General features: G+C 70.4%; 52 protein-coding genes, 2 tRNA genes and 1 pseudogene. 39 read left to right on the forward strand and 16 right to left on the reverse strand.

Annotation, left to right across the window (positions count from 1 at the left end):
* Positions 1-272: 272 nt before the first annotated feature.
* A pseudogene (locus tag QWM81_RS22950) lies at positions 273-1,625 on the forward strand (PAS domain S-box protein); the annotation flags it as partial.
* 97 nt (positions 1,626-1,722) lie between these two features.
* On the opposite strand, the gene QWM81_RS22955 reads toward QWM81_RS22950, so the two are convergent.
* The 3 genes from QWM81_RS22955 to QWM81_RS22965 form a co-directional block, all read right to left on the reverse strand.
* Positions 1,723-3,369: a long-chain fatty acid--CoA ligase gene (locus QWM81_RS22955; RefSeq protein WP_290114191.1), complete on the reverse strand. Its 1,647-nt coding sequence runs from the start codon at positions 3,367-3,369 to the stop codon at positions 1,723-1,725.
* Positions 3,370-3,490: 121 nt separating this feature from the next.
* The gene (locus QWM81_RS22960) at positions 3,491-4,045 is read right to left on the reverse strand and encodes a SigE family RNA polymerase sigma factor (RefSeq protein ID WP_290114192.1); all 555 of its coding nucleotides are present in this window, start codon (positions 4,043-4,045) and stop codon (positions 3,491-3,493) included.
* Between the two features lie 288 nt (positions 4,046-4,333).
* On the reverse strand, positions 4,334-4,672 hold the full coding sequence (locus QWM81_RS22965; protein ID WP_290114193.1) for a hypothetical protein: 339 nt from the start codon (positions 4,670-4,672) through the stop codon (positions 4,334-4,336).
* Between the two features lie 234 nt (positions 4,673-4,906).
* On the opposite strand from QWM81_RS22965, the gene QWM81_RS22970 reads away from it, so the two are divergent.
* A complete protein-coding gene (locus QWM81_RS22970; RefSeq protein WP_290114194.1) occupies positions 4,907-5,755 on the forward strand; it encodes a bifunctional DNA primase/polymerase in 849 nt (282 codons plus the stop codon).
* On the opposite strand, the gene QWM81_RS22975 is transcribed toward QWM81_RS22970, so the two are convergent.
* Positions 5,739-6,374 (reverse strand): LysE family transporter, encoded by a 636-nt coding sequence (locus tag QWM81_RS22975; RefSeq protein ID WP_290114195.1) that lies wholly within the window; start codon positions 6,372-6,374, stop codon positions 5,739-5,741. The genes QWM81_RS22970 and QWM81_RS22975 overlap by 17 nt on opposite strands.
* A 911-nt stretch (positions 6,375-7,285) precedes the next feature.
* Between QWM81_RS22975 and QWM81_RS22980 the strand changes: the two genes are divergently transcribed.
* Entirely contained in the window at positions 7,286-7,819 is a 534-nt protein-coding gene (locus QWM81_RS22980; protein WP_290114196.1) for an NUDIX hydrolase, read from the forward strand.
* Here the strand turns inward: QWM81_RS22980 and QWM81_RS22985 are convergent.
* Complete coding sequence (locus QWM81_RS22985) at positions 7,797-9,143, reverse strand: NsdA family TPR-like regulatory protein (RefSeq protein WP_290114197.1); 1,347 nt, start codon at positions 9,141-9,143, stop codon at positions 7,797-7,799. The two genes, QWM81_RS22980 and QWM81_RS22985, sit on opposite strands and share 23 nt — an antisense overlap.
* A 123-nt stretch (positions 9,144-9,266) precedes the next feature.
* Here QWM81_RS22985 and QWM81_RS22990 point away from each other — a divergent pair, with 123 nt between their 5' ends.
* The 6 genes from QWM81_RS22990 to QWM81_RS23015 all read left to right on the forward strand — a co-directional run bounded on the left by QWM81_RS22990 (position 9,267) and on the right by QWM81_RS23015 (position 12,820).
* Positions 9,267-9,467, forward strand: coding sequence for a hypothetical protein (locus QWM81_RS22990; RefSeq protein ID WP_290114199.1), 201 nt, complete (start codon positions 9,267-9,269; stop codon positions 9,465-9,467).
* Positions 9,467-9,796: a hypothetical protein gene (locus QWM81_RS22995; RefSeq protein ID WP_290114200.1), complete on the forward strand. Its 330-nt coding sequence runs from the start codon at positions 9,467-9,469 to the stop codon at positions 9,794-9,796. The genes QWM81_RS22990 and QWM81_RS22995 overlap by 1 nt, the downstream gene beginning before the upstream one ends.
* Entirely contained in the window at positions 9,784-10,902 is a 1,119-nt protein-coding gene (locus tag QWM81_RS23000) for a radical SAM protein (protein WP_290114201.1), read from the forward strand. Before QWM81_RS22995 ends, QWM81_RS23000 begins: the two co-directional genes overlap by 13 nt.
* Complete coding sequence (locus tag QWM81_RS23005; protein ID WP_290114202.1) at positions 10,899-11,036, forward strand: hypothetical protein; 138 nt, start codon at positions 10,899-10,901, stop codon at positions 11,034-11,036. Before QWM81_RS23000 ends, QWM81_RS23005 begins: the two co-directional genes overlap by 4 nt.
* A gap of 89 nt (positions 11,037-11,125) precedes the next feature.
* Complete coding sequence (locus QWM81_RS23010; RefSeq protein ID WP_290114203.1) at positions 11,126-11,947, forward strand: aminoglycoside phosphotransferase; 822 nt, start codon at positions 11,126-11,128, stop codon at positions 11,945-11,947.
* Positions 11,948-12,472: 525 nt separating this feature from the next.
* Positions 12,473-12,820: a hypothetical protein gene (locus QWM81_RS23015; RefSeq protein WP_290114204.1), complete on the forward strand. Its 348-nt coding sequence runs from the start codon at positions 12,473-12,475 to the stop codon at positions 12,818-12,820.
* 245 nt (positions 12,821-13,065) lie between these two features.
* Here the strand turns inward: QWM81_RS23015 and QWM81_RS23020 are convergent.
* A tRNA-OTHER gene (locus QWM81_RS23020) sits at positions 13,066-13,154 on the reverse strand.
* A gap of 231 nt (positions 13,155-13,385) precedes the next feature.
* Between QWM81_RS23020 and QWM81_RS23025 the strand changes: the two genes are divergently transcribed.
* Entirely contained in the window at positions 13,386-14,570 is a 1,185-nt protein-coding gene (locus QWM81_RS23025; protein WP_290114205.1) for a DNA cytosine methyltransferase, read from the forward strand.
* Between the two features lie 145 nt (positions 14,571-14,715).
* Positions 14,716-16,005, forward strand: coding sequence for a Shedu anti-phage system protein SduA domain-containing protein (locus QWM81_RS23030; protein WP_290114206.1), 1,290 nt, complete (start codon positions 14,716-14,718; stop codon positions 16,003-16,005).
* 21 nt (positions 16,006-16,026) lie between these two features.
* Here QWM81_RS23030 and QWM81_RS23035 read toward each other — a convergent pair whose 3' ends face one another.
* Positions 16,027-16,710 (reverse strand): P-loop nucleotide/nucleoside kinase family protein, encoded by a 684-nt coding sequence (locus QWM81_RS23035; protein WP_290114208.1) that lies wholly within the window; start codon positions 16,708-16,710, stop codon positions 16,027-16,029.
* On the reverse strand, positions 16,707-17,465 hold the full coding sequence (locus QWM81_RS23040) for a GntR family transcriptional regulator (protein WP_290114209.1): 759 nt from the start codon (positions 17,463-17,465) through the stop codon (positions 16,707-16,709). The genes QWM81_RS23035 and QWM81_RS23040 overlap by 4 nt, the downstream gene beginning before the upstream one ends.
* A 489-nt stretch (positions 17,466-17,954) precedes the next feature.
* On the opposite strand from QWM81_RS23040, the gene QWM81_RS23045 reads away from it, so the two are divergent.
* The 13 genes from QWM81_RS23045 (at position 17,955) to QWM81_RS23105 (ending at position 28,576) form a co-directional block, all read left to right on the forward strand.
* Positions 17,955-18,224, forward strand: coding sequence for a DUF6284 family protein (locus QWM81_RS23045; protein ID WP_290114210.1), 270 nt, complete (start codon positions 17,955-17,957; stop codon positions 18,222-18,224).
* Complete coding sequence (locus QWM81_RS23050) at positions 18,221-18,499, forward strand: DUF6303 family protein (protein WP_290114212.1); 279 nt, start codon at positions 18,221-18,223, stop codon at positions 18,497-18,499. Before QWM81_RS23045 ends, QWM81_RS23050 begins: the two co-directional genes overlap by 4 nt.
* The gene (locus QWM81_RS23055) at positions 18,496-19,350 is read left to right on the forward strand and encodes a protein spdB (protein WP_290114213.1); all 855 of its coding nucleotides are present in this window, start codon (positions 18,496-18,498) and stop codon (positions 19,348-19,350) included. The genes QWM81_RS23050 and QWM81_RS23055 overlap by 4 nt, the downstream gene beginning before the upstream one ends.
* Complete coding sequence (locus tag QWM81_RS23060) at positions 19,350-19,715, forward strand: RRQRL motif-containing zinc-binding protein (protein WP_290114214.1); 366 nt, start codon at positions 19,350-19,352, stop codon at positions 19,713-19,715. The genes QWM81_RS23055 and QWM81_RS23060 overlap by 1 nt, the downstream gene beginning before the upstream one ends.
* Entirely contained in the window at positions 19,712-20,344 is a 633-nt protein-coding gene (locus QWM81_RS23065; protein ID WP_290114216.1) for a hypothetical protein, read from the forward strand. The genes QWM81_RS23060 and QWM81_RS23065 overlap by 4 nt, the downstream gene beginning before the upstream one ends.
* Positions 20,337-22,463 (forward strand): P-loop NTPase family protein, encoded by a 2,127-nt coding sequence (locus QWM81_RS23070; RefSeq protein WP_290114217.1) that lies wholly within the window; start codon positions 20,337-20,339, stop codon positions 22,461-22,463. Before QWM81_RS23065 ends, QWM81_RS23070 begins: the two co-directional genes overlap by 8 nt.
* A gap of 204 nt (positions 22,464-22,667) precedes the next feature.
* Complete coding sequence (locus tag QWM81_RS23075; RefSeq protein WP_290114218.1) at positions 22,668-23,135, forward strand: hypothetical protein; 468 nt, start codon at positions 22,668-22,670, stop codon at positions 23,133-23,135.
* 118 nt (positions 23,136-23,253) lie between these two features.
* A complete protein-coding gene (locus tag QWM81_RS23080) occupies positions 23,254-24,333 on the forward strand; it encodes a DNA cytosine methyltransferase (RefSeq protein WP_290114219.1) in 1,080 nt (359 codons plus the stop codon).
* Positions 24,330-25,223: a bifunctional DNA primase/polymerase gene (locus QWM81_RS23085; RefSeq protein ID WP_290114220.1), complete on the forward strand. Its 894-nt coding sequence runs from the start codon at positions 24,330-24,332 to the stop codon at positions 25,221-25,223. The genes QWM81_RS23080 and QWM81_RS23085 overlap by 4 nt, the downstream gene beginning before the upstream one ends.
* Complete coding sequence (locus QWM81_RS23090; RefSeq protein WP_290114221.1) at positions 25,220-25,630, forward strand: hypothetical protein; 411 nt, start codon at positions 25,220-25,222, stop codon at positions 25,628-25,630. The genes QWM81_RS23085 and QWM81_RS23090 overlap by 4 nt, the downstream gene beginning before the upstream one ends.
* A complete protein-coding gene (locus QWM81_RS23095) occupies positions 25,627-26,769 on the forward strand; it encodes a DUF3631 domain-containing protein (RefSeq protein WP_290114222.1) in 1,143 nt (380 codons plus the stop codon). The genes QWM81_RS23090 and QWM81_RS23095 overlap by 4 nt, the downstream gene beginning before the upstream one ends.
* A gap of 184 nt (positions 26,770-26,953) precedes the next feature.
* Positions 26,954-27,139 (forward strand): helix-turn-helix transcriptional regulator, encoded by a 186-nt coding sequence (locus tag QWM81_RS23100; RefSeq protein ID WP_290114223.1) that lies wholly within the window; start codon positions 26,954-26,956, stop codon positions 27,137-27,139.
* Between the two features lie 60 nt (positions 27,140-27,199).
* The gene (locus QWM81_RS23105) at positions 27,200-28,576 is read left to right on the forward strand and encodes a tyrosine-type recombinase/integrase (protein WP_290114225.1); all 1,377 of its coding nucleotides are present in this window, start codon (positions 27,200-27,202) and stop codon (positions 28,574-28,576) included.
* Between the two features lie 137 nt (positions 28,577-28,713).
* Here QWM81_RS23105 and QWM81_RS23110 read toward each other — a convergent pair.
* Positions 28,714-28,798, reverse strand: a tRNA-Ser gene (locus tag QWM81_RS23110).
* A 273-nt stretch (positions 28,799-29,071) separates the two neighbouring features.
* Entirely contained in the window at positions 29,072-33,073 is a 4,002-nt protein-coding gene (locus QWM81_RS23115; protein ID WP_290114227.1) for an nSTAND1 domain-containing NTPase, read from the reverse strand.
* Between the two features lie 406 nt (positions 33,074-33,479).
* Here QWM81_RS23115 and QWM81_RS23120 point away from each other — a divergent pair, with 406 nt between their 5' ends.
* The gene (locus QWM81_RS23120; protein WP_290114229.1) at positions 33,480-34,403 is read left to right on the forward strand and encodes an FkbM family methyltransferase; all 924 of its coding nucleotides are present in this window, start codon (positions 33,480-33,482) and stop codon (positions 34,401-34,403) included.
* Between the two features lie 29 nt (positions 34,404-34,432).
* Here the strand turns inward: QWM81_RS23120 and QWM81_RS23125 are convergent, their stop codons facing one another.
* From QWM81_RS23125 to QWM81_RS23135, 3 genes are all read right to left on the reverse strand, one after another.
* Positions 34,433-35,191: a glycosyltransferase family 2 protein gene (locus tag QWM81_RS23125; protein WP_290114230.1), complete on the reverse strand. Its 759-nt coding sequence runs from the start codon at positions 35,189-35,191 to the stop codon at positions 34,433-34,435.
* Positions 35,192-35,199: 8 nt separating this feature from the next.
* Positions 35,200-35,988, reverse strand: coding sequence for a GntR family transcriptional regulator (locus QWM81_RS23130; protein ID WP_290114231.1), 789 nt, complete (start codon positions 35,986-35,988; stop codon positions 35,200-35,202).
* 363 nt (positions 35,989-36,351) lie between these two features.
* Positions 36,352-37,878, reverse strand: coding sequence for a S1C family serine protease (locus tag QWM81_RS23135; RefSeq protein WP_290114232.1), 1,527 nt, complete (start codon positions 37,876-37,878; stop codon positions 36,352-36,354).
* 188 nt (positions 37,879-38,066) lie between these two features.
* Here QWM81_RS23135 and QWM81_RS23140 point away from each other — a divergent pair, with 188 nt between their 5' ends.
* From QWM81_RS23140 to QWM81_RS23150, 3 genes are all read left to right on the forward strand, one after another.
* The gene (locus QWM81_RS23140; protein WP_290114233.1) at positions 38,067-38,876 is read left to right on the forward strand and encodes a glycerophosphodiester phosphodiesterase; all 810 of its coding nucleotides are present in this window, start codon (positions 38,067-38,069) and stop codon (positions 38,874-38,876) included.
* A gap of 53 nt (positions 38,877-38,929) precedes the next feature.
* Positions 38,930-39,544 carry an ATP-binding protein gene (locus tag QWM81_RS23145; RefSeq protein ID WP_290114235.1) on the forward strand — a complete coding sequence of 205 codons (615 nt, stop codon included), beginning with the start codon at positions 38,930-38,932 and terminating at the stop codon, positions 39,542-39,544.
* 208 nt (positions 39,545-39,752) lie between these two features.
* On the forward strand, positions 39,753-40,718 hold the full coding sequence (locus tag QWM81_RS23150) for a DUF5926 family protein (RefSeq protein ID WP_290114236.1): 966 nt from the start codon (positions 39,753-39,755) through the stop codon (positions 40,716-40,718).
* Positions 40,719-40,965: 247 nt separating this feature from the next.
* Here QWM81_RS23150 and QWM81_RS23155 read toward each other — a convergent pair whose 3' ends face one another.
* On the reverse strand, positions 40,966-41,547 hold the full coding sequence (locus QWM81_RS23155) for a hypothetical protein (RefSeq protein ID WP_290114237.1): 582 nt from the start codon (positions 41,545-41,547) through the stop codon (positions 40,966-40,968).
* 172 nt (positions 41,548-41,719) lie between these two features.
* A complete protein-coding gene (locus tag QWM81_RS23160; protein ID WP_290114238.1) occupies positions 41,720-42,403 on the reverse strand; it encodes a bifunctional DNA primase/polymerase in 684 nt (227 codons plus the stop codon).
* A gap of 618 nt (positions 42,404-43,021) precedes the next feature.
* Between QWM81_RS23160 and QWM81_RS23165 the strand changes: the two genes are divergently transcribed.
* Both QWM81_RS23165 and QWM81_RS23170 read left to right on the forward strand, forming a co-directional pair.
* Entirely contained in the window at positions 43,022-44,452 is a 1,431-nt protein-coding gene (locus QWM81_RS23165; protein WP_290114239.1) for a PP2C family protein-serine/threonine phosphatase, read from the forward strand.
* An 84-nt stretch (positions 44,453-44,536) separates the two neighbouring features.
* Positions 44,537-46,027 carry an aminopeptidase P family protein gene (locus tag QWM81_RS23170; protein ID WP_435372429.1) on the forward strand — a complete coding sequence of 497 codons (1,491 nt, stop codon included), beginning with the start codon at positions 44,537-44,539 and terminating at the stop codon, positions 46,025-46,027.
* Between the two features lie 172 nt (positions 46,028-46,199).
* On the opposite strand, the gene QWM81_RS23175 is transcribed toward QWM81_RS23170, so the two are convergent.
* On the reverse strand, positions 46,200-46,652 hold the full coding sequence (locus tag QWM81_RS23175; protein WP_290114240.1) for an ATP-binding protein: 453 nt from the start codon (positions 46,650-46,652) through the stop codon (positions 46,200-46,202).
* 233 nt (positions 46,653-46,885) lie between these two features.
* Between QWM81_RS23175 and QWM81_RS23180 the strand changes: the two genes are divergently transcribed.
* From QWM81_RS23180 to QWM81_RS23220, 9 genes are all read left to right on the forward strand, one after another.
* Entirely contained in the window at positions 46,886-47,647 is a 762-nt protein-coding gene (locus QWM81_RS23180) for a hypothetical protein (RefSeq protein ID WP_290114241.1), read from the forward strand.
* Positions 47,648-47,732: 85 nt separating this feature from the next.
* Complete coding sequence (locus QWM81_RS23185; RefSeq protein WP_290114242.1) at positions 47,733-48,485, forward strand: YcnI family copper-binding membrane protein; 753 nt, start codon at positions 47,733-47,735, stop codon at positions 48,483-48,485.
* A 36-nt stretch (positions 48,486-48,521) separates the two neighbouring features.
* A complete protein-coding gene (locus QWM81_RS23190; protein WP_290114243.1) occupies positions 48,522-49,229 on the forward strand; it encodes an SCO family protein in 708 nt (235 codons plus the stop codon).
* Positions 49,226-49,747 carry a copper chaperone PCu(A)C gene (locus QWM81_RS23195; RefSeq protein ID WP_435372430.1) on the forward strand — a complete coding sequence of 174 codons (522 nt, stop codon included), beginning with the start codon at positions 49,226-49,228 and terminating at the stop codon, positions 49,745-49,747. The genes QWM81_RS23190 and QWM81_RS23195 overlap by 4 nt, the downstream gene beginning before the upstream one ends.
* Before the next feature lie 22 nt (positions 49,748-49,769).
* Entirely contained in the window at positions 49,770-51,689 is a 1,920-nt protein-coding gene (locus QWM81_RS23200; RefSeq protein ID WP_290114244.1) for a copper resistance CopC/CopD family protein, read from the forward strand.
* 47 nt (positions 51,690-51,736) lie between these two features.
* Complete coding sequence (gene efeB, locus QWM81_RS23205) at positions 51,737-52,927, forward strand: iron uptake transporter deferrochelatase/peroxidase subunit (protein ID WP_290114261.1); 1,191 nt, start codon at positions 51,737-51,739, stop codon at positions 52,925-52,927.
* 43 nt (positions 52,928-52,970) lie between these two features.
* Positions 52,971-53,906, forward strand: coding sequence for a prephenate dehydratase (pheA, locus tag QWM81_RS23210; RefSeq protein ID WP_290114245.1), 936 nt, complete (start codon positions 52,971-52,973; stop codon positions 53,904-53,906).
* A 524-nt stretch (positions 53,907-54,430) separates the two neighbouring features.
* Complete coding sequence (gene serS, locus QWM81_RS23215) at positions 54,431-55,708, forward strand: serine--tRNA ligase (RefSeq protein WP_290114246.1); 1,278 nt, start codon at positions 54,431-54,433, stop codon at positions 55,706-55,708.
* Positions 55,705-56,511 (forward strand): HAD family hydrolase, encoded by an 807-nt coding sequence (locus QWM81_RS23220; RefSeq protein ID WP_290114247.1) that lies wholly within the window; start codon positions 55,705-55,707, stop codon positions 56,509-56,511. The genes serS and QWM81_RS23220 overlap by 4 nt, the downstream gene beginning before the upstream one ends.
* Positions 56,512-56,514 lie beyond the last annotated feature (3 nt).

Genomic DNA, 56,514 nt, shown 5'->3' on the forward strand with positions numbered 1-56,514 from the left:
GGTCGTCCGCTTCTTGATCCAGTGCCCGAAGTGGTCCAGCGAGGGGCCGGACATCGAGGTGAAGGACGCGATGCGGCCCTCGGTGCGCTTGACCGTGACGAACTCCCAGGACTGCACGGAGCCCCAGATCGGCCGGGTCGGAGCGGCCCGGGTCGGCCGGGTCGGCTCCTCAGGGGGCACGTACCGCGTTCGCGCTGCCGCCCGCCGAGGCGGACCGGCGCCCCGACGGCGGCGGCCGCCACGATGCCGTACGTACGGAGCCGGACGCCGACCACACGCCGCCGCAGCCGCACCCCGTGCGGCCGCCGCAGCCCCAGCTCGCGCGCCCTCAGCCCGTGCCGCCGCAGGCCGTACAGCCGCAGCCCGTGCCGCCGCAGCCCGTGCCACCTCAGCCGGTGCCGCCGCAGCCGGTGCAGGCCCCGACCGGTCGTCGGCGGGCGGCCCAGGAGACCACCGCGGGCACCGGCTCCGTACCGATGCCGCCTGAAGTGCCGGCCGGGCCGGTGCCGCCGTCCGGGCCGGTGCCGCCGTCCGGGCCGGTGCCGCCCGGAGACGAGGGCGGGGCGGCGGACTCGACGCAGGGGCGGGCGTTCAGCGTGCGCACCCTGGGCCAGGGCGTGCCGTTCGCCCAGCAGGTCGCCCAGCAGCAGAACTCCGGCTCCGGGCGCCGCCGCAAGCTGGCCACGCCTCCCGCCGAGACCGAGCGTCCGGCCGCCCCCGAAACGGCCGCCCGGCCGCATCCCCTGCCCCAGCAGCGGCTGTCCGCCCCGACGGAGGGGCGGGCGTACGAGATAGGGGCACCGGACGAGGGCGCGGCCGAGGGGCCGGAGCCGTTGGACGGACCGGGCGGCGCGGTCGAGGTGGCCAATGAGCCCGCGCCACGGCCGGTCGACGACGAGCTGCCGCCGGAGCCGCTGGACAACCCGCGCCGGCTGCTGGTCTGGCCCGCGCCGGACGTCTCCACTCAACAGGCCCTGAGCGACCGGGGCTACCGGCCGGTGATCGTGCACTCGCGCGAAGAGGTCGACGCGCAGATCGCCGCGTTCCCGGCGGCGCTGTTCGTCGACCCGCTGACCGGCCCGATCACACGTACGGCCCTGCAGTCGCTGCGTCAGGCGGCGGTGGCGGCCGAGGTGCCGGTGCTGCTCGCGGCCGGCCTCGGCCAGGCCACGCGTGAGGCGGCGTACGGCGCCGATCCCGCCGTACTCCTGAAGGCCCTGGCCCCGCGCGACAGTGAGCAGCATCCGTCGCGGGTGCTGCTCATCGAGGAGCAGGAGGAGATCGCCCTCGCGCTGACGGCGACGCTGGAGCGGCGCGGGATGCAGGTCGCGCGGGCGGCGACGGACAGCGAGGCGGTCACCCTGGCCGCGCAGATGCGGCCGAACCTGGTGGTGATGGACCTGATGCAGGTACGCCGCCGCCGTGCCGGGATCATCGACTGGCTGCGGGCGAACGGGCAGTTGAACCGGACGCCGCTCGTCGTCTACACGTCGGCGAGCCTCCAGCAGGCGGAGCTGCCGAAGCTTTCGTCGGGGGAGACGGTGCTGTTCCTGGCGGAACGCTCGACGAGCAGCGAGGTCCAGTCACGGATCGTGGACCTGCTGGCGAAGATCGGTACGAACTGACGGCGAAGGGGCGCCCCTACGGCGCCCCCTCGCCCCCGGCCCCGGCCCCGGCCCCGGCCACCCAGCGTGTCGGACGTCGGACGTCAGAGGTCGGACGTCAGAGGTGCGTGACGTCCAGTTCCCCGTCCGCGTACTGCTTGCGGATGACCTTCTTGTCGAACTTCCCCACGCTCGTCTTCGGGACCGCCGGGACGAGGGCCCAGCGCTCGGGGAGCTGCCACTTGGCGATCGACTCCGCGAGGAACGCCCGCAGCGTCTCGAAGTCCGCCTTCGCGCCCTCCCTCAGGACGACCGTGGCCAGCGGGCGTTCGCCCCACTTGTCGTCCGGGACGGCGACGACCGCCGCCTCCGCGACCTCCGGGTGGGCCATCAGGGCGTTTTCGAGCTCGACGGACGAGATCCATTCGCCACCCGACTTGATGACGTCCTTCGCCCGGTCGGTGAGGGTCAGGAAGCCGTCCGGGCTGATCACGCCGACGTCGCCGGTCTTCAGCCAGCCGTCCGCGGTGAACTTGTCCTCGGGCCTGAAGGGCTCGCCGGACGCGCCCCCGTAGTACGCGCCCGCGATCCACGGGCCGCGTACCTCCAGCTCGCCCGCCGATTCGCCGTCCCAGGGCAGGAAGTCGCCGCCGGGGCCGGCCAGCCGGGCCTCGACACCCGCCGGGAAGCGGCCCTGGGTGAGGCGGTACGGCCACTCCTCCTCGGCCGACAGACCGGCGGGCGGGTTGGACATGGTGCCCAGCGGTGACGTCTCGGTCATCCCCCAGGCGTGGCAGAGGCGGACGCCCAGCTTGTCGTACGCCTCCATCAGCGAGGGCGGGCAGGCGGAGCCGCCGATGGTGACGCTGGCCATGGAGGACAGGTCGCGCGGGTGGGCGGTGACCTCGGCGAGCAGGCCCTGCCAGATGGTGGGGACGGCCGCCGCGTGCGTGGGCCTCTCGCGCTCGATCATCTCGGCGAGCGGGCCGGGCTGGAGGAAGCGGTCGGGCATCAGCATGTTGACGCCGGTCATGAAGGTGGCGTGCGGCAGACCCCAGGCATTGACGTGGAATTGGGGCACTACCACCAGGGTGGTGTCCTTCTCGGTCAGACCCATGGATTCCGCCATGTTGACCTGCATGGAGTGCAGGTAGATGGAGCGGTGGGAGTAGACGACGCCCTTGGGGTCGCCGGTGGTGCCGGAGGTGTAGCACATGGCGGCGGCGGTGCGTTCGTCCAGCTCGGGCCAGTCGAAGGTGGTGGGCCGGCCGGCGATGAGCTCCTCGTACTCGTGCACCTGGGGCGCGGCGCCGTCGAGGAGGGAGCGGTCGCCGGGGCCGGCCACGACGATGTGCTCGACGGTCGGCAGGTGCGGGAGGAGCGGGGCGAGGAGCGGGAGGAGGCTGCCGTTGACGAGGACGACGCGGTCGGCGGCGTGGTTGACGATCCAGACCAGCTGCTCGGCGGGGAGGCGGAGGTTCAGGGTGTGCAGGACGGCGCCCATGGAGGGGATCGCGAGGTACGCCTCGACGTGCTCGGCGTTGTTCCACATGAGGGTGGCCACCGCGTCCGACCGGTTCACCCCCAGCTCGTCGCGCAAGGCGTTGGCCAGCTGCGTCGCGCGTGCGCCCGCCTCGGCGAAACTGCGGCGGTGCGGCTCCGCCTCGCCGGTCCAGGTGGTGATCCGTGACCTGCCGTGGATGGTCATCCCGTGGTGCAGGATGCGGGTGACTGTCAGCGGTACGTCCTGCATGGTGCTCAGCACGGCGTCCTCCCGTGGGCGCTACGTGGAGTAGAGGGTGTGCAGATTCTGCTCACGTACCGCGCGGTATGTCACTACCCGGGAGTAGACCGACCGGTGAGGATCGGGGCACGGTGCCGACCGATCAGCGCACCGGCGTCAGCTCGGGGTCGTCGCGGAGCTTGCCGAGCGCCCGGGAGACGGCGCTCTTGACGGTGCCGACGGAGACCCCGAGGACCTCCGCCGTCTGGGCCTCGCTGAGGTCCTCGTAATAGCGGAGGACGACCATGGCCCGCTGGCGGTCGGGCAGCTTCATCACCGCACGCCACATCGCGTCGCGCAGCCCCTGCTCCTCGGCCGGGTCGGGTTCGGGCAGCCCGGCGGGCTCTGGCAGCTCCTCGCAGGCGAACTCGTCCACCCGCCGCTTGCGCCACTGCGAGGTGCGGGTGTTCACCAGGGCCCGGCGTACGTAGCCGTCGAGCGCCCGATGGTCCTCGATGCGCTCCCAGGCGACGTAGGTCTTGGCCAGGGCGGTCTGGAGCAGGTCCTCGGCGTCGCACGGGTTGGCGGTCAGCGACCGGGCGGTGCGCAGCAGCACGGGACCTCTCGCCCGTACGTACGACGAGAACGACGGGTAGGAGGCGTGCCCGGTGGCGGCCGTGGAGGCGCCGGTGCAGACGGGCCCAGTAGTCGCGGTCATAGGTTCCACGCTATGAGCGGGCGCCGCGCCTGGGGATCGCCCACAGGTGCCGAACCCGGATCCGCCTCAGGTTGTAGGGAGGCGCCCGGCCGTACCCCCTGGAGGTGGAGGGCCGGAGTTCCGGGGCTCAGGGTCCGGCGCCGGGGGGCGCCCGGGGTCGGGGAGCCGCGTCAGTTCCCATACGGCGAACGGCCCGTACGCCAGTACCGGAAGTACCGCCGCACGGGCCGTCGTTCACCCTTCACCCCATGAACCCCACAGCCCACAGCCCCACCGGGCCGGACCGGCCTACCAGAGGCCGGTGACGTGGACGGTGGGGTTCTCCTGGTTGATCGCCGTGAGGCCGGAGCCGTTCGCGCTCGCGGTGTTGTTCTGGTTGGAGGCGCCACCGCCGGTGGCGACCTGCTGCCCGATGGTCGAGTTGCCGTCGTCGTCATCACCTCCGGCACCGCCGATAACGCTGCCGCCGCTGCCACCGCCGCCGCCGGCGATCACGGCAGCGGACGCGTTCGATCCGTCGTCCGCGACGCCACCGTTGTCGGCGTGCGCCACACCGGCGAAGAGACCTGCGGCGAGGGGCAGGGCGGCGACAGCGGCGATGACGCGAGCGGTACGGATGCTTGCCATGTCATGTCCTCCAGGAACACATGCGGAACTACGGCTGGTTCCAGGGCAGTTGGCCGACCGCCCCGGGCTGTTCTCGACGTCGCGGTTCAAGAGCTGCCCACCGAATCCCCGGCGAACCGTCCCGGAGTGCGCATTTCCCCCGCAAGCGTGAGGACAAGTCGATAAACCCCTTCACGCTGCCAAAGCACCACTCGCCCCCTTCCCACACCCGAACTGTCGTACGAAAATGGGTGCATGGCCGCCACAGACAGGCACACCGCCACCCTGGCCCTGGCCCACGCGCTGTCCGCCGCCGAGCGCGGGCTCGCCGTCATTCCCCTGTCGCCCACCAAACTCCCCGCCCTGCGCTCCCCCCACCGGGACGCCCCCGAGCCGGTCCGCTGCCGCGGCGAGTGCGGCCTGCCCGGGCACGGCGTCCACGACGCCACCGCCGACCCCGCCGCCGTACGCGCCCTCTTCGCCGCCGCGCCCTGGGCGACCGGATACGGCATAGCCTGCGGGCGCCCGCCCCACCACCTCATCGGTATCGACTTCGACACCTCGCCGGACACGCTCCACCAGCTCGCCGCCCGGCACCGCTTCACGATCCCGGCGACGGTCACGGTCCTCACGCCCAGCGGCGGCCGGCACCTCTGGCTGACCGGCCCGTCCGGCGTCGTCGTCCCGAACTCCGCGAGCCGCCTCGCCCCCGGCATCGACATCCGGGGCGCCGGCGGCTACCTGGTCGGCCCCGGCTCGGTCACCGCCCGCGGCGCGTACCGCCTTGCCCCCGGCACGGCGCGTCTGACCCCGGCGCCCTGCCCGCCCGCGCTGCTGCGCCTCCTCGCGCCCCCGCCACGCCACCCGCGCCCCGCCCGAGGGTCAACGCCACGGCGCGGCGAGGCCCTGATCCACTTCGTCCGCACGGCCGAGCGGGGCCAGCGCAACACCCGCCTGTTCTGGGCGGCCTGCCGTGCGTACGAGAACGGCATCGGCGACGCCCTCGCGGACGCCCTCACCGACGCGGCCGTACGCACCGGCCTCCCCGAACACGAGGCCCGCGCCACCATCGCCTCGGCCGCCCGCCTCACCACCGGGCCGTAACCATCAGGTGGACGGCGAGCGCGCTGATGAGGGCACTGGACACCATGGCGGTGACGAGCCGTCCCCGGCTCCCGGTCAGCGCCTTGCCCAGCAGCGCGCCACCACCGGCGAGCAGCAGCTGCCAGCTTGCCGAGGCGACGAACGCGGCGACGACGAACACGGCCTGCGCCAGTGTGCCCGGGGCGTCCATGGCTCCGCCGCCGAGGACCAGGGCCGTGAAGTAGATCACCGTCATGGGGTTCAGCAACGTGATACCGAGCAGCGACACATACGCCCGCGCCGGACCGACCGGCGCCTCATCGCCCCTCACCGCCCGCCGCCCCTCGCGGTACTCCCCGATCGCCGCGACCCCGCCCCGTACCGCGAGCGCGATGAGCACCAGGGCCGACACCCACCGCAGGGGAACCATGACCGGCTCCAGCACCCGGGCGAGCGCGGAGCCCCCGACGACGGCGATCAGTGCGTACACCCCATCGGCGGTCGCGACCCCCAGCGCCGCACACGCCCCGGTCCTCAACGACGTCCGAGCCGTCAACGCCACCAGATACGCCCCGACCGCCCCCACCGGCATGGCGATGCCATACCCGGCAAGGAGCCCCGCGACCAGCGCGCCGGTCACGCGTGCACAGAAATCGGCCTCCGCCACCGCCCGCCGGTCCGCTGCTGTCCCGGCACCGCCCGGCCGGCGACGGACAGCGGCGGTACGTGGCTGAAAAAGGTCATCCCCACACGCTGCCGCAGCCCCCCGCACCCCGGCAACGCCTTTTCCGCCCCACCGGTTTGGCGCCCACCCGCCCACGAAGAAGGCCCGCCCACCAAGAAGAGCCCGGTTACGAAGAAGGGGTGCCCCTGCACCGGAGCACCCCTTGCGGCCGGCGCCGACGCCGACCAATGCGCGGTGGGTGTGGGATTTGAACCCACGGTGGCTCGCGCCACGACGGTTTTCAAGAGGGTGCTGTCAGTGGCGTCTTCGGTGAAGATGACCCGCATGTTCCCGAATCTGTGGGTCACTCAGGGCCGCCTGCGGTTCACACCTGGTCCACAGGGCCCAGTCAGTGCATCGCATCAACGAATCGGTCGATACCCCGCTCACGGAGCCGCTGATTGAAGGCTTCGACGGTTGCTTGATCACCGCCCACGTAGTGAGCCGGTGCTCCGTTGGCAAAGTGCCGAGTCACCTGAGCGACCCGCAACGCAGCGATCGCAGCACTGAAAGCGTCCCGGCGCGCACGCCGCCACGCGAGATGCGACGTCATCCAAGGTGCCAGAGAAGCACCAATAAATGCGCCGACCAAGCCCAGCACCGGAGCCGCCCACACTGTCATCCCTGCCCCGCACCTGTCTCTCCACCGAATGTCTGCTCTGGTATTCACATGATGCAGGGAACGCCGGCTCGTCATCCTGGAGATCAGAATCGTCTTCTGCCCCCCTCGTGAACCATCTCGTCACCCTGACGTGAATTGCTCTGAAGTTCGGCCTCTCCCCGGAGGACTCTGCGATGCTGGTGGCCGATCGAGAGGGGCCGCCGCGATGCAGTGGAAGATCCACGGGGAACGTCCGATCTACGAGAACAGCTGGGTGAACCTGTGGCTCACCGACGTCGAGACGCCGGACGGGAACCGCTGGGAGCACCACGTCGTCAGGCTGCGGCACCTGGCGGTGGCCGCCGTGGTCAACGAGCGGCGCGAGGTGCTGATGATGTGGCGGCACCGCTTCATCACGAACGCCTGGGCGTGGGAACTGCCCATGGGCTTGGTCGAGGAGGGCGAGACGCCGGCCGATGCGGCTGCCCGTGAGGTTCTGGAGGAGACCGGCTGGCGGCCCGGTCCGATCAAGTCGCTGATCTACGCCGAGCCGGCCAACGGCATCACCGACTCCCAGCACCACATTTTTCGGGCCGACGGAGCGACGTACGAGGGGCCGCCGACCGAGAAGAACGAGTCGGACCGGATCGAGTGGATCCCGCTGGGCGACGTGCGGGGCATGATCGACCGCCGCGAGATCGTCAGCAGCGGCTCCCTCGTCGGGCTGCTCTACGTGCTTATGGACGAGGCGATCCGCTGATCTGGCGGCGCAGCACTTCCCTGAGCCGGGACTCGAACGCCACCGCGGCCGGTTCTCGGCGGAAGGGCTCCAGCTGCTCGTAGAACTCCCGCAGGTGGCCGGCGACTCGTTGCGAGCTGACGGCCGCCGCAGGGGCCAGGGCATCCATGGCCGTGTGGCACGCCTCGTCGAGTTTGCCGCGCTGGAGTTGGGTGCGGGCGAGCCAGCAGGCGTGGAACGCGCGGCCTCGGTGGTTCGATGCGTGTTCACGGCGGAGGGCGTCCGCGATGAGGGGTTCGGCGAGGGCGGCTTCGCCCAGACGGCCGTGTGCGATGCCGGTGTCCACGATCAGCTTCGGCTCGTCGAAGTAGGCGACCCATGCCGGGTCCGGATCGCTGATGCTGATACGTCCGAAGTGGGTGTGGGCTTCCGAGATCGCGGTGTGGGTGGCGCTGCGGTTGCCGAGAGTGGCGTGGGCGAAGGCTTCACGCATCGCGAGCATGGCCAATACGCGCGGTGTCGTTCCCGCCGCTGCTCGGGCCTGGTCCTGGGCGGCCGTGACGAGCGCGAGGGCGTCGCCGGGCTTGTCCTGGTACGTGGCCTGGAGGCTCATGCAGGCAAGGACGTTGGCCATGAACTGACGGTCCTCAATGGCCTTTGCCAAGCCAAGGGATTCGGTGAAGTAGGCGCGTGCCTGGTTGTACTGGCGGGCGTCGAAGTAGGTCCACCCGGTGAGCCGGGCCAGCTCGGCCGCGATGCTGTGCAGTCCGTCCCGAAGGGGGGCGGGGCGGTGTTCCTTGAGGAGATCCACGACGTAGCGGAGCTGGCCGACGACCGCCGGCCGTAAGGTCTCGCCGCCGTGCTCGTCATCCCGGCGCCAGTAGTCCGCGATCGACGAGTGCAGCGCGTCCAGCGTCGACGGGCTGAGGTCTCGCTCGGCAGCAAGGGCGAGGATGCTGTCGACGTCCGCCCCCGGTAGTCCGACGGCCACCGGCTCGACGGCTGAGACCGGCACCTCGGCCGGTTCGCGGGGCGTGATCGTCAGGCCGGGCGGCGTCTCCCAGGAACGGCGGGCAAGGCCAAGCATGTGCCCGGGGATGCGTAGTCCGTCCGAAATCCGTTCGATCACGTCCATGTGCAGCAACTGCCGCCGTCCGGCGATCACCTCGCCCACGCGGCTCGGGGTGAGGTCGCAGCGGCGCGCGATCATCGATGGGTAGATGCCTGCTCGTGCCTTGACCAACTGAAAGATGCGACCGAAGTCCCTGGTCTGGCACGCCTCGATCATCACCGGGTCCGTGAGCAGGCTGACCGGGAGTTCCTTCGAGCGAGGTGGCTCGGGCATCGGGCACGCTCCGGCATGAGAACTACGGATCGCTGCACTTGGTCAACCGAGGGTGATGTTACCCAAGTTGGGTAATCCGCTTGGCCTTTCTGGCCGAGCCCGCGGATCGCGATGCTCCTGACCATGGCGAACGGACAGGACGACGTACGGATGACGTTGCGGGTCTCCCGCGACTCCGGCCAGACGTGGGGGCCTCCTACGGAGGTACGCGTGGGCGACGACCCGGTGGTCCCGGACAACCCGGGCCGCTTCCCGCCGTGCGTCTGTCCCCGGTGCGCGAAGCAGGAGCGGAACGCCGTCCCATCCTTCCGGATGGTGTCGTGATGCGGTGCGCGCACTGGCGCCGGGTGCCCCTCGACCTGGCACGGGAAGCGCGGGAGAAGTCGGCCGCCACGTACATCGACAGGGCGGTGCAGTGCCAACTGTCCGCGCACCACGACGGTGAACACTCCGGCCTCCTCACCGACGCCGGCGCGTACGGGACCGCAGTGTGGCTCCGCTGGCACGGGACGACCGAGGGACAGCTCGTCGTACTGCCGGACTGCCCGGTGTCCGCCCCGGGGCCCGACGGTGAGGGCTGCTGTCTCTTCGCCGACCACGCCAAGCGGCACACCTGGGAAGGCGCCCTGGAGGAGGTCTCGTGCACCAGCTGATCGCATGCCCGTACAACGGTACGTTTCTGATCGCCCGCCCCGGCTGCAAGGGCGGTATGCGCATCCCCCGGACGCTGTACGAAGAGCTGACCTCGACCGCCGAGAGCAGCAGCCCTCTGCCGGTCTGGCTCCTCGACCACGCCCGCACCGCCTGGGACGTGGACCTGGCGGGTGCGGTGATGCGGGACGCCGTTCTCGTACGCCCCGAGACCCGCCTCGGCTACGGCCGGGCCACGTACGAGATCAACAAGGGCTGCAACTTCAACTGCGAGCACTGCTACCTCGCGGAACGGAAGTTCGAAGGGCTGCCCTGGCCGGACAAGGTCCGGCTCCTGCGCCTGCTGCGGGATGCCGGGGTGCTGTGGCTCCAATTCACCGGCGGCGAGCCGCTGATCGACCGCGACTTCGTGGACGCGTACGCGCTCGCTCACCGCTCCGGGATGCTGATCGAGATCCTGACCAACGGCTCCCGGCTCCACCGCCCCGAGATCATCGACCTGCTGCACGACCTGCCACCGCACAAGGTGACCATCTCCCTCTACGGGGCGACCCCGGACAGCTTCGACTCGCTCACCCGCAGGCCGGGAGCGTTCAAGCTGGTCGAGAAGGGGCTCGTCGCGGCGCGCGAGGCCGGCATCGCGCTGGAACTGGCGCTGATCATCACCCGGCACAACGCCCACGAGCTGGACGCCATGCGGGCCCTCGTCGAGCGGTACGGGGCGGGCCGCCAGGAGTACGGCACGATCTCCCGCACATACACGGGCACGCCCGAACCCCTGGCCGCGCAGGCGCCCGGCTTCCTGGACAAGACCAGCGTCTTCAAGGGCTGCCCCGCCGGCCACACCTTCTTCCATGTCGACCCGCACGGCCTCGCGACCATGTGCAAGGTCGGCCGCGAGAACCCCATCGACCTCATGACCGAGGGCTTGGACGGACTCGTCCGTCTGCCCGGCATCGCCGATGCCCAGATGCTTCGCACCGGTGGCTGCGGCGGCTGTCGACTCTCCGGAACCTGCCGGGTCTGCCGACCGCTCGCCAAGGCGTACCAGGAGGCGAAGGCACCACTGAACACCTACTGCCAACACGGAAGCGAGGAAACGCAATGACCGCTGTCATGGTGGAGATCAGCCCCCGACCGCCCGCGCCGGAGGAGCCCGAGGGGGTGGTCCTCCTGGAGGACCTGGAGGTGCTGACCGAAGGCGCGGTCCCGGGATGCAACGACGACAACCCGTACCGGTAGACACCCGGCCGCACAGAACCGCGGGGGTTTCGGGACGTTCTTCCGTCCGAAGCCCCCGCACCACTACACCCATGGAAGAGTGATGTCCCATGGCGACCACCCGCCTCGGCCTCGGCCGACTGCCGCCCGCCGCCCGCGGCGCCATCGAAGAGCACACCGGCCCCCTCCTCACGGTCGAGGAGGCAGCCGAGGGGTTCAACAGCGAGATCGCGGCCCGCGTCACCTCCGCCACGGGCACCTGGCACATCAAGGGCCTGCGCACCGACCACCCCCGCGCCTGGACCCAGCACCGGGAGGCCGCCGTCGCACCCTTCCTCACCGGCCTGGCCCCCGCCCTCCGCTGGCGTGTCGAGACCGCCGGATGGGACCTCCTCGGCTTCGAAGCCCTCGAAGGCCACCACGCCGACTACGCCCCCGGCTCCCCCGACCTCCCCGAAGTCGCCGCCCTCCTGCGCCGCCTCGGCGAGACCCCCTGCCCCAGCATCGAACTACGCCACGCCGAACAGCGCCTGGAGCACTACGCCGCCCACCCCGACGACCTCCGCTTCTTCGCCGGGACCCACCTCCTCCACACCGACCTGAACAACGCCAACGTCCTCACCGACGACCACGCCCCCCAGGGCAATCGAGCCCGCCTGGTCGACTGGGCGTGGGCGACCCGCGGAGCGGCCTGGCTCGACGCCGGCTACTGGATCATCTGGCTCATCGCCTGCGGCCACACCCCCGCATCGGCCGAAGGGTGGGCCGCCGAGATCCCCGCCTGGCACACCGCCCCCGCCGAGGGCATCACCGCCTTCGCCACCGCCAACGCCAACGTCTGGTCCGAGATCAGCACCGCCGACCCCGACCCGTGGACCCTGCGCCTCGCAACTGCCGCCACTGCCTGGCACGCACACCGCAGGGCTGGTTGAACCCAACCTCCACTCGGTTGGCCGAACGAGCGGCAGCCGGAGCGGCTTCGGCCGGTGTCCTGTTCGGGTTGGGGTCGGGCATGTTCGGGGGGCCGTACGCTGGCCCGGCAACTCGGCAGGCTTTGCCCCAGCCCGGAATTTGAACGAGTGGTTTCGACCAGCACCCCGCGCGTGGGCTCGGGCTGGACGGATACAGGCAAGTCCTTCGACACCCGGGGTCTCAAGAAGCGAGCCCGCAAGGCACCCGCTCCGTTCCATGTCCCCCTCGCCGTGCACCGTACAGAGTGGTCGGCAGAGCCAACTTGGCCGGGGTGACGCCGGGGCGCTCTCAGCTTGGGAGTCACCGGCCGAACGGGATTGGGTGGAATCCTGAGCTGCGGAGAAAGCCGTCCGGCACTGTACGGGGGGCTGCCTTCCTGCCCGCTGTTGACCGCGGTTCTCTCCTGGTTCTGGCATGCATGTGGCACGGACCGTAGATCTGGCTTGGGTCTTCCGAACGGCTGGTCACCGTCGCATAGTTCGGTGATGAAGCTGACCATAACCGTTCTGACTTTGGCTGGCGGTTTGCTGCCAGCGCTCGGGGTGCTGCGGCTCTGGCGAGACGTAGACGGTCGACGAAAGCGGCTCCGAGCCCTGTTCGCGCGGGTGGAAGAGATCAGGACCGACCCCACGCTGTCGCCCGATGAGCGGTCGCGCCGGCTTGAACAGGAAGCTCCGACCGCGAGCACCTGGACTGATGTTCTCCACATCAGGGAACGCATCGAGCTGGCCAGCTTGGAGCAAGCGCCGGAGGTCACTGTCCCTGCTCTGTTGGCTAGCGCTGGGCTCGCCTGCGCGACCGTTGCAGGGCTGCTGTCCACGTGGTTCGACTGACCGACGAGGTCGTTGCGGCCAATTATCGGGCAACACTTAGGCCGCCCAGGAGCGTGGTCAGCAGCACTCCAACAACCTGATCGCCCGCGCGCTCGACGAGGGGGATCAGCCCTGGCCCACAGATGGCCCATACGCACTGGTCAAGGCCGGGATGCGGGCGAGGAAGGGTGAAACACGCTGCAGGCAAAAGGGGTGCTCCGAGGACGGGGCACCCCTTCTGACCAGCACCTAAGCTGACCTGCATGCGGTGGGTGTGGGATTTGAACCCACGGTGGCTCGCGCCACGACGGTTTTCAAGACCGGCCGTGCGTGATCCTCCATCTATCCCCCCACCAGGAAGTTCATTGAAGGGGCCGAGCCTGCCTGCGCCTGTCTGGCCAGAGGATGGCCAAGGCGCTCTGTCAGTAGGACGTAGGACTGCCCCTCTCGGTCGGCGCCGTCGTGAGCCCTCTGTCCCTAGCGATGGAGGGCTCACGGTCGTCTAGGCGTCGACCGTAGCCAACATCAGAGGCACAGATGAGCTGTGCTTCGAACCTAAACAGAGGGACGTGGGATCATCGTCACCATGCCAGACCTAGACGCCGCCCCTCGACCGCTGACCGTTGCTGGGCTCTTCGCCGGCATCGGAGGTGTCGAGCTCGGTCTGAAGGCAGCGGGCATGCAAACGAAGCTTCTTTGCGAGTGGTGGGAACCCGCGCAAGCGGTACTAGAGCATCACTTTCCGGGCGTTCCGCTGCACGACGACATCCAGACGCTCAAGGCCCTGCCCGATGTGGACGTGGTAACCGCTGGGTTCCCATGCACTGACCTTTCACAGGCAGGGCGTACAGCAGGAATCCACGGCGAAGCATCAGGGATGGTCAAGCATCTCTTCGAGCTTCTTGAGGACGCTTCACCGCGCTGGGTCGTCATCGAGAACGTGCGCAACATGTTGGCGCTCGATCGCGGCACAGCCATGGAGTACCTGGTCAGCGAATTTGAGCGCCTGGGCTACCGCTGGGCCTATCGGCTCGTGGACTCCCGATTCACTGGCGTGCCGCAACGACGCCAGAGGGTGATCTTCGTGGCGTCGCGAACAGAAGATCCGCGCGGCGTGCTGTTCGCAGATGATGCCGGCGAACGCCCTGAGAGTGACTACCGCGAGGACGCCTTCGGGTTCTACTGGACAGAGGGCAACACCGGTCTTGGGTGGGCTCAGGACGCGCTGCCCACACTGAAGGGGGGGTCCGGACTCGGCATCCCTTCCTCACCCGCTATGTGGATTCGAGACGCCGAGCCTGGCCGGGCCATCGTCACACCTCGCATCGAAGATGCTGAGGTCCTCCAAGGGTTCCCCCGCGGCTGGACCGAGCCAGCCTTGAAGAGAGCGAAGCCTGGAGTCCGGTGGAAGCTCGTGGGAAACGCCGTGACTGTCGGCGTCTCGCGGTGGGTAGGGCGGCGGCTGCTTACGCCCGGGGAGTACGACGAGACTGGCCAGATAATCCTCCCAAAGGGCATGCGCTGGCCCACGGCTGCTTGGGGCACGCCGGATGAACGCTGGGCCGCCGCAGTGTCTTTGTGGCCGGAGCGCAGCTCCTATCAACACCTGCTCGACGTCGTGGACACCAACGAGGCGCCGCCACTGAGCCTACGCGCGACCGCGGGATTCCATGGGCGGCTACTCAGAAGCCGATTGCGCTACCCGCAGGCGTTCTCGGACGCGCTGAAGCTACATGCGGAGCGTATGGCTGAGCCGGCACCAGTCGCCTAGTCATCTGCTCCTGCGGTGGGGCCCGCCAGGGCCCCACCGCAGGAGCAGAGACGTTGGTTTTCCCATCCCCCGGCAACGAGCAGGGGCCTGATCTGAGCAACTAAATCACTGCGGGTGCGGACGCGAAGTGCCTAGACTTCACAGCATGTCTTCTGCGCAGAATCTCGCAAACCTTTGGAAACTACTGGATAAGGATCACGAAGCCCCGAACTCCCACAAATACACCGAAGCGCAGAAGTTTGTTGGCCAATTGGCCAACATTCCGTACAAAAGGGTTTATTTCACCCACATCAGCAAGGCGGGTAATTTAAGCGTTCGCGCCACCCAATCGACAGGCGCCCTGAAGTCCGACGTCGTGATCGCTCTGATCAAGCTCCGCAGCGAAGATGCAGCAACCCACAGGGCGGCAAGGAAGTTTGTCGAGAAAACCGGCAAACCGGTTTTTATGCTGCAAAGGGAAAGCCTTGATAGCAACAAGTGGCACCCCATCGGCGGCTACGTTTTGTCTGTAGACCCGCGAGGGCAATCCCTCTTGGCAGAACTCGCGGATCTTTTTGGCGGCCCCGCTCATGAGGTAATCTCAGTGAGCCAGGAGTTCGCGACATTCAATGCCATTCAATATCTGGAAAGTCTCGGCATCACCGGTTCAGTGATGGGTTCGATCCTGGCCAATTGGCATGACCTGCCCACGCTGCTCGCGAGCGCGACACAGAGCGCATCAGGCCTGTCCGCCGCCGAAGCTGCGATTATCGCGCGCAGACGGGATCTGATCGCGGATCTTCGGTCCATGATTGCGGATGAAAAAACCACCGAGACAGATCTGCATAAGGCGGTCAAAGGTCACTACTGGATTTTCGGGGGTCGATACACGGGTGTATCCGAACGGAATACCTTGATTCCTATGGATGAGTTTGACATCCCCCTCTTCTGTACCGATGGTTCAATTCACATCGTGGAGCTAAAGGGTTCTTATATCACGTCGCTTGTGAAGCGTCAGCGTGCTCACCTTATTCCCGGGCCGCAGGTACATGAGGCCGTCGGTCAAGCCATGAACTATCTTCGCGACTTGGACGAGGCTGGCACTGCGATGGAGACCTACTACAAGAGGAACGGGCTCGAATATGATCTCTGCCGCGCCCGCGCTACGGTCGTGATTGGCAACCCTGACCACGTGCGTGTAACCGAGGACCCGAAACGCAAGTACGCGGCAGCCACAAGACAGATGATTGACCAAGCCATCCGAACCTATAACGGCATGATCAACCGCATTGAGGTTGTCACCTGGCCTGACTTGCTGGATGCCGCCGACAGGACGTTGAAGTTCGAGGAAGAGACAATGGACCTCTTCCGACCGAGCCAGCAGAATCTTCCCAAACAGAACTCGGGTGACCGTGTAAGCCACACGGCAAGTGAGGATGGCAGAACTATCTTCTAGCGTGTGCGTTCAATGTATGCCTCAGGAGCGAGAGGCTTCGATGATGGCGATCACGGCCGCCGGGTCACCGTCATACAAAAGGTGCGGTTCGTCTGCCTGAGGAGGGATGAACCGGGTTCGGTACCGCTGAAGGTCGCTCTCTGAGAAGTAGATCGAGTTTGGATCGTCTGCGTGGAACTCGTTGCGCTTGCTGATTCTCGCCCAGAGTTCATCATGGCTTGCTGCGAGATAGACCAATACGGGGGTGGCGCCGGCGTCGGTGGCAATCGCCCGCCATTTCGCCCGGTCCTCTGGAGTCCAGAAGCCGTGGTCAACGACGACATCGTGCCCGGCCTTAAGCTGCTCCCGCAGGTCAAGGGCCACGTCTTCGAGGACAGGCCGCTCGAGGGTGGGGAAGACGCCGCGAGGGAAGTCAACGCCGTAGACGCCGTGCCGGCGGAACATCTCTTCGTCGGGGCACAGTCGTATGAACCCGCAGGCGGTAAGGGCACGGGAAAGCGTCGTTTTGCCGGAGCCAGGAAGTCCAGCCATAAGGACACAGAACGGCGGGCGTGGGGGCATCGATCTCGTCAAGGTTCGGGAGATGGCGGCCACCTCCGCTTCGGCTTCGGCTTCGGGCGTGATTCTGCCAGTCCGGCGGACCGCAAGCAGTGCATCTAGGCGGTCTTCGAGCACGCTCACGAGCGTGTCGTCCATGACCGTCACGGTGAGACCTCCGATTCTGTGCGCCATGTGCGGCCAGGACCCCCGAGGTCCACGCCGTATTCCACAATGTTGCCCTCGCTGTCCACGAACTTGGCTGTCATCACGACCACCGGGTCCGTCGGCAGGTTGTCAGGGTCCAGTTCCAGGAGTCGGGCGTACTCCGGTGTCACCAGGCGCGCGGAAGCGGTGTCGATGCGGTGGCTGATCGGGTGACCGGTCGCCTGGGCAATGAGTTGAAGCGAGGTTCCACCCGTCAGGCGCTCGCTCACTGCTAGCTGGGGGATCAGCTTCCCGTACCGAGCAGGAATCCATGACGTGCTGTGAGCGACGATGCCGTGCCGATCGCGGTATACGCGACTGCGGCGCACAACGTCGGAGCCTGGCTGAATGTCCAGGGCTTGCGCCACGTCCTCGGGCGCGGGCACCACGGCCGCCTGGTGCGAGTCGGATCGCTCGCCTGCCCCCCAGCTAGACCCAGTACGACGTCCCCGGTCCTGCCGCTGAGCCCCGGACGACATCGGAGCTGGCTGGTCCAGCACTTCGGTACCGATGCCGTGGATGCCACGGACAAGCCCCTCGTTGCGCAACTTGCGAAGGGCTTTCTCGGCTGTCGCCGTGCTCACCTTCCACTCATCCGAGAGGTTCTTGATGCTCGGCAGGAGCGTGCCTGGCTGTAGCTGACCAGACGTAATTAGCTCCGCGTAGTGGGCGGCGATCTTCGCGTACGGGGCCCGATTGTCGGCCTGGCCTGCCATGTCGTCCCGCTCCTTGTCGTCACTTCCCTGAGGTTCCCTAGCCTACTGCTGGACACCGCAGGGAACCCTAGGGAACCTTAGGGATGTGCCCGCCGGTCGGTTCGTCCGGCAAGCGGGTGCCGGACCTCAATGCGCCCTAATTCAGGGCCGGATCGGGGGTCAAGGGGCCCGGGACAGAGCGGGCCGAGGGCGCACCCGACCCTGGTCATTCGGGAGGGCTTAGACCGAAAGGTCACGTCTCCACACGCCTACAACGGGGTCATGCCGCACTACCTGATACGGGTACGGCACCCCCGAAGGAGACATGCACGTCGCCCCGGCATTCAGCCGTGAGGGTGCGAGATCGAATCTCGCCCGGGGCACTCCGGCCGCTCTACGCGGCCGTGCCACGCCTTTGACGTGGCTGATTCCCCAACGGCGCGCACCCCCGGAGCGGCTACTCCGGGGGTGCTGTTCGGGCCGTTTCACCTGCTAGGGAGACCACGACCCATGAGCCACATCGTGACTGTTCAGGACGCTGTTACCGCGTTCGCCGACTTCATGGAACCGACGGCCGCGGAGCTGGACGCGATTGAGCTGGAGATGCCCGTGATCCTCGCGGACGTCGACCTGCTGGACGCGCACATCATCACCCTCGACCGCACGCCGACCGAGCTGGACGCGCGGCGTATCCGCCGGGCCCGCCGACGGGCGCTGGCCGCCCGGGTCGAGCTGGCCAACCGCACCGCCGGCGCGAGCCTGCCCGGGAGTGCCGCGTGAGCAGGCTGACCGCGCAGATGTCGGGTGACGGCGGACAGTGGCGCTTGTACGTCGTCTTGTACGGCGAGAGCGAGTGGCCCACCGTCCGGTTCGAGTCCGGCCCGGTGCCCACCGGTGCGGACCGCCGGGAGGCCCTGGCATACCTCGGCTACGAGGTGGTGCCCGGTGCCGAGTGGGCGTGGATCGAGGACAGCCAGAAGCCCTTCGACGACAGCACCCCGGTCGTCCTGATCGCGAGCGTGGACGTGCGCGAGCAGGAAGGAGCGACCGCGTGAAGGGCAAGACCGTTCTTCCCGCCGTCGCGATGACGGCGGTGTCCATGGTCCTCACCCTGGCCGTGGTCGTGATGTGGCTCGGCACCGCAGTGCCGTGGCCCGTCGCCGTGGTTGTCGGTCTGGGGATCGACGGCGGATGGTTGGCCACTCTCGCCTACGAGCGGCGTCTCGCCGCGCAGGGCGACCGCAACCGCACGGTGACTGCGGTGGGTTGGTCGTTCGGTCTGCTCGCCACCGGCGTTCTGGTGGCGCACGCGCTCACCGCGGAGCACTCCGCTGGCGCATGGCTGGCCGTCGCCTGGCTGCCGATCGCCGCGAAGGCTTTGTGGCTGGTGCACGGGCTGTGGGAGCGCACCGCGCTGACCCCGGCCGCCCTCGGCGCGATCCGCGGCATTCAGCAGGAAGCGCGCGATGAGGCGGCCGTGGCCCGTGCCCGGCTGCGGGCTGAAGCGGCGACCGAGGAGACGCGGTTGACGGCCGTGACCGAGGCCGGCGCGCGTGTCGCTCGCGTCCAGGCCAAGACCGCCGACACCCTGGCCGGCGCGTGGTCGACGCTGGAGAAGGCCCGTGCCGGTGAGGAGACCGGGCGGGCGCTGACCAGCGTGACGCACCGCGTCACGCCCGATGTCACGCCCCGCTGGGAACTGCCCGTATGGGGGCCCGTCGAGCCGGTGCCGGCGTTGGAGTCGGGGCCCGCGCTCACGGATGACGCACTCGATGTGCTGGTCGACCAGATCCGGCACAGTGAGGACCCGGCGCTGTCCTACCGGGAGATGGCCAGCCGCTTCCGCGCGGCTGGCCACGCCGCATCTGAGGTCCGCCTCCGGGCAGCGTGGAAGCGGGTCGTGTGATGGGGGCGCTGCCGGTGTTCCGGTGGCGCCTCGCCCCGGACGGCTACGCCACCCGCCGCCAACTCCGTGCCCGCGGCTTGCGCCCCGGTGGTCAAGAGGTGGCCGCGCAGCTCAAACGTTCCCGCCGGCGGCGCGAACCACTGGTCGCCTACCTCTACATGGTCGACCTGGCCAAGCCCGTACGGCCCATGACCCCGGCCCGGTGGGCGGCTCTGGCCAAGGCCAATTCCGCCCGCCGTACCTGCCCTGCGTGCCGGCGGGATGCCGGCTACGTCATCCCCGCCTCGCTCGGCATGTGCGTGCCCTGCGCCTACCCCGACCCCGACCTGTCCGCGCCCGGCAGTACCGGAACGGAGACTCCGTGAAGACCACCACGTCGACGCACAAGATCCCCGGATACGGCTCGACCCTGCGCACCGCGAAGCGGCTGACCGAGCAGGCCGCACGGCTGGTGAACCGGTCGGTACCCGGCACCATGTGCGACGTCGAGGTCATCCTGACCAACGAACGCGGCATGGCCGACCTGATGACCGCCGCCGACATCGCGCTCGCCGGCAGCGCCGACCGCCGCGCCCTGACGCGAGCGCAGCGCGACGCCAAGCGCACCGCCCGCCAGGTGCAGGGCGCTGCGATCCCGCGCCCGGACGGCACCGCGCTGGTCCTGATCAATGCCGACCGGCATCCGACGCCGGCGGAGTTCGCCGTGACGCTCGTACATGAGCTGGTGCACGTCATGCAGTTCAGCCGCAAGGACGTTCGCGAGCGGATCGTGGCTGACCTGCGTGACCGCCTCGGTATCGAGTGCCAGTCACGCCGTCACGGCGCGACTTTAAGCGGGCGCTGGAGCAGGACGAGCGCGAGGCCTACGGCCGCGAACACCTCGCCGCCCACCTCGTCCCCTCCGCCGCCGCCGCGTGAGCCAGCACCCCTCGCCTTCCTTCCCTGCTTTCCGCCCCCGGTCCGGGGGCAGTTCTGGAGATTCCCGCATGAGTGACAACGTCGTGCCCCTGCACAAGCACCCCACACAGCCAGCCACCATGACGGGCGCGGATGCGCCGACCGTGCTCACCGTGGTGTCGGACGCCCCGCCCGCCCGGCCGGTGGGGCTGTGGGTGCGCTCCGGCCGCGCCATCAAGAACGGCGTCACCCACGAGAACACCAAGACCACCGTCCGCCTGGTCGTCCGCCACGGCGCCTACGTCGTCGGCGGTGCGAGGATCGCCGGCCGCCGCACCTGGGACGGCCGGACCGGCGCCCGCTACGAGCGGATGCTCCGGGCTGCCGAAGCGGCCGGGAACTTCGAGCTGGCACAGGAGTGGGAGGAGCGGTTGCAGCGCTTCCGCGAGGCGCGCCACCGCCGCCGCATGGACCTGCTCACCTCGCCCGTGGACGCGGCGAAGGGTGTGCTGGTCGGGACCGGTATGGGCATCGGTGGGCTGGTCGCCCTCGGGGTGGTCATGGCCATCGCCAACGAGGACGTCGGCGACGTCGTCACCCCGCTGACCGCGGTCATCGAGTTCATCGCCCTGATGGTCAGGATCGTTCAGGTGGTGTGGGGGCCGCTGATCAGCGTCGGCCCGTTCCTCGCCCTGCTCGCCCTGTGGTCGGTCGGCCGCAAGCAGCAGGCCGCACCGAACTGGGCCCTGCCCGCCAACGTCCGCTCCGGTGAGGGTGAGCCGATCACCCCGTCCATCGTGGTCAAGGCCCTGCGCGACCTCGGGGTTGCCCCGCTGCGGGCAGCCATCAAGGAGATGGGCGACGCCGGCGCGTCGATGCTGTCACCGATCGTGATCGCCGGATGCGGCGTCGAGGTGGACGTCACCCTGCCGTCGGGAGTGTCGACGGTCGACGTGCAAAAGCGGCGGCGCAAGCTCGCGGAGAACCTGAGCAGGCACGAGCACGAAGTGTTCATCACGATCCCGCAGGCCGCCCGCACGGTCCGGCTGTGGATCGCCGACTCCGGCGCACTCGATGAGCCGATTGGGCCGTCGCCGCTGGTCACCGACGAAGCGATGACCGCCGACTACGCCAAGGGCAAGGCACCGTGGGGTCAGGACCTGCGCGGCGATGCCGCGAGGCTGAGCCTGTATCAGCGTCACCTGCTCATCACTGGCCTGTCCAACCAGGGCAAGACCGCCGCCCTGCGCTCGCTCGCCCTGTGGCTGGCGCTGGACCGGTCGGTGGAGTTTTGGCTCGGTGATCTCAAGGGCGCCGGCGACTGGGCCATGTTCGACGGGGTCGCCACCCGACTGATCCAGGGCCCGACCGACGACCACGTCATCCAGGTCACGGAGATGGCGGAAGACGCCGTGACCGAGATGAACCGCCGTCTCCAGGCCCCGCCGGGCACGCAGTTCCCGCCGCTCATCGTCATCGTGGACGAGGCACAGGTGGCGTTCATGTGCCCGGTCAAGGACGAGGAAAAGCGCCCCTACGGCGGCTCGTCGTCCACATCCCGGTACTTCATGGCCGCCCGCAAAATCCACAACCAGGGGCGGGCGGTGAACGTGCTGCTGTGGCAGGGCACCCAGGACCCCACCGACCAGAACCTTCCCAAGCTGGTCCGCGAGGGTGCGCACACGCGCGCCTCGCTCGCGCTGGGCACCGAGTCTCAGGCCCGTATGGCGCTGGGGGACAAGGCGGTTGACGGCGGCGCCGCGCCGAACCTGCTGCGTCAAGGGCTGGACCGGGGAACCCTCGTCGTCGCCTCGGACGGCATCGAGATCCCCAAGGGTCAGTCGTCCATCACGGTGCGCACGCACTACATCAGCACCGACGACGCAAAGGTGATCGCCAACCGGGCCAAGGCACTGCGCGACGGCGTCACCACCCTGCACACCATCGAACGGGGCGAACAGCGTGACCCGCTCGCCGACATCGCGGCCGTGCTCGGCAGCGCCCCGCGCGTGCTGACCCAGGACGTGCTCCAGCGGCTCGCCACGCTCTCCGAGGACGCCTACGGCGGCTGGACCCCCGGCGACCTCAAGCGGGTGCTGGAGGCGGCCGGCGCTGAGCCGTACAAGTCCGACGGCCGCATGGTCGTCGGCCGTGACCGCGTCTACCGCGCCCTCGCCAACCGCGACGAGAACGGTTCCGCTTCCGCCGCCGAATGACAGGGAACCAGCCGCGCCCGGGGCAGGGAGGCAGGGAGAAGTCCCTGACCGCCTCCCTGCCCCGCCTTCCTCGCCCTGACCTGCACGAATGATCCACCAGGGAGTCAGGGAGGCCACGCAGGTCAGCGCCCCCGCACCCCCTCCACAGCACCCCCGGCAGGGGGTGCCTCCACCTCCCTGGCCACGCGCCGGAAGGGATTCCGCATGCACCCCAGCCACCGCCCCAACGCGCCCGCCGAACGAACCGTGACCGCCTACCAGCCGACCCCGATCACGCCCGCGGCCGTCGTGCAGCCGACGCCGATCGTGCCCGTCCAGCCGGGCGCCATCCCGGCGGTGGCGAGCGTGGTCCTGCCCGACGGTCGGGTGGTCACCGGCTACGCCATGCACCCCGTGCAGTCGGAACCGATCGCCGCGAAGCCGGCCGTCTCCCGCGCGGCGGTGAACGTCGCCCTCGGGGGCGTCGGGTTCCTCGCCGTGTGCGGCGGACTGCTGCTCCTCACCACGTTCATCACCGCACTCACCGCGCTGATCACCCAGCTCATCACCCTCGCCGCCGTCATCTTCGGCGGCTGGATCGCCGTACAGGTCTTCAGCGCCAACCGCCACGGCAGCGGGACCACGGTCAACATCCGCAAGGCCGTCATTAAGCGCAACCACTTCTACCAGTAGCTACGCCAAGGGCGGCCCCTACCTCTCGCCAAAGAACGCGGGGCCGCCCTTGCCAACCAGTCGAGATCAGACCTGTTGGAGGTCTCCCAGCATGACCCAACCCACCACGATTCGGCGAGTGCCCGGATCGCCGCCGACGATCGTCGCCCTGTGCGCCGGCTACGGCGGACTGGAAGCCGCGATCCGAGCCCACATCGGCGGCCAGGTCGCCGCCTACGCCGAGAACGACGGGCACGCCGCGACCGTGTTCACCGCCCGCCACCCGGGCGTGCCCAACCTCGGGGACATCCGCAACGTCGACTGGGACCAGGTCCGGCACGTGTTCCGGCCGGACGTGATCGGCGCCGGTTTCCCCTGCCGCAACACCTCCAACGCCGGACGAAGGGACGGGATCAATGGCCAGTGGTCACGGGTCTGGAAAAACGTCGCTCAGGCTGTGGGCGTCGTTCGACCGCGCCTCGTCTTCCTGGAAAACGTGGCGGCGCTCCGCTCGCGGGGGCTGGACGTCGTCGCCGCGGACCTGGCCGCGATCGGGTATGACCTGCGGTGGACATGCGTACGCGCTGGTGACTCCGAAACCGGGGCGCCGCACGAGCGCGACCGCTGGTTCGCAGTTGCCCATCCCGCTGATGCCGACCCCCACCAGCTCGGACGGCACTGGCGGCCCCGGAACGTCACCGAAGCGCAAGGGTGGGATGAACCTGCGCACCGCCGTGACGAAGCTGCCACCGCCCCCGCAGGAGCAGTGAGCCTGCTGCCCACCCCGGCGGCCCGCGACTGGAAGTCCGGGGCGTCGAACCTGCTCGACCGCAACGCCCGGCCGCTGAACGAGGTGGCCGTGAACCTGCTCGCCGGCGTGGACACCACACCGTCCGGGCCGGTCCGGCTGGACGAGCGGTGGGTGGCGAGCGATGGCACGGACTACGGGCCCGCGATCCGGCGTTGGGAGCGCATCACCGGACGTCCGGCGCCGTGCCCGACCGAACCGGGCACGCGTGGGAACCGGCGGCTGTCGCCGCTGTTCACCGAGTGGATGATGGGCCTGCCTGAAGGATGGGTCACCGCCGTGCCCGGCATCTCCCGCAAGGAACAGCTCAAGATCCTCGGCAACGGCGTCGTGCCCCGCCAGGCCCACCACGCCTATGGCCTGCTGCTGGGCGCCTCCGCGACCAAGCCGGCGTGGGGGGTGGCCGCGTGAGCGAGCACCTGTTGCGTGCCGCCCTGGACGCGGCCGAACGCGGCTGGCACGTCTTCCCGTTGCGTCCCGGAGGCAAGCCGCCCGCCCTGCACGGCGAGCGCTCGTGCACCGGCACCGGCGAGTGCGCCAGCGGCCACCGGAAGTGGGAGCAGCGCGCCACCACCGACCCCGACCGCATCCGCGCCGCGTGGTCGCGGGCGCCGTTCAACGTCGGCATCGCCACCGGCCCCTCCGGGCTGGTCGTGGTCGACCTGGACACGCCAGAGCACAAGGGCAGTTCGGACGCGCCTGACGGCGCGACAACCTTTCGAGCGCTCTGCGAGCGCGCCGGGCACGCCGTCCCCACCACCTACCGCGTGCGGACCACCACCGGCGGAACGCACCTGTACTTCACCGCCCCGCCCGGCGTACGGCTCGCCAACACGGCTGGCACGGTGGCCACTTCGGTCGACACCCGCGCGTGGGGCGGCTACGTCGTCGCCGCCGGCAGCATCCTCCCCACCGGACGGTACGAGGCTCTGAACGCCCCTGAGACGGCCGCACTGCCTCCGTGGCTCCAAACCATCCTGCAACCCGCCCCCAAGCCGTCTGAGGCGCCCTCGGTGGCCGTAGCGGGGCAATCCCGCCGATATGCGGAGGTAGCACTCGCCGCTGAGACGCGGAACGTCGCCATAGCCCAACACGGCTCGCGGGAAGCCGCGTTGTTCCGGGCCGCGCGCGCCCTGGGACGGTTCGTCGCGTGGGGCGACCTCCCCCGGCACGTGGTCGAGCAGGCTCTTCAGGAGGCAGGCGAGGCGGCCGGACTCACCGTCTCCGAGTGCCGCTCGACCCTGCGCAGCGCCCTCAACTGGTCCATCACCCACAACAGCCGCAGGCGGGATGCGGCATGAGCGCCCCCTCCCGCCCCCACCTGAAGAGCCTCCCCACCACCCCGGACGGCCCGCAGGCCGCTCCACAGCCTGTGGACGCGGCGGCCGTAGGCGAGCCGAAAGGCGCCGCCCGCAAGGGCGTCCGAACAAGCCCTGACCCGCACACGACCGATGTCAGCGACCCCACGCCGGAACGGCCCGGCATCCGCATCTACGCCCCGCCCGTCTACCGCCACCACACCGACGGCGCCCGCTGGTCCAAGCGCTACAGCGACACCCCCACCGCCGCCTACGCCTGCCCCTGCGGACAGACCGACACCGCCACCGGCCCCAACTCCGTAGCCGCCCTGATCGCGAAGTACGAGGCGCACAAGCACTTCTGCACCGAAGCGCCCGCCGCGCTCACCGAAGGGAGGACCGCCGCATGACCACCATCGACGGCGCCGCGCTACTCAACGAGGTCGAAGCCTTCCACCGCCGCTTCAACGTCTTCCCCCACGAGGCCGCCTACGTCGCCGTGGCGCTGTGGGACGCACATGCCCACCTGCTCGACTGCTTCGACTCCACGCCCCGCCTCGCCTTCCTGTCCCCCGAGCCGGGATCGGGGAAGTCGCGGGCGCTGGAGATCGTAGAAACCCTCGTGCCGCAGCCCATGACGGCGGTCAACGCGTCGGCCGCCGCGCTGTTCCGCTCCGTGTCCAACCCCAACGGCCGGCCCACGATCCTGTTCGACGAGATCGACACGATCTTCGGCCCCAAGGCGGGGGACAACGAGGAGTTGCGCGGATTCCTCAACGCAGGTCACCGCCGAACCGGTGTCACCTACCGGTGCATCGGCGACGGCGGCAACCAGACCGTGCAGGCCTTCCCGTCGTACTGCGGGGTCGCGGTCGCCGGACTCGGCTCCCTGCCCGACACGATCATGACCCGGTCGGTCGTGATCCGGATGCGGCGGCGGGCGCGCAACGAACGGGTGGAAGCCTTCCGCGCCCGGATCCACGAGGCGGAGGGACACGCGCTGCGGGATCGGCTCGCCGCGTGGGCGGAACACGCCCGCGGGTTCGTCATGGGCGCCTGGCCGGACATGCCCGACGGCGTCAGCGACCGCCCGGCGGACGTGTGGGAACCCCTGCTCGCCGTCGCCGACGCGGCCGGCGGCGACTGGCCCGAGCGGGCCCGTGCCGCTTGCGTGACGCTGGTGACCGCGTCCAAGGCCAACGACAAAGGCAGCCTCGGAGTGCGGCTGCTCACCGACCTACGGGACCACGTCATGGTCGGTATCGACCGCCTGCCCACCGTCGCCATCCTCGACCGGCTCAACGCCCTGGACGACGCGCCGTGGGCGGACCTGCACGGCAAGCCCCTCGACAACCGGCGCCTGTCGCGGATGCTCGCGGAGTACATGACGGCGGACAACGAGCCGATCGCCTCCCGCAACATCAAGACCGCCGGGAGCGTGCTGAAGGGCTACTACGCCGCCGATCTGTGGGACGCGTGGGCCCGCTACTGCCCCCCACCCCCGGAAAGTCCGCTACCTCCGCTACCCGGCACCGAAAACACGGCCTGACCAGCCACAACGCGGTAGCGGCAAGCACCCAAATTTGCCGCTACCGCGCCGCTACCCATCCGCTACCGCTACCCCTTCCCGCTACCTCAAACAGGCCCCTGACCTGCGCGGTAGCGGCGGTAGCGGAAGTAGCGCCCCTCAGGGGGACCCCCAAGACGCCTCGCTCCGAGAAGGAGTCACCACCTTGGCTAGCACCGAGAAGCTCAAGCTGTCCGAAGTCCTCGAAGAGATCGAGATGAGCCGCGCCGCCTTCTACCGAATGCGCGCCCGCGGTGAGGCGCCGAAGCTCATCAAGTTGCCGAACGGGCAGCTTCGTTGCCGCCGCAGCGACCTGGACGCGTGGTGGGCCAAGCACGAGATCGCAGCCTGACCGTTGACCAACCGAAGGGACCCCGCCGCAGTGCGGGGTCCCTTCCCCTTAGGGAGCAAGATGCACAGCTATGACGTGCGCATTTGGAGCGTACGGAAGCGTCCGAGCAAGGCCGCTCCGTTCCAACTCCGTTGGCAGGTAGACGGGACAGAGCATCAGGAAAAGTTCAGCACCAAGACGCTTGCCGACGCCCGCCGCGCGGAGCTACTGACCGCGACCCGCAAGGGCGAGCCCTTCGACACGGAAACCGGGCTGCCTGTCTCCGAGGTGCGCGAACGGAACCGCACGAGCTGGTACGCCCATGCTCGCGCGCACGCCGCGCGAAAGTGGCCGACTGCGGCAGCGAAGCACCGCGCGAGCATCGCTGAAAGCCTGACCATCGCCACGATGGCTCTGTGCCCAGCGGGGAAGGGGCGCCCGGCGAACGACCTCTTGCGCCGTGCCCTCTACCAATGGGGATTCAACGCGGGCCGCCACGACCAGGATCCACCCGAGGCCGAGGCCAAGGCGTTGGCATGGGTGGAACGCAATGCGCCGGCCGTGGTCGACCTGGACAACGCCAAGCGCGTGCGCACGGTGCTTGAGCACCTAGCCATGCGACAGGACGGCAAGGCTGCCGCCGCCAACACGTTCCGCCGCCGCCGCGCCGTGCTGAGCAACTGCCTGCGCCTGGCTGTGGAACACGAACTACTGCCTGGCAACCCCCTGCACCGTGTGCACTGGGAGACACCCAAGGCGGTAGAGGAGCTGGACGTACGCAGCGTAGCCACGCCCGCCCAAGCGCGGGCCCTGCTCGACGCGGTCCGCGCGCAAGGTCCCCGCGGCGCCCACCTGGTCGCATTCTTCGCGTGCATCTACTACGCCGCGATGCGACCCGAAGAGGTGTCCATGCTGAGCGCCGACCAGTGCGACCTTCCGGCGGAAGGGTGGGGGCGGCTCATGCTCGCCGGCGCCCGACCGCAGGTGGGATCAGCCTGGACCGACGACGGAAAGCCGTACGAGGAACGGCAGCTCAAGCACCGGGCTCACCGCGCGGTCCGCCCCGTGCCCATCCCTCCCGTGCTGGTCGCCATCCTCCGCGCGCACCTCGAAGCGTTCGGCACCACGACCGAGGGCCGTCTGTTCAGCGCCGTGCGAGGTGGCCCGGTCCGGTCACAGGAGTACGGCGCGGTCTGGAAAGAGGCGCGCAGGAAGGCTTTGACAGCCGCGCAGGTGGCTTCCCCACTGGCCGCCATCCCGTACGACCTGCGGCACGCGTGCGTATCGTTCTGGCTCCGCTCCGGGGTGAGCCTGGCCGAGACGGCCCGGCGTGCTGGCCAAAGCGTCGCGGTACTCCAGCGCTACTACGCCAAGGTGCTGGACGGCGAGGAATCAAGGATGAACGCGCTAATCGAGCAGGGACTGGCAGAGAGCCAGAGCGGGACCGACTGGCCGTGAATCCTGGCCGCAGGTTGGCCGCACACCCTGGTCAGAGCTGGGAGACCGGTGAGTCAGGGTGAGACAAGGTCATGCAGAAGGGGTGCCGCTCCGGAGGATGGCACCCCTTCTGACCTGCAAGCTTCTGACCTGCTACGCGGTGGGTGTGGGATTTGAACCCACGGTGGCTCGCGCCACGACGGTTTTCAAGACCGTTCCCTTAGGCCGCTCGGGCAACCCACCTTCGCCCCGCTTCACCTGCCGCGGGGCGGGCTACAGCCTACCGGCTGGTGGCTCTGGCCTCATGTTCTCCGCAGGACATGGAAGCGCCCGACCGCTGGCGACGGGGGATGCACCAGCGATCGGGCTGTGGCCAAGACTAACAAGGCTGCTTGTGCGGTGGGAGCCGATCGCTCAGCCGCAACGACCTGTGATGAGCATCACGTACCCGGTCCGCTGACCGGAGGCACCCCGTCTGACGACCGGGGAGAGGCCGTTGGTCGTGCGGAGGCTCCGTTACTGGTCGCACGGAGGCTCGTACGAGAGGCGGGGCAGATACTCGCGCCATTTCTCCGGGGTCAGCACGCCGCGAGTGGTCGAGCAAATACGACGAATGGCCTCGTCGACGTCCAGATCCCACAGCCGCACGGTATCGGTCCCGCTCGACACTCCGAGCATGTGGTTGTTGGGGCTGAAGGACAAGAAGTTGCCTGTCTTGGCGTTGGGGCTCATCGATTGACCGATCGGAGCGGCCTTGGACGGGACGGTGACGTTCCAGAGTCGGACCGTGTTGTCGTTGCCGCCGCTCGCCAGGGTGCTGCCGTCCGGGCTGAACGTCAGCGACACGACCGCTTCCGTGTGGCCGGTGAGGGGAGAGCCCAACCGGGTCGCCTCGCGGGAGTCGGTGACGTTCCAGAGCCGGACCGTGTTGTCGTCGCTGCCGCTGGCCAAGGTATGGCCGTCCGGACGGTAGGCGAGCGCGTTGATGGGGCCGAGGTGTCCGGTGAGCGGCGCGCCGAGCTGGGCGGCATGACGGGGGTCGGCCACGTTCCAGAGCCGGATGGTGTCGTCCGCGCTGCCGCTGGCGAGCGTGCGGCTGTCCGGGCTGAAGACGAGGGCGTTGACGTAGCCCTTGTGGCCGGTGAGCGGAGCGCCAAGTGGGAGGAGATGGGACGGATCGCTGACGTTCCACAACTGTATGGTGCGGTCGTCATGGGCGGTTGCCAGCAGGCGGCCATCCTGGCTGAACGCCAGCGCGCCGGGGCCGGCGAACCGTGTGTGCAGCGCGACGGGCGGCCCATGAGGGACGGGCCGAGTCGGCACGGTGACATTCCACAGCTGCACCGCGCGGCTCCCCGTCAACACCGCGAGTGTGCGGCCGTCGGGGGAGACCGCCAGCGAACGCACGTCACCCTCCGCAGGCCTGAACGGCTTGCCCAGCGACACGGGCCGCTTGGGGTTCGCCACGTTCCACAGCCGAACCCTTCCGTCGCGCGCTGCTGTGGCGAGCACCCGCCCATCCGGGCGGAACGCTCCGATCCGGCCGATCATGTCCGACGTCGGGATCGACCACAGGCGGACCTTGTTGTCGCCGTTCCCGGTGGCGAGGGTTCGGCCATCGGGGCTGAAGCCCACGGCGTACATCTCGCCGCTGCTGCCTGCGAGTGGCTCGCCGACCTGGGACGGGTATGCCGGATCGCTGACGTTCCACAAGGTTGCCGTGCTGTCCGCGCTGCCGGCGGCGAGCATGGTTCCGTCCGGGCTGAAGGCCACGGACCATACGCGACCGGTGTGACCGGTGAGCGGCGCGCCGAGCGGTACGGCGTGACGTGGGTCGGCCACGTTCCAGAGCCGGATGGTGTCGTCCCCGCTGCCGCTGGCGAGCGTGCGGCCATCGGGGCTGAAGGCCACGGAGTGCACCGTGCCCGTGTGGCCGGTCAGCACCGTGCCGATCGGCGCCGGGCGACGCGGATCGGCCATGCCCCACAGCCTGATCGTGTCGTCGTCGCCACCGGCTGCCAGCGTCCGCCCGTCGGGGCTGAACGCCACGGAGCGCACGGCGTCGGTGTGACCGGTCAAGGCGCCGAGCGCCCCCGGACGGCGCGGGTCGGCCACGTCCCACAGCCGAACGGTGCGATCTTCACTGGCGGAGGCCAGAGTCTGCCCGTCCGGGCTGAACGCGAGCAGATAGATCGTGCCGTCGTGGCCGGTCAAGGGCGCACCGAGCGGCTGCGGGTGGCTGGGATCGCGCACGTCCCACAGCCGCACCGTGCCGTCGTCCGAAGCGCTCGCGAGGGTGCGGCCGTCCGGGCTGAATACCGCGCTGCTCACCCAACTCGTGTGGCCGGCCAGGGGCTTGCCCAGCGGTTCCGGGCGAGACGGATCGGTCACGTCCCACAGTCGAACGGTCCGGTCGTAGCCGGCGGTGGCCAGGACCCGCCCGTTCGGGCTGAAGGAGGTGAGGTAGACGGCGCCGGTGTGGCCGAGAAGCGGCGTGGCCAGCGGCGAGTTCACGATCGAGATCAATCGGTTGTTCGTGCCTTCGTCGTCCGGCCGCAAGCGGTGTGCCACCAGGTCGAGCTGAGCGGACAACGACGGGTCCGTGTACTGGACGCGATCGGCTTCGGCGACCACCTGCTCGAAGACGGCATCGTCCCGCTGCTGCCACGCGACCACCGCCGAACCGGCAGCCAGCATCGCCAGGACGACCAGCGCCGACACCGCACCACGGCTGAGCCAGACGGTGCGCCTGCGCAGCCTGACCGAAGCAGCCAGGAATTCCACCGCGCTCCGGGTCAGAGTGGCGTCACCGGCAGATGTCGCCCAGCTGTGGGCCTGCTCCAGACGAGAACCGCGGTAGAGCAGTGACGTGTCGCGGTTCGCGCCTTCCCAGGCCCTGCCGTCCTCCTCCAGTCGCTGGCGCAGCAGGTTTCCGTTCCTGTCCTCGTCGATCCAGTCGCGCAGGCGTGGCCAGGCGTGGAGCAGCGCTTCATGGGTGATCTCCACGGTGTCGGCGTCGAGTGTCACCAACCGGGCGTGAACCAGCGCTTCGAGTGACTCCTCCGTCTTGTCGGGGTCCGTCGACTCCTCCGCCAGTTGGCGCCGTATGCCGCGCCTGCGGGTGGCCTGGGTGTCTTCGCCCAGCCTGACCAGCCTGAGGAGGAGCAGTCTCGCGGCTGTGCGTGCTCCCGGGTCGAGGCTCGACCAGGCCCGCTCGGCGGTCGCCGCCACCGCTCCCTGGATTCCGCCCGCCGCGCGGTAGCCGGCCAGCGTCAGCCTCCCCGCCTTCCGTCGCTGCCAGGTGGCGAGCAGGGCGTGGGAGAGGAGCGGCAGCGCCCCCGCGCCGTGCCCTCCGCGGGGGCCGTCGGCGGTCACTTCCCGGACGATCAGCTCCGCAAGCCCCGGTTCGAGTTCCATCCCCACGGCTCTGGCCGGGCCGGTCACCGCTTCACGTAGCTCCGTGGTGGTCAGTGGCCCGAGCACCATGTGCCGGTGTTGCAGCGCGTCGGCCAGTTCGGGATAGCCGAGGCATTGCTCGTAGAAGTCGGCGCGTATGCCGAGGACGACGAGCACGGGGGCTGGGTCACCCGTGCCGGCGGGAGCGCACGCGGCGTGGAGGAACTGGATGAAGGTACGCCTCTTCGCCTCGCTGGAGCAGAGGGTGAACACCTCCTCGAACTGATCCACGATGACGACGGGACGGGCGGCGGAGGACGTCCGGCGTCGCGCCCATGCGGTGAAGGCCTCCCTCGCCACGCGCTCGACGTGCGGACTACCGCGCTCCTCCCCTGCGGACACGACGGGTGCGAGCTCAGGGATCCGGTGGGTCAGCTCCGCGAGAGGATCACCTCCCGGCACGAACTGGAGCACTTCCCTCGCCCGGCTGCTGTCGTCGCCCAGTGCGTCGCTCCGCAATGCGGGCACCAAGCCCGCGTTCAGCAGGGAGGACTTTCCCGCTCCTGAGGCGCCCACGAGCATGACCAGGCCACCCGTCCTCTCCGCTGCACGGAGCTGAGCGACCAGGGCGTCCGTGCTGCGCTGTCGGCCGAAGAACCACGGGGCGTCCTGCTGACGGTACGGAGCCAGCCCCCGGTAGGGGCACACACCACCGGGGACGGCCGGGGATTCGACCTGGGGTCGTTCCTCCTGTCCCGCGGATGCCGGGGCGCGGTCACCGACCGGGTCGGCGACCGCGCGCTCCCACAGGCGCTGCCACTGGGCCAAGTCGTACAGGCCCGTGGAAACGGGCTCGGGCCGCGAGCGCCGCGCTTCGGGAATCAGGACGTGCAGCACCGCCGCGAGGGCGGCGAACTGGGCGGGCACGTTCTTGGCCCGTCGCCAGTCGCTGATCCGCTGAGCGGACACCCGCACGGGCCGGCCACGTTCGTCGACCCGCTGAAGCCGGACGACCGCCTCGGCCACGCGCTTGAGGGGAGGGTTACCGGCCTCCTTGTACAGCAGCGCGAGACGTTCCGCGAAGGCTGTGCGTGCCCCTGAGTCGGAACTCAAGGCCTCCACTCCTTACTTCCCCCGCACCTGGACATCCGGACCGGAAAACTCACCCTATCTGGCTGACCTGCGGTTAAGTCGTTGGTTCGGTGCCGGAGCCTCCTCGGTGGGAGCCACGGCTGGCAGGATCTCGACGCAGCAGCGCGTCTCCGGGCGTCGCCCAGCAGACCCCGGGGCCCGCCCTTACGCGATCCGCGCCGGTACGGCGCGGATCGACGCCGCCGTCTGGTTCGGCACCGGTCCGCACGTGGGGAGGGACCGGTGCCGAACGACACGGCCCTGGAGGCGCGTAGGTCGGTACGGGGCTGTCCGGCCTGGGTGCGATCGCATGCCGTTCGCACCCAGCCAACGCTCCCGACCAGGACACAGCTCTGAGCGCTACGGTTCCGGTGAATCCCTGCGGAGAGGCGAGCGGATGCACACCCCCGTGTCAGAGCTCCTGGTCACCCTCGGCCGTGGGTACGTACGCGGTGCGCCCGGCTCGGTCGGCAAGGCGCTGCTCGCCGGCCGGTTCCTCAACCCGCGTCTGCGTGCACATCCCCGCCGACGCGTCGCCCGTACCACGTCCGGGGCGCGGATCGCCGTTGACACCCAGGACCTCATCCAGCGGTACCTCTACCTGTTCGGCGTCTGGGAGCCGCACATGACGGGCTGGCTGCGGCGGCGGTTGCGCCCTGGGGACACGTTCATCGACGTCGGTGCGAACATCGGCTACTACAGCCTCCTCGCAGCGCAGCTCGTCCGCGAGGAAGGCCAGGTCACCGCCATCGAGGCGTCCCCGGGGTTCCACCGGCGAGTCCTCCGGAACATCGCGCTCAATGAGTACGGCAACATCCGTGCGGTCAACGCCGCCGTGTCGGACACCGACGAAGCCCTGACGTTCGTGCTCGCCAGCTCCGCCAACCTGGGCGCGAACAGCATCGTTCCCTATGAGGGGCCGGCCGAGTCGTCCTTCGAGATCGAGGCCCACCCGCTGCCGGATCTCCTGAGTCCACGGGAGATCACCCAAGCGCGCGTGATCAAGGTGGATGTCGAAGGCGCGGAGGGAAGCGTCGTGCGGGGGATGGTGCCGATGCTGCCCCTCCTCCGTCCTGACGCGGAGATCACGGTGGAGGTGACGCCGGAGCGGATGGCGCTGCTCGACGACTCCCCCGACGAGCTCCTGGCGACCATGCGGGACCACGGCTTCCATCCGTACCGTCTCGTCAACGACTACACGCCGGAGAGCTACGTGACGGCGCTCCACGGGGGTTCGTCCGTGCCGGAGCGCCTTGTCGGGCCCCTCACGGGCGAGACGGACCTGATCTTCTCCAGGGTCGACGCGGACACCCTGCCCTGACGCACCGTCGCTCGCCGGCAGAAGCAGCCTCAGCGCTCAGCGGGGTAGCGCCACTGAAAGCCGGCGAGCGTCCGTGCCCGGGCCTCCACGACCGCCATACGAGCGTCGCGCTCGGCCGCGTCGGTGTGGGAGGCCTGGCTCGTGGCCTGGCCTGGCCACTTGCGGTACAGGAGGCCCACCTCCGAGGAGAACCAGCCACGGCTCGTGGCGTTCAACGCCATCAGCAGTCCGGTGTCCTCGGACGCCGGGAGGGCCATCCAGCCGCCCACCGCGAGGAGCAGGTCCCGGCGGATGAAGAGCGTCGCGGGGTGAACCTGGGCGCGGAAACCGTTCGCCTTCCAGTACTCCAGGACGGCGCCGCGCTCGACCGGGCCGGGCTCCGGGTCGCCGGGGAAGCCGGCGGTGGAGCCGTCTGGCAACAGGTCGAGCACACGGGAGGTCGCCCAGCCGATCGACGCGTCCGCTTCGAGCGCGGCCAGGTCGCGGGCAAGCACCCCGGGGACCAGCTGGTCGTCGGCATCCAGGACCTTGACGTACTCGCCGTCCGCGTGGGCCATCGCCATCATGCGCGCGACACCCGGACCGCCCGGCCGGCCCTGATGGAAGGTCACCCGCTCGTCGTCAGGGACGTGAGGAGCGACCTCCTCGCTCTTGCCGTCCTCCTGGATCACCCAGTGCCACTCCCAGCCGTCGGGGAGTTCCTGCTCACAGATCGACCGGTACGCGTCCGGCAGAAACCGGGCAGACGGCGCGTGGACAGCGGTGACGATGATGACGCGCCGGCTCACGGCAGCATTCACCACCTTTCCAGGTGAGTGGTGAAGAGCATCTCCGTACGGTCGCCAGGCAGCGTCACGTCGGAGATCTCCACCGCGCGGTTGTCCGTGTCGTAGGAGATCTTGCGGAGGACGATGACCGACGTCCCCGGCGGAAGCTCCAGTTCCTCGGCCTCTTCAGGGGTGGGTGGGTGGGCGGTGACGCGTTCCTCGATACGGTCCAGCTCGATGCCCAGCGTGAGGAGCTGGCTCTGGGTACCCCCCGGCCACGGCTCCTTCGTCTCGTCGAGGAGATCCGGGTTCTCGGCGACCATGTCGCGGATGAGGTAGGAACTCACCAGGGCGAAGGGGGCGGTCTCCACCGCGTACCGCGTCCGGTAGACCCGCTCGACCAACGTCGTGCCCTCGGCGACTCCGAACGCCTCGGCCAGGGACTTGTCGGCCTTGGCCTCGCCGTACGAGGCATGGAAGACGAGATCGTTCACCTGAAGCCCGGTGGCATGCTCCGTGGCACCCGTCCGCAGGCGCTCCTGCTCGGGCTCGCGCGCGCGGTTCTTCTCCCATTGGTGGCGCAGGTTCGTGCGGAGCACGCGAGTCCGCGGCTTCCGGACGAAGGTGCCGCGGCCGTGCTGCTTCTCGATCAGCCCTTCGTCCTGGAGAAGACGGAGCGCTTCCCGCACGGTCGGCACGCTCCGCCTGTGTCGCGCGGCCAGGTCCGTCTCGGCGGGAAGCCGATCTCCCGGCCCCAGCTGACCTGCGCGGATGGCGTCTCTCAGCTCGTCGGCGATCCGCTCGTACGCCTTGGCCATGTGGTGCTCACCGCTCCGGTAGGGGACGACGCCAGCATACGAGTCCTCATGAGGTCTTGATGACTTGCGAGCCTTCAGGGAAAGGCGGGAAGGGAGAAAGGGGAAAGGGGGAAAAGAGGGAAGAGGCGGGACACGGTCGGAGAGCCGGGCATGCCGGAGGGGCTGCCGACGTCCTCGGCAGCCCCTCTCACGTGCAGCGTCAGCCTTCAGCGCTCAGCGTTCCCCACCGCGGGAAGTCCCTGTCATGGGCCCCGAATGCCCAGAGGAAGTTGCTCGCGGATTTCCCGACCCTTCCCTTAGGCCGCTCGGGCAACCCACCTCGCCGCTGCCGCCCGGAGGACTGCGCGGGGACAGCCTGGCCGGTCAGCTGTCGCCCTTGCGCTGGCCCAGGGTGACTTCGGCCGTTGACTGCTTTCCGTCGCGTTCGTAGGTGAGAGTCACCTTGTCGCCCGGCTGGTGGGTCCAGATTTCGCTGATCAGGGTGGGGCCGCTGTCGATGGCCTTGTCGCCGAACTTGGTGATCACATCGCCCGCCCTCAGGCCGGCCTTCGCCGCCGGGCCGTTCGGGACGACCGCCGGGGTGCCGCCTTCGCCCTGGTCGGCGATTCGGGCGCCCTCGCCCTCGTCCGTCATGTTCACGGTGGCGCCGATCACCGGGTAGACCGGCTCACCGGTTTTGATCAGCTGTTCGGCGACGTTCTTGGCCTGGTTGATCGGGATCGCGAAGCCGAGGCCGATGGAGCCCGCCTGGGACTGGCCCAGGCCGCCGCTGCCGGCCGACTGGATCGCGGAGTTGATGCCGATCACCGCGCCGCGGGCGTCCAGCAGGGGGCCGCCGGAGTTGCCCGGGTTGATGGAGGCGTCGGTCTGCAGGGCGCTCATATACGAGTTGCTGCCGCTGCCACTGCCGTCACCCGAGGCGACCGGGCGGTTCTTGGCGCTGATGATGCCGGTGGTGACGGTGTTGGACAGGCCGAACGGCGCGCCGATCGCGATCGTCGAATCGCCGACCGCCACCCGGTCGGAGTTGCCCAGGGGGAGCGGCGCGAGGCCGGAAGGGGCGTTCTTGAGCTTCAGTACGGCGACGTCGTAGCCCTCGGCGCGGCCGACGACCTGGGCGTCGTACTTCTTGCCGTCGGAGAGGGTCACGGAGAGGTTGCCGCCCTCCGCAGCGGAGGCCACCACGTGGTTGTTGGTGAGGATGTGGCCTTCCTTGTCGTACACGAAGCCGGTGCCCGTGCCGCCCTCCCCGGCCGAGCCGCCCGACTTGGCCTCGATGGTGACGACGCTCGGCAGGGCCTTGTTCGCCACCGCGGCGACGGTTCCCGGCTCCCGCTTGAAGTCGGCGGGCGCCTCGCCCGCGGCGACGGTGGTGGAGCTGGTGCCGTCATTGCGCTCGGCCGCCCAGTAGCCCACACCGCCGCCGATGCCGCCCGCGACGAGCGCGGCGGCCAGGACGGCGGCGACCAGTCCACCGCCGCCGGAACGTTTACCCCGGGACTCGGCGGCGGGCGGGAAGCCGGCGCCCCAGGTCGACGCGGCGTGCGGGGGCGGGGGCGGCGGCGGCCAGCCCCCTGCGGCGGGGAGCTGCTGGGTCTGGGGGTGGGGTTGGGTCCGAGGAGCGGCGGCGTGCGGCTCCGGGTGCGGTGCGGCCTGCGGGTACGGGGGCGCGGCGGCGTGCGGCTCCGGGTGCGGTGCGGCCTGCGGGTGCGGGGGCGCGTCGCGGTGCGGCGCGGCATGCGGGGGCGTGAGGGGGCGCTCGGGCAGCGGTGCCGTGGTGTCCGGCGCCGGGGCCGGGGCCGGGGCCGGTTCGTGCGCGGACGGCGAGGGCGGCGCGGGAGGTGTGGACGGGGCGGACGGAACCGCGTTGCCGTCGTTCTCGGTGCTCACAGCTCGTTCTCCTCGGGGTTCCACGTCATCTTTCGGCAAGAGTCCGCTGTGCAGGTGTCTGCGGTCAGCTTTTCCCACAGGCTGTCAGGCCACTGTAAGCCGGAGCTGTGCATATCCGGGCGAATCTTTATTTCCGACAAAACGGATGCCAGTCGAAGAGGGCGGAACAGCGGTGGCACCATGACGCGGTGACCCACGCACCGCAGCACACGATCGAGGTCGTCGCCCACCGAGGCGCCTCCGAGGACGCGCCCGAGCACACCCTCGCCGCGTACATGAAGGCCATCGAGGACGGCGCGGACGCCCTGGAGTGCGATGTGCGGCTCACCGCCGACGGCCACCTCGTCTGCGTCCACGACCGCCGCGTCAACCGCGTCTCCAACGGCCGCGGCGCCGTCTCCGCCCTGGAGCTGGCCGACCTCGCCGCGCTCGACTTCGGGACGTGGAAGGGCCGGGAGGAATCCAACGAGAGCCCCGACCGCGGTGACCCCGCCCTCACCTCCGTACTCACCCTGGAACGCCTGCTGGAGCTCGTCGCCGACGCGGGCCGGCCGGTCGGCCTCGCGATCGAGACCAAGCACCCCACCCGCTGGGCCGGCCAGGTCGAGGAGCGGCTCCTGCAACTGCTGAAGCGGTTCGGGCTGACCGATCCGCGGCCCGGCTCCCCCTCCCCCGTACGGATCATGAGCTTCTCCGCCCGCTCGCTGCACCGGGTCGCGGCGGCCGCGCCCGCGATCCCGACCGTGTACCTGATGCAGTTCGTCACGCCCCGCGTGCGCGACGGGCGGCTGCCCGCCGGCTCCCGGATCGCCGGCCCGTCCATCCGCATCGTCCGCAACCATCCCGCCTACATCGCCCGCCTGCGCCGGGCCGGTCACCACGTCCACGTCTGGACCGTCGACGAACCCGAGGACGTGGAGCTGTGTGCCCGGCTGGGCGTGGAAGCAATCATCACCAACCGCCCTAAGCAGGTCCTGTCCCAACTGGGCCGCTTTTAACACCAGTTACAAGGAGTGCTCCGGCGCGTTCGCTCCGTGTCCGACCGTGTCGAGTGCGTCACCACACACCGGTTGGCCGGTTTCCGGTCCAGTCCATTGGGGCATCCACACCGTGGCGTGGGGCAAAGGAGGTCTCGGGGGTGGCGTTGGTGGTGGCACAGGAGGTGCCCACGTCGTCGAGCATGGCCGTTCCCCATGGCCCTGCGGGCGTGGGTGTGGCGCGAAACCGTATGCGCGAGGAACTCAACCGCAGCGGTATGGCCGAATCGGTCGTCGACGATGCCGTACTGGTCCTTTCCGAACTGCTCAGCAATTCCTGCCGACACGGCAGGCCGCTGGGCCGGGCGGAGGTCGGTGACGGTGACATCCGCGCCGCCTGGCGCGTCGACAAGCGCGGCGCGCTGACCGTCGAGGTGACGGACGGCGGTGGTCCGACCCGCCCGGTTCCGGCCACGCCCTCGGTCACCGCACGGGGCGGCCGGGGGCTGAACATCATCAACGCGCTCGCCCAGGACTGGGGCGTACGCGACGGCGCGTCCGGCGAAGTGACCGTGTGGGTGGTTCTCACGGGAGGCCATCGGCGCGACGACTTCGCTACGCGCGTCACTGCGCCCGGCTTCGATTTCCTGGACGCGTACGAGGCGTACGAGGCCTACGACGCGGACTGACGCGCAGCGACGCCGACCGACGCAGACCGGCGCGGAGCGACGCCGACCGACACCGACCGACGCGGACGCCGCTCATCACGCGCTGGGCACGGACCGACCCGTACGACACGGACCGACCCCGGCGGTACGGCCTGACGGCGGCTTCCGTACGGCTAGGCTCGCGGCCGACACAGCACTGCCGCACAGCCGTTACGGGAGAAGCCACACCATGGGCAAGAAGCGACCCCAGACCAAGGCCGGAAAGCCGCAGCCGACGGACGCCGGAATTCCGGTCGTCGGGGCCCGCGAGCCCTGCCCCTGCGGTTCCGGCCGCCGCTACAAGGCCTGCCACGGCCGGGCGGCCGCGCAGGCGGTGACCGAGCTGGTCCAGCGCCCGTTCGAGGGCCTGCCCGGCGAGTGCGACTGGGTCGCCCTGCGCGAGCTGGTCCCCGCCGCGACCGCGACGCTCCACCTCAAGGGCGGTCTGCCCGACGACGTACCGTCCGTGACGCTGGCGACCGTCCTGCCGATGGCCTGGCCCGCGCTGCGCCGCGACGACGGCTCCGTGCTGCTCGCCCTGCAGAACGACACCTCGTCGGGCGACCTGAGCCGGGACCTCGCCGACACCCTCCAGCGCGCGCTGACCGCCAAGCCGGGTACACCGGTTGCCGCCCAGCGGGTGCCGGCCGATGGGCCGCGCCTCCAGGACCTGATCGACCCGGACGCCGGTTTCGAGCCGGTCGTCCACTCGGGCTTCGAGTTCTGGGTGCCGGACTCCGAGAACGCCGCCCCGGAGGTGGCCGCGTCCCTGGAGCGCGCCAACGCCGCGGCCATCCCGACCGTCAGGCTGGCCGGCGTGGAGGCCGCCTACTGGTGCGAGACCCCCGAGAAGAACCACCTGCGCTGGGTCATGCCGCACCCCGAGGAGCAGTTGCTCGACGCGCTGGCCCGGCTGCACGCCGCCGGCCGGTCGTCGCTCGGCGAGGGCACCCGGCTGGTCGGCTCGTTCCGCGCGCACGGCCTGGTGGTGCCGGTGTGGGACCTGCCGAGCGCGATGGGCGCCAAGGAGTGCGAGCAGCCGGCCGCCGAGTTCGCGGAGCGGCTCGCGGACGCGCTCGCCACCGACGCGCCGCTGACGGCGGAGGAGCGCCGGGCACGCGGCGGGCTCACCAACCGCCAGGTGACGCTGAGCTGATGCCGGGGGGCGGAGGCGGTGGCGGTGGCGGGGGCCGGACCGGGCCCGTGATCGACATCCCGACCGGTTGGTGACCTCCGCCACAAACCCCGCGCCGAAAGCCAAATCCCTGTCCGAATAACCGAGATCGAATTTGCGAATAGCCGATCTCTTGTTACGGTGCTTGAAGCCCGGTCGCTGGTGCATCCCCCGTCGCCAGCGACCGGGCGCTTCCATTTCCGCGGAAGCCGAGGTTCCGGTACAGCCCTCAACTGGCCGCCGGTACCGGCGAGTTGCTCCCCGATCGCAGCAGCAGCGGGCTCTCTTCCCCCGCACCGTTCTCCGCGAACTCCGCCACCGCCGAATATTCGCCCGGCTTACCGCGCGACGGCTCCCGTGGCGTCTCACAAGCACCCGGCTCATCGTCCGCCGGTACGGCGCAATGCGTTTGTACGGTGCGGCCGCCGGGGGCCATCAGGGTGAGTACGGAGTCCAGCTCCTCGCCCGTCGCGTTGCGGTAGTAGGTGCGCGCCCAGGTGTCGCGGCCCTCGGTCAGTACGCACGTCTGTGCCTCGACCCCCTCCGGCGAGGCCACCTCCGGCCCACAGCCGGCGGTGGCCCCCGTGGAGGAGTGCGTGGCGGGGGCGCCGGTTCCGGCCGCAAGCTCCGGCGCGGACGCCCGAGGCGCCGCCGCGGCCACTGCCGGAGCCGGAGCCGCCGCCGGAGCCGGTTCGGACGACGCGGCGTCAACGGCGGCGCCGGGGCTGCCGGTGGGTCCGGCGGACGCCGCCAGCGGCAGGAGCGCGGTCGACACCACGACCGCCCCGAGCCCGATCACGCGGAGATTCATGGTGGACCCCACCTGCCAACTGCCCGGGAATTCTTGACGACGCGGCGACGATATCGACGCACGACCGGCGCCCGGGATGCCGTGCGCCCGTTTCCCGTACAACTCGGCCCCGCTCACACCCGTACGAGTGACGTACGCACGTCGCCGGGCGGACGGGACTTTGCGGACCGACCTAGTAGCGCAGTCGGCTCCCGCCGTCCGGTGCGCTCGTGCTCGCCTCGACCAGCGCGTCCACGACCGCCTCGACGTCCGGCAGCCAGGGCGACGCCGAGCCGTTGAGCGGCGCGCGCTCCCAGCGCACCTGGCCCGTAGCGGTGTCCGAGGGCGGCAGCACGAGATAGCCGCCCTCGCCGTGGAAGCGCAGCGAGCTGGGCACGCAGTCCTTGGCGTACAGCAGCTCGCCGAGCTGTTCGAGGGTGTACGGAGCCACCAGCAGCGACCAGCGGGTGGGCGTCGCCACCACCGGGCCCAGCCGCATCTCCATCGCGTCGAGCGCGGTCAGCGCCCGCGCCCCCGCCACCGCGGGCAGGCTCACCGCGCACGGCGCGTGGCCTCCGGTGGCCAGCACCACCGGGGCGTCCGGGCGGTTGCCCCACCACCAGCGCACCATGCGCTCGTCAGCGGTGGCCGCGAGCAGCCCGGGGTCGAAGGGGTGTGCGCCGGGTACGACGCACTCGGGGTCCGGACAGGCACAGCCGCGCTCCCGGTCGCCGCGGCTCCCGGCGGCCGTGAGTCCCACACCGGGGAGTACGGGCCAGTGCCACTCGGCGGCGTACAGGAGCGCCGCGTCCAGATGGGCAGGCCTCCTCTTGCGCCGGAACCGGAGCCTGCGTCGCCTTCCGAGGATCTCGCGCATGAGCGCTCGTTCCTTTCCGTTGAACGCCGAGGTCATCCACATCACACAATGTGTGCGTCACTTCTCTGTGCGTACGAGCCGGCGCGTCACCGCCCCTTGCCGGGTGGCAGGACCGACCCCCTTCGCCTGCGGCAGGGAACACCGCCGGGGGCCGCCGAGCATGGGTTCCATTAAACGCGTGGCGAGGGGTGGCGCGCCCATGGCGCGCACTGGCTGTCCCGCTGTACTTGTCCCCGCCACTCGGGGATGGGGCGCGGCCTTCGGCGGTTAGGACGCCAGCGCTCCCCGCCGGGTTCCGGGCTCGCCCCAACTGCCCCTGGCCATCACCGTGTACGTACCCAGCATGCTCGGGATGACGCCACCCTCGGACCGCGTCTGCCGACGCCGCCTCCGGGAGGTGCCCCCGTTCGAACGGGCCTCAGTCGACCGCAAATCCTGTTCATAGGGGCCATTTTTGAGCCAAGTTAGGGCTCTCGTAAATACCGCGCGTCCTGCCGTGACAATGCTGGACATGCCCTTACTTCTGCGTGTAGATGTGGTTGCAGTGACAGCTGCGCAGATTGACAGGGGGTTTGCGATGCTATTGAGCGAAACGCACCCGTCGAAGAGCCGGCTGCCATGACCGCCCCTCACCTGCCGAAAGTGGCTGGAATCGATCCCGCGGTTCCGGCGCCCGCCCACACTGCGGCACCCCTCCCGGGCATCCCGACCCCGCCCGCCGCACCCGGCGCGATGATCCAGGACAAGCTGGCCGGCTGGGTCTCGGACCTCACCACGCTGCACGAACTCACCGAACGCCTCACCCGCACCGGCACCCTGGACGACGCCCTCCAGGAACTGCTGCGCGCCGGGGCCGCCCTCGTCGGCGCCCGCCGTGGCATGGCCGTCCTCGAACCGGCCGACGGGCTCGGCCCCACCACCACGATCGGCCTCGGGCTCGCCCACGCCGACCTCGGCACCATCGAGACGGTGCCGCGCAGCGCCACGTCCTACGGCCGCATCCTGGAGGGCCTGGGCGAGGGACCGCCGCCGGACGCACGGCCCGCGCAGGGGGCGACGGCCGAGGGGCCCGTCGCCGTACCCGACCTGTTCGCCGACGAGGCCCTCGACCCCCGCCACCGGGAGGTCGCCGCCCGCCTCGGCTACGCCGCCAGTTACGCCGTGCCGCTCGCCACCGAGTCGGCCGGGAAGCTGGGCGCCGCCGTCTGGCTGTACGACGAGCCGGCCGAACCGGCCGAGGGGCGGCGCCATCTCGTCGGCCTCTACGGCCAGTACGCCTCCCAGCACCTGGCCCGCCTCCTGGAACTGGAGCGTGGCCGCGCCAGGATGGCCACCATCGCCGAGGAGCTGCTGCCCAGCCGGCTGCCGCGCGTCTCGGGCATCCAGCTCGCCGCCCGGCACCGCACCGGACCCAAGGGCGGCGGCGACTGGTACGACGCGCTGCCGCTGCCCGAAGGCGCGCTGGGCATGGCGGTCGGGTCGGTCTCCGGGGCCGGGGCGAGCGCTCTGGCCGCGATGGGCCGGCTGCGCGCGTCCCTGCGGGCGTACGCCGTGATGGAGGGTGAGGACCCCGTCGCCGTACTGTCCGATCTGGAGCTGCTGCTGCGGCTGACCGAGCCCGCGCGGTCCGCCACCGCCCTCTTCGCGTACGCGGAGCCCGCCGGGGCGCCCCATGCCGGAGGACAGGGGAGGAAGGTCACCCTGGCAGGGGCGGGGCACACGCCGCCGCTGATCGTGGGCGAGCGGCGCACCGAGTACGTCGAGACGTCGCTGTCGGCGCCCCTGGGGATGCTGGCCTGCTGGGAGGCGCCGAGCGTCGAGATCACCCCCGAGCCCGGGGAGACGGTGCTCCTGTATACGGACGGGTTGCTGCGGCGTACCGGGGAGTCCATGGACCGGGCCTTCGCGCGGCTGCACGCGGCGGCGGCGACCGTGCCGGCGGCCGACCGGGCCGATCCGGGCGCCATCGCCGACCATGTGCTGAGGACGCTGCTGCCGGACGACTCCGGGGACGAGGACGTGGTGATGCTGGCGGTCCGCTTCGAGTGACCTGAGCCGACACGTCCTGAGGGGCGGTCTTCCGCACGACCGTACGATGGTGAAGGTTCAGTGTCGTACCAGAGGAGGCGGACCGTGGCCGAAGAGCTCCCCCCGGAGACCCCGGAAGCTCTGCCAGACCATGCTGCTGACGCAGCGGGCGACGAGCCCATCAAGCAGCGCAAGAACGGCCTGTACCTGGGCGTGTCCGATGAGCTCGCGGAGAACATGAAGTCCGGCTGGGCCGACACGGAGCTGCGCGACCTCACTCCCATCCCCCAGGCCGACCGCACCGCCGCCCGGCGCGCCGCGCTGTCCGCGCGCTTCCCCGGCGAGCGCCTGGTCATTCCCTCGGGGAACCTGAAGACGCGCGCGAACGACACGGAGTACGCCTTCCGGCCGTCGACCGAGTACGCCTACCTCACCGGCGACGACACGCACGACAGCGTCCTGGTGCTGGAGCCGAACGGCAGGGAGGGCGGCCACCGGGCGACGATCTACCTGCTGCCGCGCTCCGACCGCGAGAACGGTGAGTTCTGGCTGGACGGCCAGGGCGAGCTGTGGGTCGGCCGCCGGTACGCGCTCGGCGAGGCCGAGCAGCGGCTCGGCATCCCGGCGAAGGACGTGCGCGAGCTGCCGGCGCGGCTGCGCGAGGCCACGGGGCCGGTGCGCAACGTGCGCGGGCACGACGCGGGCGTCGAGGCCGCGCTCACCGACAAGGTCACCGCCGAGCGCGACGAGGAACTGCGGGTGTACCTCTCCGAGGCGCGCCTGGTGAAGGACGCCTTCGAGATCGGCGAGCTGGAGCGGGCGTGCGCGTCCACCGCGCGCGGCTTCGAGGACGTCGTACGCGTCCTGGACAAGGCCGAGGCGACCAGCGAGCGCTACATCGAGGGCACCTTCTTCCTGCGCGCCCGCGTCGAGGGCAACGACATCGGATACGGCTCGATCTGCGCGGCCGGGCCGCACGCCACCACGCTGCACTGGGTACGCAACGACGGCCCCGTGCGCGCGGGTGAGCTGCTGCTGCTCGACGCCGGTGTGGAGACCACCACCTTCTACACGGCGGACGTGACGCGGACGCTGCCCATCAACGGCCGCTTCACCGACCTCCAGCGCAAGATCTACGACGCGGTGTACGACGCGCAGGAGGCGGGCATCGCGGCGGTGAAGCCGGGCGCCAAGTTCCGCGACTTCCACGATGCCGCGCAGCGCGTGCTCGCCGAGCGGCTCGTCGAGTGGGGCCTGATCGACGGCCCCGTGGAGCGCGTCCTGGAACTGGGCCTCCAGCGCCGCTGGACCCTGCACGGCACCGGCCACATGCTCGGCATGGACGTCCACGACTGCGCGGCCGCGCGGACCGAGACGTACGTGGACGGGACCCTGGAGCCGGGCATGTGCCTGACCGTCGAGCCGGGTCTGTACTTCCAGGCGGACGACCTGACCGTGCCGGAGGAGTACCGGGGCATCGGCGTCCGGATCGAGGACGACATCCTCGTCACCGAGGACGGCAACCGGAACCTGTCGGCCGCGCTGCCGCGCCGGTCGGACGAGGTCGAGGCGTGGATGGCGGGCCTGAAGGGCTGACGCGCGCACGGGTGTGTACGGGAAGGTCCCCCGCCGTCATGTCGGTGGGGGACCTTCCGCGTCACAGGCATGAGGCCGCGCTCGGCGCGCGGCCGTGCGGGAACTGCGGCCGGCCGTACGGTTGTTGGCGCGGCGGGCCGTGTGCCGGGAACGACAGACCCGGGACGGTGGTTCAGGACGCGACGAGCGGGGCGTCCGTACGCCACTTGACGATCTTGTCGAAGCTCACCACCGCGCCGCCCCGTCCCGATCTGTTGCCGATGTGCACATGGTCGGCCAGCTCTTCGATCAGGCGCAGGCCGCGCCCGCTCTCCGCCTCAGGGGCGGGTCTGCGGACCGTCGGTGGGGGGCCGGCGGGAAATCCCGGGCCTGAGTCCGCCACTTCGATGCGGCACTTCTCGCCGTCCAGATACGCGGTCACCCTGAATTCCGCGGAGGGTTCCCCGGCCGCCGTCCGCCCGCCGTGCTCCACCGCGTTCGCACACGCTTCGGTGAGGGCGAGCGACAGATCGTAGGAGATGTCCGGGTCGACTCCCGCGGTCTCCATGGTGCCGAGCAGGAGGCGACGGGCGAGCGGAACGCTCGCAGCCTCGCGCCGCAAATGGAGAGACCACCAGATGCTCATGCTCCAGCCTCCTGGCCGCGGCTCGACATACCGTTACGTATTGCCCCCACTTCTCGGCGGTAAGCGCGGGGTTGACGCGCTGGCCCTCGTTCGGCGGATATGCGTAGCCCGTACGCCCGTGTATGTCGGCGCCTGTCGCACTCTGTCCGGACCTCTCGGACTCCGGCGGCCAAGGCGGACCTTTGGGACCTGCCGTGTGGAGGCGAAGGGGGCAGTGCGATGATGGCCGGGCCATGTTTGCCCCGTCCGCTGGTCCGCGGCTGCTGAGGGCCGCGGTGTTCACCGCGGTCTGCCTCGTGCTGTCCGCGCTGGGGCATGTGCTCGCCGCCTGCGAGACCGTCCCCTGGTGGACGCTGCTCCTCGGCTTCCTGTGCGTCTTCGCCATCACCGTGCCGTTCGCGGCGCGCGAACGGTCCCTTCCGGTGATCGCCACGGCGCTGGCGGGCGGGCAGCTGGCGCTGCACACGCTCTTCGGGCTCGGTGAGCGGCAGCAGCTGGCGGTGGGCATCGGTGACCAGGCGGACGACGCCCTGATCCGGATGGCCGCCAAGCTGGTGTGCGGGGCGGGCGCGGCGTCGCTCACCCCCGCCGACGCCCACCGGATCATCACCACCGCCGGCCTCGACCCCGCCCTGGCGCACGCCGGGCACATGGCCGAGCCCGGCGCCGGGCTGTGGCCCAGCCTCCCCATGCTCCTCGGGCACCTGCTGGCCGCCGTCGTGACCGGCTGGCTGCTGCGGCGCGGTGACCTCGCGCTGATGGCGATGGCCGACCTCTCCACGCGTGGCGCCGACGGAGCGCTCGTACGCTCGCTGCGCGCCGCCCTCGTCCTCGTACGCGCCCTGGTGGCCGGGCTGCCCGTGCTGCCCGCGGGCGGGCCGCGACCGCCGCGTACCGATGACTACGCCGCGCCGCCCGCAGCGGCGGACGCGCTCCAGCACACGGTGATCAGGCGCGGCCCGCCGGCCGTATCCCTCTGCGTCCTCGCAGCCTGACACGGCCCGCTCAAGGGGAGTGGTGCCGTGGTGCGCCCGTGTGCGCACGCCTGTCGCCACCATTCACGTGGAGTGTGTTGTCGTCATGAACGTTTCCCGTATCGCCCTCGCCGCCGGCGTCGCCGTCTCCTCCGTCGTCCTGCTCTCCGGGACCGCCTTCGCGCACATCAGCGTGCAGCCGCAGGGCGAGGCCGCCAAGGGCGGATACGCGACCGTCCACTTCAAGGTCCCCAACGAGCGCGACAACGCCTCGACCGTGAAGGTCGAGGTCGCCCTCCCCGCCGAGCACCCCCTCGCGTCCGTCTCGACGCAGCCCGTCCCGGGCTGGAAGGCCCAGGTCACCAAGGCGAAGCTGGCCAAGCCGCTGGAGGTGCACGGCAAGCGGATCACCGAGGCGGCCACCAAGATCACCTGGACCGCGGCCGGTTCGAAGATCGCGCCCGGCGAGTTCCAGCAGTTCACCGTCTCGCTCGGGCAGCTCCCCGAGAACGCCGACAAGCTCGTCTTCAAGGCCCTCCAGACGTACGACAACAAGGAGGTCGTGCGCTGGATCGAGGAGCCGAAGAAGGGTGCTCCCGAGCCGGAGACCCCCGCGCCCGTCCTGGCGCTGTCCGCCGCCACGGACGACCACCACGGTGGCGGCGCGGCCGCGAAGAACGACGGTGCCGACGAGGCCGAGGACGCCGGCAAGGGCGACGGCCACGGTACGGAGGAGACCGCCGCGGCGGCCTCCGACTCCACTGACACCACCGCCCGCGTCCTCGGCACGGTCGGCATCCTGGTCGGTGCCGCCGGTGTCGCCTTCGGCGTCCTCGCCGGGCGCCGCCGCTCCGCCTGACGGCCGCCGTCACCCAACCCCGCGAGAAAGAACACCATGCACATCGACAAGACCGACGAGCAGTCCCGGCCACGGCGGCGTGGCGCCCTCATCGCGCTGACCGCCGCCGTGGCCGCGGCCGCCGTCGCCGCCGGCCTCGCCCTCACCGGGGGCGAGGCCGGCTCGACCGGCTCCGGCAGTTCCGTCGCCCAGGTGTCCGCGAACGCGCCCGCCAAGGCCGCGACCGTACTCGACCGGCCCTTCACCAAGCCCGACCTCGTACTGACGGACACCAAGGGCCAGAAGTACGACCTCCGTGAGCGGACCAAGGGCAAGCCGACGCTGATCTTCTTCGGCTACACCCACTGCCCCGACGTCTGCCCGCTGACGATGAGCAACATCGGCATCGCCAAGAAGAAGCTCCCCAAGGCGGACCAGGACAAGCTCCAGGTCATCTTCATCACCACCGATCCGGACCGGGACACCCCCGCCGAGCTCGCCACATGGCTGCCCTCGGCCGGTGACCCGTCCTTCACCGGCCTCACCGGCGACTTCTCGGCCATCCAGGCGGGCGCGCGACAGCTCGGCATCGGCATCGAGCCGCCGACGAAGGAGAAGGACGGCACGGTCGTCTCCATGCACGGGGCGCGGGTGATCGCGTTCTCCCCGAAGACCGACGAGGGTTACGTCGTGTACGGCGAGGACACCACCTGGAAGGACTACGCCAAGGACCTCCCGAAGATCATCAAGGGGCAGAACCCGTGAGCCGCCCCCGCACCGCCGGCACCTCCCTGGCCGCCACCATGGCCCTCGCGGGGGCCCTGGCGCTCGGCGGGTGCTCCTCCGGGGCCTCCGCCGGTTCCTCCGGCTCCGCCTCCGCCGACGAACCGGAGCTCACGGTCAGCGGCGCCTTCATGCCGCAGCCGGTGGGCGACATGGCCGGCGGGTTCCTCACCGTCACCAACAAGGGCGGCGCGGCGGACACGCTCACGTCCGTCACCAGTCCGCTCTCCGACGACATCGGGCTCCACGAGTCGAAGAACCAGAAGATGCGGCAGGTCGCGTCCTTCGGCATCCCCGCCAACGGCGAACTGAAGCTCGAACGCGGCGGCAGCCACATCATGTTCATGAACATCAAGCGGAAGCCGAAGCAGGGCGACACGGTCGAGATCGAGCTGCACTTCCGGAAGTCGGACCCGGTGAAGGTGCGGCTCCCGGTCGAAGCGGCCACCCACAACCCGGCCACCGAAGATCCGGCCACTGAAGATCCGGCCCACCACTAGCCAGTTGGGGGACTGACACACCATGACGGCCACCACCGCCCCACGCTTCGGGCCCGCCCTCGCCCGGCTGCTGCTCGTCGCCGCGGCACTGCTCGGCGCGCTGTTCAGCAGCGCCGCGCCCGCGTCCGCGCACGCCGCGCTGACCGGGAGCGACCCGAAGGACGGGGCGGTGGTCGCCACCGCGCCCAAGGGCGTCACGCTCACGTTCTCCGAGCAGGTCGCCATGGGCGACGACTCGATCCGCGTCCTGGAACCGAGCGGCAAGCGCGCCGACACAGGAGAGCTGCGCGACCTGGGCGCCGGGTCGGTCGTCAGGTACGGCGTGACCCTGCACGCCGGGCTGCCGGACGGCACGTACACCGTCGCGTGGCGCGCCATCTCCGCCGACAGCCACCCCATCTCCGGGGCGTTCACCTTCTCCATCGGCGCGCCGTCGGAGACGACCGTCGCGCTGCCGAAGCAGGAGGCGGGCGGCGGAGTCGTCGGGGTGCTGTACGGGATCGGGCGCTATGTCTCGTACGCCGGTTTCATCCTGCTGGTGGGTGGGGCGGCCTTCATCCTCGCCTGCTGGCCGCGCGGGGCGACCGTACGGCCGCTGCAACGGCTCGTCGTGCGCGGGTGGGTGGCGCTGACGGCGGCCACGCTGGCGCTGTTGCTGCTGCGCGCTCCGTACACCGCCGGTTCCGGGTCGCTCGGTGACGCCTTCGACCTCGGCGCGCTGGGCGAGGTGCTGGAGACCAAGACGGGCGCGGCGCTGGTCTCGCGGCTGCTGCTGCTCGGCGCGGCGGCGCTGTTCGTGGCCGTGCTCTTCGGCGCGTACACCAGGCGCGAGGGCGAAGGGGAGGGGGAGGCGGAGAAGAAGGACCTGACCTTCGGGCTCGCGATCGGCGGGACCGTCGTCGCAGCCGGGATCGCCGGTACGTGGGCGCTCTCCGAGCACGCCTCGGCCGGGCTCCAGCCGGGCATCGCGATGCCGGTCGACGTCCTGCACCTGCTGGCGATGGCCGCCTGGCTGGGCGGGCTGGCCGCGCTGCTGGTCGCCCTCCACCGGGAGCCGTCGATCGAGGCCACGGCGGTACGCCGGTTCTCGCGGCTCGCGTTCGGCTCCGTGGTGGTGCTGGCCGCGACCGGGATCTACCAGTCGTGGCGGCAGGTCGGCTCCTGGTCGGCGCTGACCGGCACGGAGTACGGGCGGCTGCTGCTGCTCAAGGTCGGGCTGGTGGTCGTGCTCGTCGGCGTGGCGTGGATCTCGCGGCGCTGGACGGAGCGGCTGGCGGAGACGGCCGCCGTGCCGGATGAGAAGGACGAGGACGAGCACGAGGACGCCGACGAGCCGGTCACCGTGCCCGACGACGTACCGCGGGAGCGCGCCGCCCAGCTCGCCCGCCAGCAGGCCGCCCTCGCCACCGCCCGCGCCCGGCGCGTCCGCGACGCCGACCCGGGGCGGGCCGGACTGCGCCGTTCCGTGCTCGCCGAGGCGGGCGTCGCGGTGGTGCTGCTCGCCGTGACGACCGTACTGACGACGACCGAGCCGGGCCGTACGGTCGAGGAGGCAGGCCGCGCGCAGGCCTCGTCGTCCTCGCCCGCCGTACCGGACCGGCCCATCGACCTCACGCTGCCCTTCGACACGGGCGGCGCCGCGAACGGCAAGGGGACGGTACGGCTCAGCCTCGCCCCGGGCCGCTCCGGCGCGAACGCGATGCATGTGTGGGTGAACGGTGCCAACGGGCGGCCCCTGGACGTACCCGAACTGAAGGTGTCCTTCACGCTCCAGGACAAGCAGATCGGGCCACTGCCCGTCACGCCGGACCGCGTCGCGGCCGGGCACTGGAGCTCGGAGGGCGTACAGATCCCGATGCCCGGCGAGTGGACGATCCGGGTGACCGTCCGCACCTCCGACATCGACCAGACCACCATCGACAAGAACGTGAAGATCGGCTGACCGTGAACGACCACGTGGACATCTCCCGGCGACGGCTGCTGGGCACCATGGGCGCGGCCGGCGCGACCGGGCTGGTGCTCGGCGCGGCCGGTGGCGCCACGACGTACGCCGCCACCGCCGCAGGCCCCGGTACGGCCCTGTCGACGGTCGGCTCGACCGGCGTGCCCTTCCACGGCCCGCACCAGGCGGGGATCACCCAGCCGTTGCAGGCGCGCGGCCACCTGGTCGCCTTCGACCTGGCCCCGGGGGCCGGGCGCAAGGAGGCCGCCGCGCTGATGCGCCGCTGGTCGGCGGCTGCCGAGCTGCTGATGGCCGGGAAGCCGGTGGGCGAGGCGGACAGCGGGGTGGCCCTGGACGCGGGCCCGTGCTCGCTGACCGTCACCTTCGGCTTCGGCGCGTCCTTCTTCGGCCGTACGGGGCTGGAGGCGCGGCGGCCGGTGGAGCTGGACCCGCTGCCCGCCTTCTCCTCCGACCGGCTCGACCCCGCCCGCTCGAACGGCGACCTGTGGGTGCAGATCGGCGCGGACGACGCGCTGGTCGCCTTCCACGCCCTGCGCACGATCCAGAAGGAAGCGGGCCTGGCTGCGAAGGTGCGCTGGCAGATGAACGGCTTCAACCGTTCGCCGGGCGCCACCGCACACCCGATGACCGCCCGCAACCTGATGGGCCAGGTCGACGGCACCGGCAACCCGAAGCCGTCCGACCCGGACTTCGACCAGCGGATCTTCGTCCCGGCGGGCGGGACGCAGCCGTGGATGGCGGGCGGCTCGTACGCCGTCGTCCGTCGTATCCGGATGCTGCTGGACGACTGGGAGAAGCTGCCGCCGGCCCGGCAGGAGCAGGTCATCGGGCGGCGGAAGGCCGATGGCGCACCGCTGACGGGCGGGACGGAGACCACGGAGATGGACCTGGACAAGACCGGTCCAAATGGGCGGCTGGTCATCCCCGACAACGCGCACGCCCGCATCTCGGCGCCCGAGCAGAACGGCGGGGCGGCGATGCTGCGGCGCCCGTTCTCCTTCCACGACGGGATCGGCCCGGACGGGACGCCGGACGCGGGGCTGCTGTTCATCGCCTGGCAGGCCGATCCGCTCACGGGCTTCGTCCCGGTGCAGCGGAAGCTGGACCGGGGGGACGCGCTGTCGCCGTTCATCCGGCACGAGGCGAGCGGCCTGTTCGCCGTGCCGGGCGGACCGGCGGAGGGCGAATACGTGGGCCAGCGGCTTCTGGAGTCATAACGTCCCGAGCCGCGACCTCCCGAGGAGCATTAGGGTGACCGGTATGTCGGCCACGCGCTATACGTATCTCGGTCCCGAAGGCACCTTCACCGAAGCCGCCCTCCGTACGCTCCCGGAAGCGGCCACGCGGGAACTCGTGCCGATGGTGTCCGTGCCGGCGGCTCTGGACGCCGTACGCAACGGGGAGGCCGCCGCCGCTCTCGTACCGATCGAGAACTCGGTGGAGGGCGGTGTCACCGCGACCCTCGACGAGCTGGCGTCCGGCCGGCCGCTGATGATCTACCGCGAGGTGCTGCTGCCCATCGCGTTCGCGCTGCTGGTGCGGCCCGGCACGAAACTGTCGGACATCAAGACCGTCACCGGGCACCCGGTCGCCCAGCCGCAGGTGCGCAACTGGCTGCGGGCGCATCTGCCCGAGGCGGTGTGGGAGTCGGCCGCGTCGAACGCGGACGGCGCGCGGCTGGTGCAGGAGGGGCGGTTCGACGCGGCTTTCGCGGGCGAGTTCGCGGCGGCGACGTACGGCCTGGAGGCGCTGGTCACCGACATCCACGACGCCGAGAACGCCGAGACCCGCTTCGTGCTGGTCGGCCGCCCGGCCCGGCCCGCCGCCCCGACGGGTGCGGACAAGACGTCGGTCGTCATCTGGCAGCGCGAGGACCATCCGGGTGCGCTGCTGGAGCTGCTCCAGGAGTTCGCCGCCCGGGGCGTGAACCTGATGCTGCTCCAGTCGCGGCCGACCGGTGCGGGGATCGGCAACTACTGCTTCGCCATCGACGCCGAGGGCCATATCTCCGACCGGCGGGTGGGCGAGGCCCTGATGGGCCTGAAGCGGATCTGCGCGAACGTGCGCTTCCTCGGGTCCTACCCCCGCGCGGGTGTGGCGGCCGAGGACGTGCGGCCGGTGCGGCCCGGGACGTCGGACGCGGACTTCACGGCGGCATCGGACTGGCTGGCGCGCTGCCAGGACGGCCGGGCCTGACGGGTCCGTTGCCGCTCGCCGGTCCGCTGCACCGCTGCACCGCTGCACCCGCTGCACCCGCTGCCCACAGAAGTTATCCACAGGGAGGCTTCTCGACCTGGGGACAAGTCGACAACACAAGCAGGCGAGGTCGAGACGAAGTCGACAAATCGCCGCAGGCACCCCAGCGGGGCGCACAGTGCGGCACGTCGGCCGCGTCACCTCAATTCCATTGATCACCACTTTAGAGCAGGAATTCCCACCCAAATGAGTGCTCGGGCAGGGTTTGATCACGGAATCCAGGGCATCCGGAAGGGCTTTTGGGGAGTTTCCGGATGATCAATTCCGCAGTCCACAGATCTTCCGCACAGCCTGTGGATAACACAGGAGACCTGTCGATATCTGTGGACAACCCTCTGGCGGCCGGGGCATTTGATCAATTTGTCCCGACCCAAGAATTCCCACTGATTCCGACAATTCGGTCAAAGTGACACGCGTGACATATCGGCTGGGTCGGCGTCGGCACGCACCGGTAGCCTGGTGGGGTGATTGACCTTCGCCTGCTCCGTGAGGACCCCGACCGTGTTCGCGCCTCCCAGCGCGCCCGTGGAGAGGACGTCGCCCTCGTCGACGCCCTGCTCTCCGCCGACGAACGGCGCAGGTCGTCCGGCGTCCGCTTCGACGAACTCCGCTCCGAGCAGAAGGCGCTCGGCAAGCTGATCCCCAAGGCCTCGCCCGAGGAGCGCGCCGAGCTCCTGCAGAAGGCCGAGCAGCTCAAGACCGACGTCAAGGCGGCGGAGGCCGAGCAGAACGAGGCCGACGAGGAGACCCGGCGGCTGCTGCTCCAGCTCGGCAACCTCGTCCACCCCGACGTCCCGGTCGGCGGCGAGGAGGACTTCGTCGTCCTGGAGACGCACGGCACCATCCGCGACTTCGGCGCCGAGGGCTTCCAGCCCAAGGACCACCTGGAGCTCGGCGAGGCGCTGGGCGCCATCGACGTCGAGCGCGGCGCCAAGGTCTCCGGCTCGCGCTTCTACTACCTGACGGGCGTCGGCGCGCTGCTGGAGCTCGCGCTCGTCAACGCGGCCATCGCACAGGCCACGGAGGCCGGGTTCATCCCGATGCTCACGCCCGCGCTGGTCCGGCCGCGCGCCATGGAGGGCACCGGCTTCCTCGGCCAGGCCGCCGAGAACGTGTACCACCTGGAGAAGGACGACTACTACCTCGTCGGTACGTCCGAGGTGCCGCTGGCCGCTTACCACATGGACGAGATCCTCGACGCGGACAAGCTGCCGCTGCGGTACGCGGGCTTCTCGCCGTGCTTCCGCCGCGAGGCCGGCACGTACGGCAAGGACACGCGCGGCATCTTCCGCGTCCACCAGTTCGACAAGGTGGAGATGTTCTCGTACGTCGCCCCCGAGGACGCCGAGGCCGAGCACAAGCGGCTCCTGGAGTGGGAGAAGCAGTGGCTGACGTCGCTGGAGCTGCCGTTCCAGGTGATCGACGTGGCGACCGGTGACCTGGGCGCCTCGGCGTCGCGGAAGTACGACTGCGAGGCGTGGATCCCGACGCAGGGCAAGTACCGCGAGCTGACGTCCGCCTCCAACTGCGACAGCTTCCAGGCGCGGCGGCTGGCCGTGCGCATGCGCGAGGGCAAGAAGGTACAGCCGCTCGCCACGCTGAACGGCACGCTGTGCGCCGTGCCGCGCACGATCGTCGCCCTGCTGGAGAACCACCAGCTCGCGGACGGCTCGGTGCGGGTCCCGGAGATCCTCCGCCCGTACCTCGGCGGCCGCGAGGTGCTGGAGCCGGTCTCCACGTGACCTCGTTCCCCTACAAGCTGATCGCGACCGACCTGGACGGGACGCTGCTGCGCTCCGACGAGACGGTCTCGCAGCGCACGCGTGACGCGCTCGCCGCCGCGACGGCGGCGGGCGCCGCGCACATCGTGGTCACCGGCCGCGCCGTCCCCTGGACCCGCCACATCCTCGACGACCTCGGGTACGACGGCCTCGCCGTCTGCGGGCAGGGCGCGCAGGTCTACCACGCGGGCGAGCACCGGCTGCTGACGTCCGTGACGCTGGACCGGCAACTGGCCGGGCTGGCCCTGTCGAAGATCGAGGCGGAGGTGGGCCCGCTGGCCATCGCCGCGAGCCGCGACGGCCTCGACGGTGACGTCCTGGTCGGCCCCGGTTACCACGTCCAGGAGGGCCCGCTGCCGTTCCTGCCCTTCGAGAACCCGGCCGACCTGTGGTCCGCCCCGCTCAACAAGGTCTACATCCAGCACCCGGACCTGGACGACGACACCCTGGCGCGCGTCGCTCGCGAGACGGTCGGCAACCTGGTGGACGTGGTCATGGCCGGCGCGGGCGTCGTCGAGATCCTCCCGCTGGGCCTGAGCAAGGCGACGGGCCTGTCGCTGGCGGCCCGCCGGCTGGGCGTCAGGTCGACGGAGACGATCGCGTTCGGCGACATGCCGAACGACATCCCGATGTTCGCCTGGGCGGCGCACGGCGTGGCGATGGCCAACGCCCATGAGGCCCTGAAGGCCGTCGCCCACGAGATCACGGCCTCCAACGAGTCGGACGGCATCGCGGTGGTCCTGGAGCAGTTGCTGAGCGCCTGATCC

This window comes from Streptomyces ficellus (assembly GCF_030406405.1).
Lineage (GTDB): Bacteria > Actinomycetota > Actinomycetes > Streptomycetales > Streptomycetaceae > Streptomyces > Streptomyces ficellus_B.

Coding starts and splice junctions, on each gene's coding strand:
- QWM81_RS22960 (WP_290114192.1), bottom strand. CDS start 4,045: ATGACCGCGACTACTGGGCCCGTCTGCACCGGCGCCTCCACGGCCGCC.
- QWM81_RS22965 (WP_290114193.1), bottom strand. CDS start 4,672: ATGGCAAGCATCCGTACCGCTCGCGTCATCGCCGCTGTCGCCGCCCTG.
- QWM81_RS22970 (WP_290114194.1), top strand. CDS start 4,907: ATGGCCGCCACAGACAGGCACACCGCCACCCTGGCCCTGGCCCACGCG.
- QWM81_RS22980 (WP_290114196.1), top strand. CDS start 7,286: ATGCAGTGGAAGATCCACGGGGAACGTCCGATCTACGAGAACAGCTGG.
- QWM81_RS22985 (WP_290114197.1), bottom strand. CDS start 9,143: ATGCCCGAGCCACCTCGCTCGAAGGAACTCCCGGTCAGCCTGCTCACG.
- QWM81_RS22990 (WP_290114199.1), top strand. CDS start 9,267: ATGGCGAACGGACAGGACGACGTACGGATGACGTTGCGGGTCTCCCGC.
- QWM81_RS22995 (WP_290114200.1), top strand. CDS start 9,467: ATGCGGTGCGCGCACTGGCGCCGGGTGCCCCTCGACCTGGCACGGGAA.
- QWM81_RS23005 (WP_290114202.1), top strand. CDS start 10,899: ATGACCGCTGTCATGGTGGAGATCAGCCCCCGACCGCCCGCGCCGGAG.
- QWM81_RS23010 (WP_290114203.1), top strand. CDS start 11,126: ATGGCGACCACCCGCCTCGGCCTCGGCCGACTGCCGCCCGCCGCCCGC.
- QWM81_RS23015 (WP_290114204.1), top strand. CDS start 12,473: ATGAAGCTGACCATAACCGTTCTGACTTTGGCTGGCGGTTTGCTGCCA.
- QWM81_RS23025 (WP_290114205.1), top strand. CDS start 13,386: ATGCCAGACCTAGACGCCGCCCCTCGACCGCTGACCGTTGCTGGGCTC.
- QWM81_RS23030 (WP_290114206.1), top strand. CDS start 14,716: ATGTCTTCTGCGCAGAATCTCGCAAACCTTTGGAAACTACTGGATAAG.
- QWM81_RS23040 (WP_290114209.1), bottom strand. CDS start 17,465: ATGGCAGGCCAGGCCGACAATCGGGCCCCGTACGCGAAGATCGCCGCC.
- QWM81_RS23045 (WP_290114210.1), top strand. CDS start 17,955: ATGAGCCACATCGTGACTGTTCAGGACGCTGTTACCGCGTTCGCCGAC.
- QWM81_RS23060 (WP_290114214.1), top strand. CDS start 19,350: ATGGGGGCGCTGCCGGTGTTCCGGTGGCGCCTCGCCCCGGACGGCTAC.
- QWM81_RS23070 (WP_290114217.1), top strand. CDS start 20,337: ATGAGTGACAACGTCGTGCCCCTGCACAAGCACCCCACACAGCCAGCC.
- QWM81_RS23075 (WP_290114218.1), top strand. CDS start 22,668: ATGCACCCCAGCCACCGCCCCAACGCGCCCGCCGAACGAACCGTGACC.
- QWM81_RS23090 (WP_290114221.1), top strand. CDS start 25,220: ATGAGCGCCCCCTCCCGCCCCCACCTGAAGAGCCTCCCCACCACCCCG.
- QWM81_RS23095 (WP_290114222.1), top strand. CDS start 25,627: ATGACCACCATCGACGGCGCCGCGCTACTCAACGAGGTCGAAGCCTTC.
- QWM81_RS23105 (WP_290114225.1), top strand. CDS start 27,200: ATGCACAGCTATGACGTGCGCATTTGGAGCGTACGGAAGCGTCCGAGC.
- QWM81_RS23120 (WP_290114229.1), top strand. CDS start 33,480: ATGCACACCCCCGTGTCAGAGCTCCTGGTCACCCTCGGCCGTGGGTAC.
- QWM81_RS23130 (WP_290114231.1), bottom strand. CDS start 35,988: ATGGCCAAGGCGTACGAGCGGATCGCCGACGAGCTGAGAGACGCCATC.
- QWM81_RS23150 (WP_290114236.1), top strand. CDS start 39,753: ATGGGCAAGAAGCGACCCCAGACCAAGGCCGGAAAGCCGCAGCCGACG.
- QWM81_RS23155 (WP_290114237.1), bottom strand. CDS start 41,547: ATGAATCTCCGCGTGATCGGGCTCGGGGCGGTCGTGGTGTCGACCGCG.
- QWM81_RS23160 (WP_290114238.1), bottom strand. CDS start 42,403: ATGCGCGAGATCCTCGGAAGGCGACGCAGGCTCCGGTTCCGGCGCAAG.
- QWM81_RS23165 (WP_290114239.1), top strand. CDS start 43,022: ATGACCGCCCCTCACCTGCCGAAAGTGGCTGGAATCGATCCCGCGGTT.
- QWM81_RS23175 (WP_290114240.1), bottom strand. CDS start 46,652: ATGAGCATCTGGTGGTCTCTCCATTTGCGGCGCGAGGCTGCGAGCGTT.
- QWM81_RS23180 (WP_290114241.1), top strand. CDS start 46,886: ATGTTTGCCCCGTCCGCTGGTCCGCGGCTGCTGAGGGCCGCGGTGTTC.
- QWM81_RS23185 (WP_290114242.1), top strand. CDS start 47,733: ATGAACGTTTCCCGTATCGCCCTCGCCGCCGGCGTCGCCGTCTCCTCC.
- QWM81_RS23190 (WP_290114243.1), top strand. CDS start 48,522: ATGCACATCGACAAGACCGACGAGCAGTCCCGGCCACGGCGGCGTGGC.
- QWM81_RS23200 (WP_290114244.1), top strand. CDS start 49,770: ATGACGGCCACCACCGCCCCACGCTTCGGGCCCGCCCTCGCCCGGCTG.
- efeB (WP_290114261.1), top strand. CDS start 51,737: ATGGGCGCGGCCGGCGCGACCGGGCTGGTGCTCGGCGCGGCCGGTGGC.
- pheA (WP_290114245.1), top strand. CDS start 52,971: ATGTCGGCCACGCGCTATACGTATCTCGGTCCCGAAGGCACCTTCACC.